The organism is Deltaproteobacteria bacterium (assembly GCA_016875395.1).
Classification (GTDB): Bacteria; Myxococcota_A; UBA9160; order UBA9160; family UBA6930; genus VGRF01.
The window spans coordinates 1-40,934 of the sequence record VGRF01000035.1 but is presented as its reverse complement, the minus strand read 5'-3'; the positions used below and the strand labels follow the sequence as shown (position 1 = coordinate 40,934).

The following is a 40,934-nucleotide window of genomic DNA, read 5'->3' as shown; positions in this document are numbered from 1 at the left end:
TTTCCCGCTGGGTCGCGAACGAACGTTATGACAAATCCAGCACCGCCGGACCGTTTCGTCGCCTATAGGCGGGGAAATCAAGCCGATCCGGGTGCGGCGACGGGACGCCGCGCCCCCCGCCCTGCGAGCGGGCGCACGCCCGCCTTCCGCAGCCCGCCGCGGCGCTCGCGGCTCCTCAGGTGCGAAGGTGCGTCTCGAATCCGTCGTCCGCCCATAGCTCGTCGCTTCGCGGCGGCGTGGCCGGAGGCGCTCGCGTCGGCAGGCCGAGGCATCCGAGGATCGCGGCGACCGCATCTGGGGGAAGATGCGCCGAGATCACGCGCGTGCGGGCGCCGCAGCGGGGGCACGCGGACCCTGCGCTCACGCTTCGCGTCTACGCGCATGCACTTCGCGGGGAGGAAGCGGACCTCTCGTTCGCCAACTTCTCGGGTGCGCCCGTGGCATCCGACGCACCCGAACGGCCCCAGACGGCCCCTGCCCTCGCGGTCGCAGCGACCGCCGAGAGCGCACCGCGCCGAATTGCTGAGGGAACTCGCAGAGTTCGGCTGGCGCCCCCGGCCGGAGTCGAACCGACGACACGCGGTTTAGGAAACCGCTGCTCTATCCGTCTGAGCTACGGGGGCGAGCGCGCGGAACCTACCGGAGTCCGCGCTCAATACTTCAGCACCGCCTCGCAGCGCACGTCCATCGCCTGGCGCCCGCCGAGGGCCGAGAGCTCGATCAGGAAGCTCGCGCCGACCACTTCGCCGCCCGCCATGCGTGCGAGCTTCACGGCTGCCGCGGCGGTACCGCCGGTCGCGATCAGGTCGTCGACCACGAGCACGCGTTGTCCCTTCGAGACGGCGTCGACGTGCATCTCGACGCGGTCCTCGCCGTACTCGAGCGCGTACGACGCGGCAAACGTCTCGAACGGCAGCTTTCCCTCTTTGCGCACGAGCGCGAAGCCCGCGCCGAGGGCGAGCGCGACGGGCGCGCCGAAGATGAAGCCGCGCGACTCGATGCCGAGCACGCGCTGAACGCCGGCGCCGCGGAACGGCGCGGCGAGCGCGTCGATCGCCGCGCGCAGCGCCGGCTCGTGCAGCAGCAGCGGCGTCACGTCGCGGAACAGGATGCCCGGCTTCGGGAAGTCGGGGATGTCGCGAATCAAGCGCTTCAGGTCTTCGGCACTCACGGATCCCTCGCGTCGTGCAGCGCAGCGCGCGCAGTCATGGCAAATAGCGCAGCGGATTCCTCGGCTCCTCGCCGCGCCGCACTTCGAAGTGCACGATCGGAAAGCGCGCGCGCGCATTCCCGGTCTTGCCGACGTCGGCGATGTGTTGCCCGCGCTCGACGCGCTCGCCCTTCTCGACGTGGTTGCGCTTGTTGTGGGCGTAGGCCGTCGAGTAGAGCGCGTCGTGCTTCACCACGACGATGTTGCCGTAGCCGCCGAGGCGCCCCGAAAAGGTCACGACGCCGGGCGCCGAGGCCCACACGGGCGCGCCTTCGCGCGTGCTGATGTCGATGCCTTCGTGCGGGCGCCCATTGCGCACGCCGAAGCCCGAGGTGACGACGCCGTGCACGGGCCAGCCGAGCGCGAGCGCCTTCGCCTCGGCGTCGAGCTCGCGCGCGAGCGGCTCCCGCGGCGCGCTGCGCTTCGCGCCCGGGATGCGCAGCCGCGCGCCCACTTCGAGCGTGCGCGGGTCGCGGATGCCGTTCTCGCGCATCAGCGCGTCGACGCTCACGCCGTAGTGGAGCGCGATGCGGTAGAGGTTCTCGCCGCGCTGCACGACGTGAGTCGTCACGGGGCGCGCGGGCGGCGATTCGCAGGCGATGACCGCGCACGCGAGCAGCGCAGCGCACACGCAGCGCGCTGCGAACGCGCGGATGTGCCGCCAGCGCTCGCTTCCCACCTCGCCCCCTCGAAGTGCTCCCAACTTACGGAGCGGCGCGCTCGGGCGAAACCTCTTCCAGCTCGCGCCGCGCGGACTCGGGCACGAACAGCCACACGATCAGGATCGCGACGAGGAAGCCGGGCAGCAGCGCGCTGATCGCCGCCGCGTGCGAGCCGAGCACGTCGTAGAGCTTTGACTCGAGCATGAGCCCGAGCGAGCCGCCGAGCACCGCAGCCGCGAGGCGCGCGGAAGAGGCGGTGCTGCGATACGAGGTGGGGAACAGCTCGCTGCCGAGCGCGCGCAGAATCACCGCCGCGCCCTGCAGCGCGAACACCTGCGCGATCCAGAGCGGCACGATGATCCAGCCGCGCAGGTCGTAGAAGCCGGCGAACGCGAGGCCCGCGATCGCGAGCAGCACGATCAGCACCGGCCGCCGGCCCACGCGATCGCTCCAGATCCCCGCCGCCTGGTTGCCCGCGATCGCGAGCATGCCGCCGAGCAGGTAGAGGAGCGTGACCTGGCCCGGCGCGTAGCCGTGCACTTGTTGCAGCGTCTTCGCCATGAAGCCGACCGCCGCGCTGTTCGCGAAGTCGACCGAGAACGCGACGGCGAGCACGGCGCTGAGGCGGCCCGGGTATGCGCGGAACAGCGCCGCGAGCGGCTGCCACCACTTCGTGCCCGCGGTCTTCGTTGCGGCGAAGCGTGCGGTCTCTGGAAGATTGCGCCGCAGCCATGCGAGGCCGAGCAGCGGCAGCACGCCGATCGCGTAGAGCGCCCGCCAGCCGAACGGGACGTGCGCGACGATGCTGAGCGAGATCGCGGCGGCGCCGTGACCGAACGCGCCGAGCGCACCTAACAAGCCGAGGCCGAAGCCACGGTCCTTCGCGGCGAGCTCCTCGGTCACCACCACCATCGCGATCGCGGTCTCCTCGTAGAGAAACGCGCGCCCGAGGAACTGAAGCGCGGCGAACTCCTCGGGTGTGCGTGAGAACGCCGTCAGAAACGTCGTGATCGAGAAGCCGATCACCGTGATGAGGAGCAGCCGGCGGCGACCCACGCGATCCGCGATCACGCCCGCCGCGAGCGAGAGCAACACGCCCATGCGGATCCACGCCGAGATCGTGCCGATCTCGTTCTCCGCGACGCCGAGGCCCGCCTGGATCTGCACGAGCAGGATCGAGAGCAGACCCACGTCGAAATGATCGATGAACTCGGTCGCGCCGAGCAGCCCGAGGACTTTCCACTGCCGCGGTGTGAGGGCGGGCATGCGAGCGGGCCAAGGCACGACGCGGGTCCAGCGCGGTGCGCGTACGGGAGCGTCCTGCGGCGAGTTCGGGTCGGCTTGGCTCAATGACGCTCCGCGGGCACGCGCAAGCTATCGGCTCGCATAGCGCAAGTCCGCAGCGATCTCGCGCGAGTGCGGGCGTACGATGTGGCGCGATGCGTCGCAGCTCCGCACTCGCCCTCGCGCTCTTGCCCGCGCTCGCGCATGCCGAGCTGGGCGGGCGCATCGTCGACGCCGCGAGCGGCGCGCCGATCGCGGGCGCGCACGTCACCGCGGAGCGCGGCGACCCGGCCTATCGCGTCACGGTGTTCAGCGGGGATGACGGCGCGTTCGTGTTGCCGACGCCGGAGGGTGGCGACGCGTGGCGCGTGCGCGCGCGGCGCATCGGCTGGGAGGACGCGTGGCTCGACGCCGTAACAAGCGGCCCGCTCGAGCTGCGCGCGACTCGCCACACGCGCGCCGGCGAGGTCGCCGCGCAGCTTCCCGCGCACCACTGGTACGCGCTCGCGATGCGCGACCTCGGCGCGAGCGAGCAGCACCTGCTGAAGCGCGAGTGCACGTACTGCCACCAGCAGGGCGCGCCGTGGACGCGGCGCGTTCGCAGCACGGAGGACTGGGAGAAGATCCTCGCGCTGATGGGCCGGCGCGGCGCGATGCTGCCGAGCGCCCTGCGCGCGCGCGTGCCGGATCTGTTCAACGCGGCATACGACCCGAAGCACGCGGTGCCGGCGCTCACCCGCGGCTGGGAGAACGCGGAGCGCTTCGCGCCGCCGCCGCCCGCCGAGGTGCGCCGCGCCGTCATAGAGGAGTGGGACCTCGGTGGTCGCGCCTCGATGCAGCACGATGTGATCGCGCACCCGGACGGGACGCTCTACTCGGTCGATGGCGCACAGGACGCACTGTTTCGCCTCGATCCGCGCGCGGGCGACGGCCAACGCGAGTCATGGCCCGTCGAGGTCGCGGGCGTCGCGCTCGGTGGGATCTTCGGCGGCGAAGACCGCCCGCCGTCGCAGGCTTCGAGCGCGCACGTCGGCCCGCACTCGCTGCAGGTCGCTCCCGACGGCGCGGTCTGGATCACCCTCGCGATCGGCAATCGCCTCGCGCGCTTCGATCCGAAGTCGAAGACGTTTGCGATCCACGAGGTCGCGGACGGGATCTATCCGCACACGCTGCGCTTCGATCGCAAGGGGCGCATCTGGTACACGATGAGCGCCTCGAACCACGTCGGGCGCTTCGATCCCGTAACAAGCAAGCAAGCCCACGTGCGGCTGCCCGCGCGCACGCTCGCGCAGGAAGTCGTGCTGCGGCTCATGCCGGCGATGTTCTGGCTCGACGAAAAGTTCGACGCGATCAACCTGCGCGGCGACGCCTCGGAGTCCGCCGACGGCTTCAACATGCCCGTGCCCTACGGGATCGACATCGCGCCCGACGGCGGCGTGTGGTTCTCGCAGCTGAACGAGAACCGCATCGGCCGCATCGATCCCGAGACGCTCGCCGTGAAGCTGTGGGAGACGCCGTTCCCCGGCCCGCGGCGCCTGCGCTTCGACGCGAAGGGCCGCCTCTGGATCCCGAGCTTCACGACGGGACACATCGCGTGGTTCGATCCTGCGACGGAGCACTTCGAGCAGATCGCGCTGCCGACGCAGCCGCTCGCGGGCGAGACGCCGTACGCGCTCGCGATTCACCCCGTCACGCAGCACGTGTGGGTGTGCGGCACGAACAGCGACACGCTGATTCGCTACGAGCCCGACGCGAAGCGCTTCACGGTGTATCCGCTGCCGACGCGCGTGACGTACACGCGCGAGCTCGACTTCGACGCCGAGGGCCGCGTTTGGACGAGCAACTCGAACTCGCCCGCGTGGCAGATCGAGCGCGGGCAGCCCGTCGTGATTCGCCTCGATCCGGCCCGGTGACTTCGCTCGCCTGCGGCTCGCTGCGCGCGCGGCTGCGCAGTGCTTGCGGCCTCGCGCTTGCAGTCGGCGCTCTCGCGCTTGCGGCGTGCGGCGCACCGAGCTTCCAGCGCGAGCCGAGCGCGCCGGCCGCGGGCTGGTCGCACTGGGGCGGCGATGCGGCCGGCACGAAGTTCTCGGCGCTCGGCGAGATCACGCCTGCGAACGTGGGTGCGCTGGAGCTCGCCTGGAGCTTCCGCACCGGCGACTGGGACCCGAGCGGCGAGCTGCGCACGTCGTTCCAGGCGACGCCCGTCCTGCACGATGGCGCCCTCTACTTATGCTCCCCGTTCAACCGCGTGTTCGCGGTGGACGCCGAAACTGGTCGCTCGCGCTGGGCTTTCGATCCCGCGCTCGAGCGCGACGGCCACGGCCTCGTGTGCCGCGGCGTGACGTTGTGGCACGACCCCGCAGCCGCCCCCGATGCGGCCTGCGCGGTGCGCGTCTTCACCGCCACGAACGACGCGCGGCTGATCGCGCTCGATGCGAAGAACGGCAGGCCGTGCGCGGACTTCGGGGCGAACGGGGAAGTCGAGCTCGAGCGCGGGCTCGGCGCGGTTTCGCCCGGCGAGGTGCGCGTGACCTCCCCGCCCACCGCGATCCGCGACGTGATCGCGACGGGGCACCAAGTATCGGACAACCAACGCTTCGACATCGCGGGCGGCGTCGTGCGCGGCTTCGACGCGCGCACGGGCGCGCTGCGCTGGGCGTTCGATCCAGCGCCGCCGGGCACGCCCGAGCTTCCAGCCGCGGCAGACGGCTCGCCGCAGTTCCATCGCGGCACGCCGAACGCGTGGGGCGTGTTCGCGGCGGACGAAGCGCGCGACCTGCTCTTCATCACGACGGGCAACCCGAGCAACGACTTCTTTCGCGGCGACACGCGCGGCGCGATCGACCACTACCGCAGTGCCGTGATCGCGCTGCGCGGCGCGACGGGCGAAGTCGTGTGGCGCTTTCAGACCGTGCACCGCGATCTCTGGGACTACGACGTGGGCGCGCAGCCGACGCTGCTCGAGCACGCGGGCGCGCCAGCGCTCGCCGTCTCCACGAAGGCGGGCCATGTGTTCTTGCTGAATCGCGAGACCGGCGAGCCGCTGCACAGAGTCGAGGAGCGCGCGGTGCCGCAGACCGACGTGGCCGAGGAGCGCACCGCGGCGACGCAACCCTTCCCCACGTTTCCGCCCCCGCTCCATCCGCACGGCGTGCGCGAGGAAGACCTGTTCGGCCTAACACCTTGGGACCGCGCCGCGTGCCGCGAGCTGCTGGCCGCGTCGCGCAACGAGGGCGCCTTCACGCCGCCGAGCCTCGCCGGCGCCGTGCAGTTCCCCGGCGTCGCGGGCGGCGTGAACTGGGGCGGCAGCGCGCTCGACCCGGGGCGCGAGCTGTTGTTTCTCGCGCAGTCGCGCATCGCGATGATCGAGCAGCTCGTGCCGCGCGGGCACGCCCTCGCCTTCGGCCCGCGCACGCGCGACCGCTGGCTCGTGCCCATGGCGGGCGCGCCGTATGCCGCGATCCAGCGCGTGTTCACTTCGCCGCTCGGCATCCCGTGCACGAAGCCGCCGTGGTTCGAGCTGGTCGCGATCGACCTCGCGCACGGCGATGTCGCGTGGCGCGCACCGCTCGGCACCACGCGTGGCAGTGCGCCGTGGCCGTTCTGGCTGCCGTGGGCGCCGCCGGGAATGGGCGGGCCGCTCGCGACGCAGAGCGGTCTCGTCTTCATCGGCGCCGCGATGGACGGCTACCTGCGCGCCTTCGACGCCGCGAGCGGCGCCGAGCTCTGGCGCGCGCACCTCCCCGCCGGCGCCCACGCGAACCCGCTGACCTACCGCGCGCGGCCCGGCGGCCGGCAGTTCGTGGTGATCGCCGCGGGCGGCCACACCAGCATCCCGAGCGAGCGCGGCGACTGGCTGCTGGGGTTCGCGCTGCCGGAGTGAACGAGCGTTCGCGCGCGCGAAGCGTCGCGCACCCGAAGCGGGGCACTCGGGGAGGCGAAGCCGCGCACTCGGGGACGTTCCGCAAGAAAGTAAAGCAGGAGCTTCTTTACTTACTTGCGGAGCGTCCCCGGTCTGGCGCACGCGATTTCCTCTGCGGGGCTCACAAGCGTCCGCGGCGCGTGAAGCGGAGCGCTCCACCTCGGGGACGTTCCGCAAGAAGGTAAAGCGGGAGTTTCTTTACTTACTTGCGGAACGTCCCCGGTTTGGCGCACGCGATTTCCTCTGCCACGGGGCCTACGCTGCGCTCCAATGCGCGACATCCCGAATCTGCTTGACGCCGCGACCTTCGCCTCCGGTCCGCCCTACGAGGCGTTTCGCACGCTGCGCCGTGAGGCGCCCGTGTACTGGCATCCGCACACGGGCGCGGGCGGGTTCTGGGCGATCACGCGACATGCGGACGTGCTGGCGGTCTCGCGCGACTCCGCGCTCTTCTCGTCCGCGCGGAAGGGCTACATGCCCACGCCCGAGGCGGATCCGGTCGGGCTCGAACAGTCGCGGCTCATGTTGTTGGGGATGGACCCGCCGCAGCACACGCGCCTGCGCTCGCTCGTGAATCGCGGCTTCACGCCGCGCCGCGTCTCAGCCCTCGAGCCGCGCATCCGCGCGCTCTGCAAGCAGATCGTCGACGCCGTGCTGCCGCGCGGCGAGTGCGACTTCGTGACGGACATCGCCGGCGAGCTGCCGAGCTACCTGATCGCGGAGCTCGTCGGCATTCCACTCGAGGACGGGCGCAAGCTCTACGAGCTCACCGAGATCATGCACAGCGCCGACAACGCGCCCGAATCCGCGCAGGCCGTCGCGGAGATGTTCGCCTACAGCGCCGGCGTGCGCGCCGCGAAGCGCGCGAACCCGGGCAGCGATCTCGCGAGCGTGCTGCTCTCGTCCGAGCTCGACGGCTCGCGGCTCAGCGACCTCGAGTTCGACCTGTTCTTCTTGTTGCTGATCAACGCCGGCGGCGACACCACGCGCAACCTCGTCGCGTCGGGCATGCAGGCCCTGATCGATCACCCCGAGCAGCTCGCCGCGCTGCGCAAAGAGCGCACGCTTCTCGACACCGCGATCGAGGAGATGCTGCGCTTCACCACGCCCGTCGTGCAGTTCCAGCGCACCGCCACGCGCGACACCGAGCTCAGCGGGGTGAAGATCCGCGAGGGCGAACCGGTGGTGATCTTCTACCCCTCGGCGAATCGCGACGAAGAGGTGTTCGCCGAGCCCGACCGCTTCGACATTCGCCGCGATCCGAACCCCCACGTCGCGTTCGGCGGCGGCGGCTCGCACTTCTGCCTCGGCGCGAGCCTCGCGCGACTCGAGATCGCCTGCATGTTCGACGAGCTGCTGGATCGCGTGCACGACCTCGAGAACGCGGGGCCGGTGGAGCGCCTCCATTCGTGGTTCATCAACGGCCCGCGCCGGATGCCGGTGCGCTTCCGCGCGGCGCGCGTGTGAGCCATCGCGCGAAGGCAGCGCTGGTCCTCGCAGCGCTGATGCTCGTGGTGTACGGACGCTCGCTGTTCGCGGGCTTCGTCTACGACGACTGGCTGCACGTCGTGGACGAGCCGGTGCCCGAGAGCTTCTCGCAGCTGGCGCGCATCTTCGCGGAGCCGATGTCGCCGCTGGTGCCGTACTACCGGCCGATCCCGCGGCTGCTCAACGTCGCGCAGAAATGGCTCCACGGTGCGAACCCGCTGCCGTTTCACGCGCTGAATCTCGCGCTCGGCTTCGCGTGCGCTTGGGCGCTCCGTGCGCTGCTCACGCGCCCCGCGCTCGGCGTGAGCGCGCGCGCTTCGAGCGCGGCGGCGCTGCTGCTCGCGGTGCATCCGATCGCGTCGGAGTGCGTGATTCCGATCGCGTCGGGACGCGAGACGCTGCTGCCCACGCTCTTCACGCTGCTCGCTCTCGGCGGCTACCTGCGCGGCGATTCGCGCGGGCGCGCACTCGCGGTGGCTTGGTTCGCGCTCGGGATGCTCTCGAAGGAGCAAGCGATCGCGACCCCTCTGTTGTTAGGCCTCGCGGACGCGCTGCGCATCGCGCCCGATCCCCCGCGCGGGCCGCGCGCTTGGCTCGCGCGCTACCTGCCGCACGCGGCCGTCGTCACCGCGTACGTCGCGCTTCGCTCCGTCGCGGTGCCTGCCGGCGCGAATCCCGAGCTCGCGCTGCTCTCGCGCCCCGAAGGTCCGCTGCTGTCGCTGCTCTACCACGTGCAGACGACCCTCGCTCCGTTCTTCGCCGTCGTGTACGAGCCGACGCTCGCGGTGTGGTGGTCGCTGCCGCGTACGCTCTTCGCGCTTCTCTGCGCGAGCGTGCTGACCCTGCTCGCGATGCGCCGAGACCGGGGGCGAGCGCTGTGGTTTCTCGCGCTGATCGGGCTCTCGATCGCGCCCACCGCGAACGTCTTCGTGCAGGAGCCCGGCTTTGCGGAGCGCTGGGGCTTTGCAGCGCTCGCGGGCTGGGCGGGACTCGGGGTCCTCGCGGCGGGCGCACGCATGCCGCGCGTCGCGCGCGGCGTCGCGGCAGTCGCGCTGACCGCGTTCGCCGCGCTGACTCTCGTGCGCGCTCCCGCCTACCACACCGACGCCGCCTTCCTCGCCCAGTGGCGCGCCACCAATCCCACCTCGCTCCAGGCCTGGATCAGCACCGGCGAAGCCGCGGAGCGCGCAGGCGACTACGACGGCGCGATCGCCGCCTACGATCGCGTGCTCTTCCTCGCGCCCGACACCGCGCTCGCGCACGCGTCGCTCGCGATCGCACTCGGCGCCCAAGGCAAGCTCGCCGACGCGCAGCAGCACGCCGAGCGCGCCGTCGCACTCGATCCGCGCGACGCCGAGAGCTGGAGCAATCTCGGCGGCCTGCGCGCACAGCGCGGCGACCTGGCGGGCGCGATCACCGACTACGAGCGCGCGCTCGCGCTGCGCCCCGAGCTCGCGAGCGCGCACAACAACCTCGCGCTCGCGCTGCGCGCGCGCGGCGATCTTGCAGGCGCGCGCGCGCACTTCGAGCGCGCCCTCGGCGCGCAGCCGCAGCTCGCGGAAGCGCACGCGAACCTCGGTAGCCTGCTTGCACAGCTCGGCGACCGCGCGGGCGCCGAGCATCACCTGACGCGCGCGCTCGAGCTCGATCCAGCGCTCGCCCCAGCACGCGCGGCGCTCGATCAGCTGCAGCGCGCCCGCTGAGGCGGCGCCGGCCAATCGGGGTCTGGCACGAAGTGGCGCTCGCTCAGCTGAACGTGATCACGCTGCGCGCGACTTCGCCCTTCTTCAGGTCCTCGAACGCGGCATTCACGTCAGCGAGCTTGATGCGCTTGCTGATCAGGTCGTCGAGGTTGAGGCGGCCCTGCTTGTAGAGCTCGATGAAGCGCGGCATGTCCACGCGGAACGCGTTGCTGCCCATGCTCGAGCCCTGGATGCGCTTCTCGAACAGGAAGTCGACGCCGTGCAGCTCGATCTTCTGGCCGACCGGGATCATGCCGATCACCGTGGCGGTGCCGCCGTTGCGCAGCATCTCGAACGCCTGCTCGGCGGTGCGCTTCAGGCCGATCGCCTCGAACGAGAACTCGACGCCGCCGCCCGTCAGCTCCTTCACCTGCGCGACGGGGTCGCCCGTCTTCGCGTTGACGCCGTCGGTCGCGCCCATGCGCTTCGCGAGCTCGAGCTTCGACGGCACCGTGTCGACCGCGATGATGCGCGACGCTCCCGCGATGCGAGCGCCCTGAATCGCCGCGAGCCCGACGCCGCCGCAGCCGAGCACCGCGACCGTCGAGCCCGCCGGAATGCGCGCCGTGTTCATCACCGCGCCCGCGCCCGTCATCACGCCGCAGCCGATCAGGGCGGCGCGATCGAGCGGCATCTCGGGGTCGATCTTCACGACCGCGTTCTCGTGGACGAGCATCTGCTCCGCATACGAGGAGAGATCGAGGAACTGCCACACCGGCGCGCCGTCTTTCGAGAGGCGCGGCTTCCCGCCGGGCTGGCGCTGCGTCTCGCCCTTTCCCGCGCAGAGCGCCGGCCGGCCCTTGGTGCAGTAGTCGCAGTGGCCGCAGAAGACGGAGAGGCACGTGATCACGTGATCGCCCGGCTTCACGTAATGAACTTCGCTGCCGACCTTCTCGACGATGCCGGCCGACTCGTGCCCGAGTACGGCAGGCATCGGGTACTGGTAGGCGCCGTTCTGGAAGTGCAGGTCGCTGTGGCACACGCCCGCGGCGACGGTGCGCACGAGCACCTCGTGCGGCGCGGGGTTGTCGATCGTCACGTCCTCGATCGAGAGCGGCTTGTTCACTTCGCGCAGAACGGCGGCCTTCATCGCGGGCTCCTTGGGGGTGGGGGCGCGTCACGCTATCGCGCCTCCACGCACGCGCTCCAGATCTGGGAGCCCGCTCAGCCCGCGCGCGGCGGGGTCAGCACCGCGGTGATCGCGCCGTCCACGGCCAGCGTCGCGCCGCTCACGTAGCTGGCGTCGTCGCTCGCGAGGAAGAGCGCGGCGGCGGCGATCTCCTCGGGCCTGCCGAGCCGCCGCAGCGGCACGTGCTCGCCGGCGCGAGCAGCGCCGCCAGGCAGCGTCTTCAAGTACTCCGCGAACACGGGCGTGAGGATCGGGCCCGGGGCGATCGCGTTGACGCGGACGCCGAGCGGCCCGTACTCGAGCGCGAGGTTGCGCGTGAGCGAGAGGATCGCGGCCTTCGCCGCCGAGTACGCGTGCAGGCCCTCGGACGCGAGCAGCGCGCCGCCGGACGACACGTTGATCAGCGCGCCGCTCGCCTGCGCCTTCATCACGCGCAGCGCGGCTTGGCAGCCGAACCACGCGGTATCGAGATTGCGCGCGAGCTCGGCGCGGTAGGCGCGCTCGTGGGTCGCCTCGAATGGCGTCGGCATGCCGCCGCCCGCGTTGTTCACCCACACGTCGAGGCGCCCGAAGCGCGACGTCGCGAGTGCGGCCGCGGCATCCGCCACCGCGGCGCTGCCCATGTCGCCCACGTGCGTCTCGATGCCCGCGCCGCGCGCGCGCAGCTCGCTCGCGAGCGAAGCGAGCCCCGCCTCCGCGATGTCGTTCGCGACGACGGCGGCGCCTTCCGCCGCGAAGCGCAGCGCCATCGCGCGACCGATGCCCGATCCCGCGCCGGTGATCACCGCGACCCTGCCTTCGATGCGTCCTGCCATCTCCGTCTCCGCCGCGCGAGCGTGCCGCAGCTGCGATAACACCGCGCGCGCTGTTCGTGGAGAGCACGCGTGCACGAGAACGACGATCCGTGGCAGCCCGGACCGCGGCCCGCGTGGGTGCGCTCGCTCCATGCCGCGGTCGACCCGCGCTGGATCTCGCTGAACGCGGACGAGCTGCTCGATTCGGCGCGGCGCGAGACGGGCCTCGACGACTTCGGCGGCGACGAGTTCCTCACGCCCTACCGAATCTTCCTGCGCGCGTGCGAAGACGAGGCGAAGCTGCACGCGCTCGGCCGCATGCTCGTGCGCGGCGACGTGCTGACGTGGCTGACGAATCGCCTGCGCCTCACCGATGCGCGGAGGCACGATCCCGCGATCGCCGCGCAGCGCATCGAGCGCCCGATCTTCATCACGGGCCTACCGCGCACCGGCACGACGATTCTGCACGAGCTCTTGATGCTCGACCCGACTAGCCGCGTCCCGCTGCACTGGGAGGTGCGCCTGCCCTGCCCCGCGCCCGAGGCCGCGAGCTACGCGAGCGATGCGCGCATCGCGCGCGCGGAGGAGGAGCTCCAGCTCTGGAACCACATCGTCCCCGAGTACCGCGCGATGCACGAGCTGGGCGCGCGCATTCCGGTCGAGGACATCCAGATCACGCCGCCGAGCTTCGTGAGCGACGAGCTGATGGGCCGCCACATCGTGCCGAGCTACGCCGCGTGGTACGCGAGCGCCGACAAGTCCGTCGCCTTCGCGTTTCACCGCCGCTTCCTCCAGCACCTGCAATCCCGCCATGCGCGCGCGCGCTGGGTGCTGAAGTCGCCGTCGTGGCTCGGCCTTCTGCCCGTGTTGTTCGGCGAGTACCCCGACGCGCGCGTGGTGATCACGCACCGCGATCCGCTGAAGGTGCTGCCCTCGGTCGTGAGCATTCTCTACTCGACGGCGTTCGTGCGCAGCGATGCGGTGGACGCCGAGATGTTCAAGGGCTGGTTCTCGCCCGAGACCTGCCGCGCGCTGCTCGACGCGATGGGCGCGTTCCGCGACTCGGGCGCGATCCCGCAGAATCAGTTCTGCGACGTGCTCTACGCGAACGTCGTGCGCGACCCGGCGCGCGCGGTCGAGCAGATCTACGCGCGCTTCGGGCTGCCCTTCACGCCGGAGCTGGCGGCGCGCATTCGCGACTACGCCGCCGCGAAGCCACGCGGCAAGCACGGCACGCACAAGTACGACTTCGCCGCGCTCGGCCGCAGCGCGGGCGAAGAGCGCGAGCGCTTCCGCACGTACCAGGAGCGCTTCGGCGTTCCGAGCGAGGGCTGACCCATGAGCGAGCGAGATGACGTCGCGACGGGCGGCACGGGGCTGCGCGGCGACGCGCTGAAGAAGCTGCGGCGCCCGCGGCGCGCGGAGGCCGAGCAGCGCGCGCGCCTGCTCGACGGACGCGCGTGGGAGGATTTCTGCCGCGACCTCGCGGCGGCGGGCAAAGCGGTGCTCGACTTCCCCCTCGCGAGCGCCGAGAGCGACGCGCTGCGCGCCGAGGGCTTCCGCTACTTGTTAGGGCTCGTCCGCTCCGGCCTCTACAACGCGCTCGAGCTCGCCGAGCCGGGCGCACCCCGCTGGATCCGCAACCCCGACTCGCAGGCGAAGTGGGGCGCGGAGAATCCCGACAACCAGTACCTGTGGGCGCGCGTCGATCCGCGCGGCACGTATCGCGTGTTCGGCGAGCGCCGCAGCGTGTATGACTTCCTGCTCGAAGTGAAAGAGGGCCACATGCAGCTCGGCGACGACCGCGTGTTCGCGGCCGTCACGTGCAAGGACCTTCACTTCGACGCGAGCGGCGCGTTCTCCGTGCTGCTCGCGCCCGAGCGGCCCGCCGGATACGCGGGCGACTTCGTCCCGCTGCATCCCGACGGCTCCTACCTGCAAGTTCGCCAGTACCTGCTCGAGTGGGAGCGCGAGACGCCCGCGAGCTTCTTCATCGAGCGCGTGGGCGGCGCAGCGCCCGCAGACCTGACCGCCGCTGCGATGGCGGACCGACTCGACCTCGCCGGCGAGTGGACGCTCACGACGACGCGCTTCTGGATGGAGTGGGTGGAGCAGCTGCGCGACGCGTGGAGGCCCGGCGAGATCGCGGCAGCGCGGCGCTTCGTGGGCGGCGCGCCGGACATTTTTTACGGAAACGACTGGTACAAGCTCGCCGACGACGAGGCGCTCATCTTCGAGAGCGAGCTGCCGGACGCGCGCTACTGGCAGATCGAGCTGTGCGATCCGTGGTTCAAGACGCTCGAGTTCGCGTCGCGCCAGACCAGCCTCAATCACAACCAAGCGCGCGTCGACGCCGACGGCCGCTTCCGCTGCGTGATCGCGCACCGCGACCCCGGCGTCGCGAACTGGCTCGATACGTGCGGCAATCGCGAGGGGATGATCCAGTACCGCTGGATCTGGACGCGCACGAACCCGCAGCCGCGCGTGCGCTGCGTGAAGCACGCCGCCATCGCGCAGCATCTCCCGGCGGCGACGGTGCGCGTCACGCCCGAGCAGCGACGAGCGGCGATCTCGGTGCGCGAGGCGCACGTGCGGCGGCGGGAGCCAGCGGCGTAGTGGGCGGCGCCGCGAGCCGCGCACCAGGGACGTACCTGCACATCGACACGCACCTGGGACGTACGTGCAGATCGAATTCGGTGCACGTACGTCCCAGGTGCGCGTCCCCCGCGCTACGCGGCGCTGATGTCGAGCACGCTGCGCGCGACCTTGCCGCTGCGCATCAGGTCGAAGCCCTTGTTCACCTCGTGCAGCGAGAGGCGCTGGCTCACGAGCCCCGACAGGTCGATGCGGCCCTGCAGGAACAGGTCCACGAGCTTCGGCATGTGCTCGCGGAAGTTCGCGCTGCCGTACATGCAGCCGATCGCCTTCTTCTCCATCAGGAAGCCCACGCCGTTCAGCTTCACCTCGGAGCCGAGCGGCATCATGCCCACGATCACCGCGGTGCCGCCGTTGCGGATCATCTCGAACGCCTGCGTCGCGGCGGCCGGGCTGCCGATCGCTTCGAACGCGTACTCGGCGCCGAGTCCGTTCGTGAGCGTCTTCACCGCGGCGACCGGATCGTCGGTCTTCGCGTTGATGGTGTGCGTCGCGCCGAACTTCTTGGCGAGATCGAGCTTCCCGTCCACCACGTCGACCGCGATGATCTGGCTCGCGCCGGCGAGCTTGCAGCCCTGGATCACGTTGAGGCCGATGCCACCGCAGCCGATCACCACGCAGATCGCGCCGCCCGGCACCTTCGCGGTGTAGAGCGCGGCGCCGATGCCGGTCATCACGCCGCAGCCGATCAGCGCGGCCTCGGCCATCGGCATCTCGGTGGGGATCTTCACCACGCCTTGCTGCGACGTGATCATGTACTCGGAGAACGAGCCCACGTTCGAGAACTGAAGGACGGGTCCGCCCTTCCACGTGAGCCGGCTCGCTGACGACGCCTGAATCGCGGGGTCGTTGCACAGGTGGGGCGTGCCGCGCAGGCAGTAATAACAAGTGCCGCAGAACGGCCGGAAGGACATGATCACGCGATCGCCCTTCTTCACGTAGGTCACGCCGTCGCCTACTTCTTCGACGACGCCCGCGGCCTCGTGGCCGAGCACGGTCGGCAGCGGCAGCTGCCAGAGGCCGTCGACGAAGTGCATGTCGGAGTGGCACACGCCGCTGCACACGGTGCGCACGAGCACCTCGCCCGCCACGGGCTTGCGCAGCTCCACCTCCTCGATCGTGAGCGGCTCGTGGGGCTTCTGGTAGATGGCGGCCTTGATCTTCATCGCGACGTGCACCTCGTGTCGCCGCCCGGGAGTGAGCGGCGGGAAGCGCGAATAGTTGCGCGGGTTGCACGCGCGCGAAACCGCCCGCGCGGAGTTTCGCGTGCGCCTCCGTTACGTTGCGCCGCCTTCGGGGGACCGGGATGAGCGCCGCCGCGGAGCCGAGCAAGCCGCTCGACTTCATTCGCCAGATCATTCGCGACGACCTCGCGTCGGGGAAGCACGCGAGCGTCGTGACGCGCTGGCCCCCCGAGCCGAACGGCTACCTGCACATCGGCCACGCCAAGGCGATCTGCCTCAACTTCGGCGTCGCCCAAGAATTCGGCGGGCGCTGTCACATGCGCTTCGACGACACGAATCCCGCCGCCGAGAGCGACGAGTTCGTCGCGGCCCAGCAGCAGGACGTGCGCTGGCTCGGCTTCGACTGGGGCTCGCATCTCCACTTCACGAGCGACTACTTCCCGCGCCTCCACGCCTTCGCGGTCGACCTGATCCGCCGCGGCAAGGCGTTCGTGTGCGACCTCAGCTCGGAGGAGATCGAGGCGCACCGCGGCACGCTCACCGAGCCGGGCCGGAACAGCCCGCATCGAACGCGCTCGGTCGACGAGAACCTCGCGCTGTTCGCCGCGATGTCGCGCGGCGAGTCGCGCCCCGGCGAGCGCACGCTGCGCGCGAAGATCGACATGGCCTCGCCGGACATGCCGATGCGCGACCCGATCATCTACCGCGTCGTCGATGCACCCCATCACCGCACCGGCACCACCTGGCGCGTCTACCCGATGTACGACTTCGCGCACTCGCTCTCGGACGCGATCGAGGGCATCACGCACTCGCTCTGCTCGCTCGAGTTCAAGCCGCGCCGGCCGCTCTACGAGTGGATCCTGGCCGCGCTCGACTTGCCCGAGCCGCGCCCGCAGCAGATCGAGTTCGCGCGGCTCAACCTCTCGCACACCGTGATGAGCAAGCGCTTCCTGAAGCAGCTCGTCGACGACGGGCGCGTGCGCGGCTGGGACGATCCGCGCATGCCGACGATCGCGGGATTGCGCCGGCGCGGCTACACGCCCGAGTCGATTCGCAGCTTCGCCAGCGGCGTCGGCCTCCAGAAGCGCGACAACGTGATCGAGCTCGCGCGCCTCGAGTTCGAGATCCGCGAGCACCTGAACAAGACCGCACCGCGCCGCATGGCCGTGCTGCGCCCGCTGAAGCTCGTGATCGAGAACTACCCCGAAGGCCCCGGCGAAGAGCTCGACGCGATCAACAACCCCGAAGACGCGAGCGCGGGCGCGCGCAAAGTGCCGTTCGCGCGCGAGCTGTGGATCGAGCGCGAGGACTTCGAGGAAACGCCGCCGAATGGCTTCCACCGCCTCTACCCCGGCAACGAGGTGCGCCTGCGATACGCCTACTTCGTGAAGTGCGTGGGCGTGGAGAAGAACGCGGCGGGCGAGATCACGAGTGTGCGCTGCACGTACGACCCCGCGACGCGCGGCGGCGATTCGCCGGACGGGCGCAAGGTGAAGGGCACGCTGCACTGGGTCTCGGCGCAGCACGCGGCGGCCGCAGAGGTGCGGCTCTACGACACGCTCTTCAGCGCGGCGGAGCCCGGCTCGGCTCACGACGGCGACTTTCTCGCGGACCTGAACCCCGCCTCGCTCGAAGTGCTCGCGCGCGCGTACGTCGAGCCGAGTCTCGCGGACGTTGCCGCCGGGCTGCGCGTGCAGTTCGAGCGCACGGGCTACTTCTGCGCCGACCCCGACTCGCGCCCGGGTGCGCCCGTCTTCAACCGCACCGTCGGACTCCGCGACTCTTGGGCGAAGGTTTCTGCGGCTGGCGCGCGAGGCCGGTGATAGGATCGCGCCGCGCGCTCTCCTTGTGATTCGTGTATTCGGAGAACGCCGAGCGCGCGGGGGGAACGCATGATCGGCAACATCAAGGTCATCAGCGGCACCGCGCACCCGCAGCTGGCGCGCGACATCTGCAGGCACCTCGGGATCGATCTCTGCCCGTCGAGCGTGGTGCGCTTCTCGAACGAGAACATGCTCGTGCAGATCGAAGAGAACGTGCGCGAGGCGGACGTGTTCGTGATCCAACCCTCGTGCGCGCCGGTCTCCGACGGCATCGTCGAGCTGCTCATCACGATCGACGCGCTCAAGCACGCGAGCGCGGGCCGCATCACCGCGGTGCTCCCCTACTTCCCTTACACGCGCTCGGACAAGAAGGACCGGCCGCGCATCTCGATCACCGCACGGCTGATGGCCGACTTGTTGGAGACCGCCGGCGCGGACCGCGTGCTCACGATGGACCTGCACTCGCCGCAGGTGCAGGGCTTCTTCCGAATGCCCACGGACCAGCTCAACGCCGCGCCGATCCTGTGCGACCACCTGCGCTCGACGCGCGATCTCTCGAACTACGTGCTCGTCGCCGGCGACGTCGGCGAGTCGAAGGAGATCGGGGCCTACGCCAACCGGCTGAACCTTCCGATCGCGATCGTCGACAAGCGCCGCTACGGCGACGACGACAACGCGCGCGCCACGAACCTGATCGGCGAGGTCGAGGGCAAGCACGCGCTCATCATCGACGACGAGATCGCGACGGGCGGCACGCTGATGGAGGCGACGCAGTTCGTGCTGCAGCGCGGCGCGCTCTCGGTCGAGGCCGCGTGCGTGCACGGAGTGCTCTCGGGCAAGGCGATCCCGCGTCTCGAGGCTTCGCCACTGAAATCGCTGATCGTGACGGACTCACTGCCGCTGCCGCCGGAGAAACGCGTGGACAAGGTCCACGTGCTGTCGGTGGCGCGCCTATTCGCCGACGCGATTCGCGCCATCCACGACGGCAGCTCGATCTCGCGCCTGTTCCGCTAGCGAGCGCAGCGCGCAGCGAGGCGAAGCCGAGCGAGCTGGGCCCCGGCTCCGGTCGCCGCATCCAGGTCGGCCTCGTTGCCAGCGAGCTAGGCGGGGACCTCGCTCACGAGCAGCGCGTTCTGGCCGACGTGCGGCGAGAGCTGATCGCGCAGAATCTGCTCGAGGCGCAGCTGCTGCGCGCTGCTGACCTCGCGAAACGCGAGGCCCCAGCGCTCGTCGCCGATCGCGCGCACGACCTCGGCCTGCATCACGAGCGGGACTTCGCCGCCGGCGTGAAGGGCAAGCTGGAGTCGGTCGCCGATCGCGAGCGCGCGGCGCGTCTCGACGCACAGCCCGCCCGCGGAGAGGTCGCGCCCCAACAGCACGAGGGGCGTGCCCTTCCCGCGCGCGATGATGCGGCGCTCGAACGCGTGGCGCGGAGCGGCGCGGCGGTCGGCCGGTTCCTCGATCTGCGCGGCCTCGGGGACGCGCCCCACGAGATCCGCGAGCACGCGTGCGAGTCGCTCGCGCCCGCCGAGCGGAAAGCTGCGGAAGCGCACGCCGACCTGGCAGTGTCCGGTAGGCGCGCCGGGGAGCGCGTCCGACCACGCCACCTCGACGCCGATCGGTTGCGGATACGCAGCGCCGAGCCCGGCGGGGAGCCAGATCCACGGGCGCCGATCCGTAGTGATGGGCTCCGCGAAGCGCACGCGCGCGCCGGTCAGCGAGATGTCGAGCACTTCGCCGCGCCTCGAACGCAGTCCGTCCCACACGACCAGCTCGAGCGGCACGGGCACGCGCAGCGCGAGGCGGCTCTCGGTGATCGCCGCGAACAGCGTGTCGTCGATCTCGAGAGGTGCCGCCATGCCGCTCTACATCGGCGGCGAGCGCGGGCGTCTTGATGCGCGTGCAGGCAGCTCAGCGGAAGCGCAGCGGCAACCCCGCGCGTTTTCCGCGCGCGAGGATCTCTTCCAGCCAAGCGCGCGCCTGCGCGGCGCTCGCGCCCGTGAGCGCGCGGGTTGCCCGCAGCGCGCGCGAAGGCGCACCGGCTTCCGCGAGACGCCGCGCCTCCGCCACGCTGCGCACTTCGACTCGCTGCCCCTGCTGCGTGGCCTTGGTCGTCAGCCGCCGAGCCCCTTCTTGAGCGCCGCGACTGCCTCGTCGACGGCCGCCTGCGCTTTCGGCGCCACGAGTCCCATCGTGACGAAGCCGTGGATCAGGCCGTCGAAGCGCGTGAGCTGCGTCGCGACGCCCGCGTCTTGCAGGCGCTTCGCGTAAGCCTCGCCCTCGTCGCGCAGCGGATCGAACTCCGCGGTGCACACCCATGCGGCGGGCAGCCCTGACAAGTCCTTCGCGCGCAGCGGCGACGCGTAGGCCTCGGCGCGCTTCGCCTTGTCGGGCAGGTAGTGGTCCCAGAACCAATGCATCGACGCGGTCGTGAGCAGGTAGCCCTCCGCGTTCGAGACGTAGGAGCCGCGCGTGAAGTCGGCGTCGGTCACGGGGTAGATCAGCAGCTGGAACCGGATCGCGGGGCCGCCCTTGTCGCGCGCCATCTGCGAAACGACCGCGCTGAGGTTGCCCCCGGCGCTGTCGCCGCCCACCGCGAGGCGCTTCGCGTCTGCGCCGAGGCTCGCGGCGTTCGCGGCGACCCACTTCAGCGCGGCATAACAATCGTCGGGCGCCGCCGGGTAGCGATTCTCGGGCGCGAGCCGGTAGTCGACCGACACCACGACGCAGCCCGCGCCCTGCGCGAGCTCGCGGCAAGTGGCGTCGTAGGAGTCGAGTGTCCCGATCACCCAGCCGCCGCCGTGGATGTAGACGAGCACCGGCTTCACGCCCGCGCCGTGCGGCTGATAGATGCGGATGGGGATCTCGCCTGCGGGCCCGGGGATCTTGCGGTTCTCGACGCTCGCGAGCGCGATCTCCTTCTTCGGCAGCGGCATGTTGTCGAACGCCGCGCGCGTCGCCGCGACATCCTGCGAGCCCAGCGCGGGGCCGCCGGCCGCCGCCATGCCATCGAGCAGCGTCTTGATCACCGGATCGAGCGACATCGCCTGTTCCTCCCGAAGCGGCGTCGACGCTATCGCGACGCGGCTAGCGTGCGATCCCTTGCGGAGGAGAAATCGTGGCGAACTACTCGAGCGTGGAAGAGGCGATGCGGCTGCGCGGGCTGCGCCTCGTGCTGACGCGCGGCGTGCCAGGCCCTTGGGGCGAGGCGGCGAAGGCGATCCTGCACGTGAAGAAGATTCCATACGCGAGGGTCGCCCAGATCGCGGGCGAGAACGACGACGCGCTGATCCGCTGGACCGGCGCCGCGAACGCGCCGACCGCCATGTACGAGGACGAGCGCCCGCGCGTGGACCGCTTCGCGATCCTGCACCTCGCCGAGCGCCTCGCGCCGAACCCGCCGCTGCTGCCGCGCAGCGTCGACGAGCGCGCGCTGTGCATGGGCCTCGCGAACGAGGTCGCGGGCGAGCTCGGCTTCGGCTGGTGCCGGCGCCTGATGCTGCTCGAGATCACGCCGCAGACGCCGCCCGCCTCGCGCGCGATGCTCGAGGCGCTGCTGCCGCGCTACGCCTCGCCCGACTTCCCGCCCGCGCGCGCGGCCGAACGCTGCGCCGAGATCATGCGCGCCTTCGCGCAGCGCCTGCGCGCCCAGCGCGCCCGCGGCAGCGACTACCTGCTCGGAGACACGCTGACGGTCGTAGACCTCTACTGGGCCACCTTCGCCGCGATGCTGAAGCCGCTGCCCGAAGAGAAGTGCCCGATGAACCCCGGACTGCGCGCGAGCTACACCGCGAGCGACCCGGTGCTCCTCGCCGCGCTGGATCCGATTCTGCTCGAGCACCGCGATCTCGTGTACGAGCGGCACCTCGAGCTGCCGGTGGATTGTTAGGGAGCGGCGGGCGCGCGCAAGCGCGTCGCGCTGACGAGGCTCCCGAGCCCGAGCAGCGCCGCCAGCGCGAAGCCGGCCAGCAGCATCACGGGCGTCTCGCCGCGGCTGAGCGGGGCCGCTCCGAGGAATGCGCCGCACACCGCAGTCGCGAGGGCGATCGTCAGCGCATCCGTGACGCCGAGCGCAGCGCTGGTCGCGCCCTCGTTGCCGTCGCGGCTCGTGCGCATCGCCGCAGCCGTCGCCGCCTGATACGCGACGCCCATGCCGAGCCCCGCGAGCGACCAGGCCGCGAGCGCGCCCGCGATCGGCAGCGCACCGGTGAGCGCGAGCGCTGCGAGCGAAATGCCGGCCACGAGGCCGAGCGTGCCGATTCGCGCGCTCGCAGTGGGCCCGATGCGCGCATGCCAGCGCGCCTCGGCAAACGCGCCGACCGTCCAGAACAAGGCCGAGAGCGTGAGCAGCGCGCCGTACTCGAGCTGCGAGGCGCCGCGCACGCGCTCGAGCGCAAGCGGAAGGAACGCCTCGACACCGAAGAACGCGAACACCACGAGGCCGCGCGTCGCGAGCGCCGCCCGCAGCGCGCCGTCTGCGAGCACTGGCCGCGAGCCGGCGGGAGCTGCGCGCTCCGCGCGATCGACCCGCAGGAGCCGCGGGAGCGCGAGCGCGGCGGACAGCGCAACGAGCGGCACGAGCCCGTAGAACACTGCGCGCCAGCCGAACAGCGCCGCGGCGCCGACCGCGCCGCTCGGCGCGACGAGGCCCGGCACCACCCACGCCGCCGCAAGCAGCGCGAGCACGCGCGGGCGCGCGGCGTCGTCGTAGGCGCGAATCACCACCGCGCTCACCACGCACGACACCATGCCCGCGGCGAAGCCTTCGAGCGCGCGCGCGGCAATCACGAGCTGCATGGTGGGCGCGCTCGCCGTCGCGAGCATGCCGAGCGCGAAGCCCGCGAGCCCGCCGCCGAACGTGCGCGCGGGCCCGACGCGATCCGCGAGCCAGCCGCCGCAGACGATGCCGAGCGCTGACGCCGCGCTGAACGCGGCGAAGAAGCCCCCCGCCAGCGCGTCGCCCCCGAGATCGCGCGTGAGCACGGGCAAGACGCCAGCGCCGACCAGCTCGTGGGCGGCGCGGAGCGAGACGGCAAGGAGGAGCCCGAGCAACACGAGGACAAGATGCCGCAGCCGGCTATCCGGTCATCTCCGGCGCTGGTATTGCAGCGCGCCGTTAACGTGGCGACATGACCGACAGCGACCTCGCCTCGCGCCTCGCCGCGAACCTTCGCCAGCTGCGCGATGCGCGCGGCCTCACGCAGGCGCAGGCCGCGAAGCTCGCGGGGCTCCCGCGGCCGACCTGGACCACGCTCGAGTCCGGCAGCGCGAACCCCACCGTGAACGTGCTCGTGCGCGCCGGCGCGGCGCTGCACGTGTCGATCGAGGAGCTGCTCGCAGCGCCGCGCGCCACGGGCCGCATCTACCGGGCCGACGCGCTGCGCATGCGCAAACGCGGCTCCGCGCTCGTGCGCGACCTGCTGCCCGAGAAGATCGCGGGCATGGAGATCGAGCGGATCGAGCTGCCGCGCGGCGCCGTGATGAACGGCATCCCGCACACGCCCGGCACGCGCGAGTACCTCGCCTGCGAACGAGGCTGCATCGAGCTCACGACCGAGGGCGAGACCTTCTCGCTCGCAGCCGGCGACGTCGTGGTGTTTCTCGGCGACCAGCGGCACTCGTATCGCAATGCCGGAAGCGAGCCCGCGATCGGCTACAGCGTGGTGACGCTCGCGCCGCCGGCGGCGCCGAGGCATTAGGGGACGCGCCTCGATGCGGTCGGCATCTGGGCGGTGCGCGCCGTTTCGAGGCGAGCGGTTCCGCGTCGCGCAGAAGCTCGAACGTGACTCATGGGTCCGCCGCTAAGCGAGCCCCTTCGCATCCACCTCGATGCGCTTGAGCCAGCGCGGCGCGCTGATCTGCGCGGCTTGTACGCGGGCCTCGCGCAGCAGCGCGCGCGCCTCGCGTTTCGCGCCGAGCGCCGCCTCGGTGAGCGCGAGCGCGTGGGTGACTTGCCCGTGCAGCGTGACGACGCCGCGAATCGCGAGCCGCCCGCGCTGCGGCGCGAGAATCGTGCGTGCTTCCTCGGCGAGCGCGCGGTCGCCCACGAGCCAGCACGCGCGCGCGATGCACGCCGCGTTCGCGACGGGCGTCCCGTAGCGCGCGAGCCGTCCGCCGAAGTCGCGCGCCACCCGCGCGAGGGCATCGCGCATGGCCGCCGCGTCGGCCGCCTCGGCCCACAGCCACGCCGAGAGGCAGGCCGTGCCCGGTCCGGGTGGGCCCTCGCCGCCGAGCCGTAACAACCCCGCAACCTCCTGGCCGCGGCCCTGCTCGATCCGCAGCGTGATCATCTGCGAGCCCGCTAACAGCGCGGCGGCTTCGATGCCGACGCGTCTTCCCGCCGCGAGCGCGCGCTGCGCAGCTTGCTCGGCGCGCTCGAAATCGGCGTGCACGACCGCCACGCTGCTCGCGCACAGCTCGTGCAGATACCCGATCCACGCAGCGCCGTGCTCCTGCGCCTGCGCCGCAGCCCTCGCGAACTCCTCGCGCAATCGCGCGAGGTCGCCGCGCGCGAGCAGCTCGTTCAGGAGATTCGTGCGCGCGCGCATCTCCCACTCGAGCGACTTCTCGGCGTGCGCACGCTCGATCGCGCGCTCCGCGAGCGGGAGCCGCTCCGCCGGCGGCACGCTCTCCCAAAGCCCGGAGAACGGCGCGTCGACGATCGCGAACTCGGTCAGCGGATCGCCCGTGGCGCGCGCCGCCGCGAGTGCCGCGCGCAGGGTCTCCCCGCCCGGGTCGGCGTGCGGCGCGAAGCGCTGCTCGGCGTGAAGCCGCGCGAGCAACTTCGCGCGCAGCGCGAGGTCGACCTCACCGACACTCGCGATCGCCTCCCGTAACAACGCGACGATCTCGGGCTGCGGCAGCCGCTGCGTCGTGACGTCGCCCGCGTACGCGAGCGTCGCAGCGCCCAGCAACGCGGCGCTGCCACGCGCGCGCGCCAGTGCGAGCGCGCGCTCGCCAGCGGCACGCGCAGCGAGCGCGTCGCCGAGGCGATGGCGCGCGTCCGCGAGCCCGCTCCACACCTGCACCGCCTCGTGCTCCGGAACGCGTGCGCCCGCGAGCAGCAGTGCCGCCGCGCGCCCGAGCAGATTCGCGGCGCGATCGGTCGCCCCGAGCGCCGTGGCTTCGCCCGCAAGGCGCAGCGCCAGCGCGATCCCGCGCGGCGGATCGCCGGCGCTGCCGGCGCCCAACAGGTGGTGCGCGAGCTCCGCCTCGTCGCGCCCGCGCAGCGCGGCTGCGATGCGCGCGTGGAGCGCCTCCCGCTCGCGCTCGGCGAGCTGCGCTTCGAGCACCTCGCGGAAGAGCGCGTGCACGAAGCGCACTCGCTCCGAGCCCGGCGCCACCCGCTCGAGCACGCGCGCCGAGAGCGCCTCATCGAGGCGCTCGCGCGGGGCATCGCCCGCGAGCAGCGCGACGCCTGCGTCCAGCTCTTCGCCGAGCAGCGCGGCGAGCCGCAGCCACGCGAGGGTCGCCGGAGACAGCTCCGCGAGGCGCAGCTCGATCGCGCGCTGCAGAGATGCGGCGAGCTGCGCAGCGCTCGCGCCGCCCGCGAGCGCGGACCCCGAGGCGCGCAGCATCTCCACCACGTAGAGCGGGTTGCCGCGCGTGAGGGACGCGAGCTTCTCCGCGGCGGCCGAATCCGGCGCACGCTCTGTGCGCGCGTTCACGAGGCGCGCGATCTCGTCGGCGGAGAGCCGCGGCACTGCGAGCACGGACACCGCTCCGTGGCGGCGCACGCGCGCGAGCGCGCGCGCGAGGGGCGGCGCGAGCGCGACTCCCTCGGCGCGATAGGCGCCCGCTACGAGCAGCGCGCGGCCCTCGAGCTCCGGCGCGAGCGCATCGAGCAGCTCGAGCGTGCCGGCGTCCGCGGCGTGGAGGTCGTCCAGTAACAACACCAGCGGCCCGCGCGCGAGCGCCGTTTCGAGCGCGACGCGCACCTCGAGGAACAGCTCGTAGCGCGCCGCCCCGGCGCTCTCGCGCCTCGGCACCGGGCGGCTCCGCGGCGCGACGCCGAGCGCGCCGAGCACCTGGAGCCACGGCCAGAACGCCGGCGCCTCCGCCTCGCTGCTCGCGGCGCCGCTTGCGATCGAGACGCCGTATTCGCGCGCCCAGCGCGCGAGCTCCGCGAGCGTGCGCGTCTTCCCGATGCCCGCTTCGCCTTCGAGCAGTGCGATGCGTCCGCGTCCCGCGCGCGCTGCGTCGAACGCGCCGCGCAGATCCGCGAGCAGCGCCTCGCGCCCGACGTAATCACTCCGCTCGCCGCCTTCGACCTCGACCGCCGCGACGAAGCGCAGGCCCTCGCCCCGCCGCGTCGCGATCGACGCCGAGCTCGCGCCGTCCTCGCCGATCGCGCGGCGCGCTTCCTTCAGCGCGCGGACGATCGAGGCGCCGGTCACCGCGACGTCCCGCCACACCGCCGAGAGCAGCTCCTCGCGCGGCACCACCCGCTCGCGATTGCGCACGAGGTACAGCAGAAACTCGAACACCTTCGGCTGGACGCGCACCGGCTTCCCGGCGCGCGTGAGCTCGCGCAGCTCGGGATCGATCGCGAGGTCGCGGAAGCGGAACTTCACGGGGACGCCACTGTTCGTTCGTCGCTCGGCTTCGCCTCGCCAGGTCGCGCTCGCGCGCTTACTCGAGCCCCATCCGGCGCGCGATGATCACTTTCATGATCTCGTTGCTGCCGGCGTAAATCGACTGCACCGCGGCGTCGCAGTAGTCCTGCGAGATCGGCGTCTCGCGCATGAAGCCGTAGCCGCCGAACAGCTGCAGGCACTCGGCCGCGGCCTTCTTCTGCAGGTCGGAGCACCAGAACTTCGCCATCGACACCTCCTTCACGATGTCGTCGCCGCGCACGTGCGCGGCGAGCAAGCGGTCGGTGAAGGCTTGGCCGATCTCGTACTCCGTCTCCAGCTCGGCCAGCTTGAACTGCGTGTTCTGGAACGACGCGATCGACTTGCCGAACGCGCGGCGCTCCTTCACGTACGCGATCGTGTCGTCGAGCGAGCGGCGCACGCTCGCCATCGAGCCGATCGCGATGCAGAGCCGCTCCTGCTGCAGCTTCTGCATCAGCATCTTGAAGCCGCCGCCTTCCTGGCCCAACAAGTTCGCCGCCGGCACGCGGCAGTCCTCGAACGCCATCTCACTCGTGTCCTGCCCTTCGAGGCCGATCTTCTCGAGGTTGCGCCCGCGCCGGAAGCCCGGCGTGTCCGTCTCGACGAGGATCAAGCTGATGCCGTCGTGGCGCCTCGTGGGATCCGTCTTCGCCACCACGATCACGAGGTCGCAGTTCTGCCCATTCGAGATGAACGTCTTCGAGCCGTTCAGCACGTAGTGGTCGCCCTGGCGCAGCGCGAGCGTCTGCACCGCGGCGAGATCGGAGCCCGCGCCGGGCTCGGTCATCGCGATCGCGACGAGGCACTCGCCCGCGATCGCGGGCACGAGCCACTTCCGCTTCTGCGCCTCGGTCCCGAACGACGCGAGGTACGGCAGGCAGATGTCCGTGTGCAGCGAGGCCTGCAGCGCGTGGCAGCGGAAGTAAGCGAGCTCCTCCATCACGATCGCGTCGTAGAGAAAGTCGCCGCCGGCGCCGCCGTACTCGGTGGCCTGATTCGCGCCGAGGTAGCCCTCCTCGCCCATGCGCTTCCAAATCGCGCGCGGCGTGATGCCGTCGCGATTCCATTGCGGCGCGAACGGCTCGACTTCGGCCTTCACGAAGCGACGGAACTGATCGCGAAAGAGGTCGTGGTCCTCGCTGAAGATCTCGCGGCGCATGGCGTCTCCTCGGAAGCCGGGCACGGTAGCCGCTCAAAGTTGCAACTTCGCTCGGCTGCGAAGACCGCGCTTCGCTGACGCACTCGACTTCAGCATCGCGCGCGGCGATCACCGCGCGCTCAGCGCGAGCGGCTTCGTGCTCCGCGCAGCGCGAAGACGCGCCGGCCGCGATCCGCGGGCCGTCGCTGTTCTCGCTCGCTTGTTATGGGGCGGGCGCGCTGCTCTTCCTGCGCTTCGGGCGCGGCCGCCGCGCTCAGCAGTCGCCGAGGTCGTCGCACAGGCGCGTGCGCACCACGCGCTTCCACTCGCGGTAGCCGGCGTCGTTCAGATGCTGGCCGTCGAACAGGAACACGTCGCCGCGCGGCTTGCCGTCTTCGAGCAGCGGGGTCGCAACGTCCACGTAGGCGAGGCGCGCGTCGCTCTTGCAATGCCGCTCGATCAGCTCGTTCGCGCGCTTCATCTCGGGCCAGCGAGCCCAGTAGCGCTTGGTCGGCTTGATCGAGAGGAAGTACACGCGCGCGCCAGGGGCGTAGGCGTGAATCGTCGCCGCCAGGGTTGCGAAGTCGCGGGCCACGTCTTCCGCAGTCTTCCCGGTGGCGACGTGCAGGTCGTTTCCGCCCGCATAGACGACGACTGCGCGCGGCAGGTAGCGCACCACCGTCTCGTCCACGTAGTGAATGAGATGAGACAGCTGTGAGCCGCCAAACCCGCGATTCAGAACGGGAAGTGGCGCCATGTCCTCGGCGAGGGTCGACCACAGCCGGATGCTCGAGCTGCCCACGAACACGATCGGCGCGTCGGGCGGCGGCGTCGCGGCGTCCTGCGCTGCGAACGCGGCGATCTCATCGGCGAAGAACGCGGGGTCTTCGGCGAGCTTCGCATAGACATGCGGCAGCGCGATCACTGCGAGGCCAGCCAGGACGACGAGCGCGGCGAGAGTGCCCGCGATCCACTTCACGCGCGTGGTCATCGGCGGCTACTGCGCGCTCAGGCTCATCCAGACGAGCGTGACGACCTGGTCGGACTTCAGGAAGCCGTCGCCCCACTCCGCGTCGAGATCCGCGAGCGGCTTCGAGGCGACGAACTCCTCCATCGATTTGCCCGATGCGATGCCGGCCTCCACGCGGCCACGCACGTCCACGAGCATGTCGCGAAAAGTCTTCAGCTCGGCGGGACCCGCGAGAGGACCGTGACCCGGGATGATGCGCGTCTCGGGCGTCGCGGCCGCCAGCACGCGATTCGCCGAAGCGATCAGTCCCTCGATCCCGCCGCCGCTCTCGACATCGACGAACGGGAAGAACCCATTCACGAAGGTGTCGCCCATGTGCACCACGTTCGCGTTCGTGAACCAGATGTGCGCGTCGCCGTCCGTGTGCGCGTTCGCGGTGTGCTGCACGCGAATCGTCTCGCCGTTCCAGTGCAGCGTCACGCCGTCCGCGAACGTGACGACCGGCAGCGCGTTCTTCGGATGGGGCGGCAGCTTGAAGTCGGGGCGCAGCGAAGACACCTGCTCGCGCGAGAGGCGCACGCGCACGTTGTCGTGCGCGACGATCAGCGCGCCGGCGCCGCCGAACGCCTCGTTGCCGCCGGTGTGGTCGAAGTGGTGGTGCGTGTTGATCACGAAGCGAATCGGCGCGCTCTGCAGCGCCTTCACCGCCGCCGTGATCTTTGGCGCGAGCGGCGCGAACTGATCGTCCACGATCACGGGCCCGTCTTCGCCGGTGGAGACCGCGATGTTCCCGCCGGCGCCTTCGAGCATCGCGAGGCTCGGCGTGAGCACCGTGGTCTTGATCTCGACCTTCGAGAAGTCTTGCTGCTGCGCGTGCGCAGCCGCGGTGAGGGCAAAGGCCACGAGCAGCCCGAGCGAGCGCGAGTGCATGCGATCTCCTTGGCGCAGATCGCGCGCAGCTTGGCACAGCGCCTCCACGTTCCGACCACGCACGGATTTTTGAAACAGGTTTCAGTACCTTGGCGCGCCTGCGAGCGAAGGAAGCGCGATGGATTTCGCACTGACGGAAGAGCAGGAGCTGCTGCAGGAGACCGTGCGCAGCTTCGTCGAGAAGGAGTGCCCGGCTGCGCTCGCCCGCGAGATCTTCGACGGCAACGGCGAGGCGGCGGCAAAGCTGTGGCAAGGGCTCGTCGGTGTCGGCATCGCGGGGCTCGTCGTGCCCGAAAAGTTCGGCGGCGCGGGCCTCGAGCTGCTCGAGCTCGCTCTCGTCTCCGAAGAGCTCGGCCGCGGCGTGGTGCCGGTGCCCTTCCTCGGTCACGCGCTCGCGACCCTCGCGATCGCGAGTGGCGGGAGCGACGCGCAGCAGGCGCGCTGGCTGCCGAAGCTCGCGAGCGGCGAGGCGCTGGCGAGCGTCGCGCTCGGCGGCGCGATTCCGAATGCAGACGCGGCCGACGTGATCGTGGCGGCGCGACCGGACGGCACGCTCGCGCTGGTCGAGAAGAGCGCCGCCGGCGCCCTAACAGCTCTGAACGCGAACGATCGCGGCCGCCCGATCTTCCGCGCGAGCTTCGCGGCCAACGCGGGCGAGGCCCTGCCCCGCGGCGACTTCGCGCGCCTGCGCGACGCCGCGCTCGTGCTGCTCGCGGCCGACGCGTTCGGCGCAGCGCATCGGCTCGTGCGAATGACGGTCGACTACTGCAAGACGCGCCAGCAGTTCGGGCAGTCGATCGCGCAGTTCCAGGCGTTGAAGCACCAGCTCGCGAACATGGCGGTCGAGGTCGACCCGGTGCGCGGGCTCTGGTGGTACGCGGCGCACGCGTACGACCACGAGCCGGCGCGCGCCGCGCGCGCCGCCGCGCTCGCGAAGGCGCACGTGACCGACCGCGCGATGCAGGCTGCGCGCGATGCGGTCGAAGCGCACGGCGGCATCGGCTTCACCTGGGAGTGCGACGTGCAGCTCTGGTTCAAGCGCATCCTGTTCGACCGCCAGTGGCTCGGCACGCCGGAAGAGCACCGCGAGCGCATCGCACAGATGAGTGGGTGGTAACGAGATCAGCAATTCGCCCGGCAAGCGACCGAGCGCGGCACGGCCGCGCAGGCCGCGCGCAGTGAGCCGAAGGCGAACGGAGTCAACGAGATGGACCTCACGTTCGGGCCCGAGTACGAAGAGCTCCGCAAGCGGGTCGAGGCGTTCTGCAAGCAGAGCTGGCCGAAGAGCGGCGGCACCGAGCGCGAGCAGGCGATCGCTTGGCGCAAGGAAGCGATCGCTGCGGGCTTTCTGAGTCGCACGGTGCCGAAGCAGTACGGCGGCGGCGGGCAGCGGCCCGACATCCTCGCGGAGACGGTGATTCGCCAAGCGTTCGCGGCGGCCGGCGTGCCGTATCGCGCCTCGGTGCAAGGCACGCACATGCTCGTGCCGACGCTGCTCGAGGTCGGCAGCGAGGAGCAGCGCCAGACCTACATCGCGAAGACGCTCACCGGCGAGCTCAACTGGTGTCAGGGCTACAGCGAGCCCGGCTCGGGCAGCGACCTCGCGTCGCTGAAGTCGAGCGCGCGCCTCGAGGGCGATGAGTGGGTGATCAACGGCCAGAAGATCTGGACGAGCAACGCCACGGTGGCGGACATGATGTTCGGGCTGTTCCGCACCGAGCCCGACGCGCCCAAGCACGGCGGCATCTCGTACTTGTTATTGGACATGCGAACGCCCGGCATCGACGTGCGACCGCTCAAGATGATGCAAGGCGGCGAGGACTTCTGTGAGGTCTTCTTCGACGACGTGCGCACGCCCGCGAAGAACATCGTGGGCAAGCGCGGCGAAGGCTGGAGCGTCTCGCGCGCGACGCTGAAGCACGAGCGCATGCTGATCGGCGACAGCGGCGGTGCGAAGCAGTTGTTCGAGGGCCTGCTCGGCCTCGCGCGCCGCACGACGCGGAACGGCCAGCCCGCGACTAAGGATCCGCTCGTGCGCCAGCGCCTCGCCGAGATCGAGGGCTACCTCGCGGCGCAGGAGTACGCCGGCGCGCGCATGATCACGGCGATCGCGAAGGGCCGCGACGCGAGCGTGATCGGCGAGATGCTCACCGCGAAGCTCTACGCGACGAACATCGGGCAGATGCTCGCGAAGCTCGCGATGGACCTGCTCGGCGAGCGCGGCCTCGAGGAGCCTCGCCATGGCGAGGCCGACATGGGCTACCGCGACTTCACCGATGGCCGCTGGGTCTCGCAGTACATGATGTCGCTCAGCACCGCGATCGCCGGCGGCGCCAGCAACATCCAGCGCAACATCATCGGCGAGCGCCTGCTCGGGCTGCCGCGCGACAAGATGCCGGCCGGGCACTGACCCACGGGACGTGCAACGGGGACGTAGGTGCATCTCGCCTGAGCGCGTTGAGATGCACGTACGTCCCCGTTGCACCTCACTCCGTCGACAGCAACTCCAGCAAGTTGCCGTCGCGGTCGCGGAAGTAGATCGATTCGCCGCGCATGCCATCGGCTGCGGGGCGCGGCGCGGGGCCTTCTTCGATCTCGATGCCGAACGCGCTCACGTGCGCGATCGCGTCGCTGAGCGGGCCGTCCCAGCGGAAGCAGATGTCGACCGCGCCGGGCGTCGGCTTCTCCGCGTGCGGCTTCGCCGGCGCAGCGGCTGCGTGCACGCTGAGGCGGTTCGCGCCGATCTGAAGGATCACGACGGGGATTTTTCCCGCGCGCCACTCGGCGAGGTACATCGGGTTCGCGCCGAGCACGCGCGAGTACCAGGACACGGTGGACTCGACGTCGCTCACCGTGATCGCCACGTGATCGATTCCGCGGATCGGCATCGCGCGACGGTAGTCGCGCGTGTGCGAGGATGCGCGAGCCGCGGAGGAAAAATGCGCCGCACGCTCGCTGCGATCGCACTCGCCCTGCTCTGCGCGGCGCCCGCGTCCGCGCGCGAAGTCGGCGAGAAGCTCGCGCCCGACCTCGTGCTCGGCGTCGACCGCGCGGGTCAGCCCGTCACGGCGGGAAGCTTCTCAGGCAAGCCCGTGCTGATCATGTTCTGGGCGACGTGGTGCAGCGACTGCGCGCACGAGCTGCCCGTCGCGGAGGCGCTGCAGAAGCGCTGGGGCGAACGCGCGGTGGTGCTCGGCATCAGCACGGACGCGAGCGCGCGCGACCTTAAGAAGTACCTGCGCAAGAACGCGCACAAGCTCACGTTCGCCGTGAGCCACGACAGGAGCGGCGTCGCGCGCAGCTTCGGCGTGCGCGAGATCCCGACGAACTTGCTCGTGGATGCGAGCGGCGTGGTGCGCTGGAAGCGCGTGGGCTTCGACGAGAAGTGGCTGAAGGAGCTGGCCGAGGCGCTGCGCGAGCTCACGCCGCAGCAGGCTGGCGAGAGCGCGGCCGCCGGCTCGTGAGCGCCTGACGACGCGTGGCGAACGGCGCCGAGATCTTCGTGCCGTGGCGGCTCTGCCTGCTCGGGGAGCACTCCGATTGGGCCGCGACCCATCGCCGCACGCATCCCGATATTCCGCGCGGCGCGTGTCTCGTGACCGGCACGAATCACGGCCTCGCGGCGGCTGCGGAGCGCAGCGACGCGCTCGTGATCGAGACCGAGCTGGCGGACGGCTCGTGCCCCGCGCCCTTTCGCGTCGACGCGGCGCCGACTGCGCTCGAGGGCGCTGCGCGCGAGCGCGGCTTTTTCAGCTACGCGGCCGGCACCGCGGCGGTGGTCGCCGAGCGCTACGCCGTGCGCGGCCTCGCGCTGCGCATTCGCAGCAGCCTGCCCGTCGGCCGCGGGCTCTCCTCGTCCGCCGCGATCTGCGTGCTCGTCGCGCGCGCCTACTCGCGCGCGTACGAGCTCGGCCTCACGGAGCGCGATGAGATGGAGCTCGCTTATCAGGGTGAGCGCCGCGCGCGCTCGGAGTGCGGGCGCATGGACCAGATCTGCGCGTTCGGACGCCGCGCGAGCCTGCTCGCGTTCGACGGGGACGACATGGAGATCGAGCCGATCGCCACGCGCACGCCGATCCCGCTGCTCGTCGTGGACCTGCGCGCCGGCAAGGACACGCGCCGGATCCTCGCGGACCTGAACGCGTGCTTCCCCGCAGCGCCCGGCCGCGTCGCCGCGAACGTGCGCGACGCCCTCGGCGCGAAGAACCTCGCGCTCGTCGCGAACGCGCGTGGTGCGATCGAAGCGGGCGATGCCGCCCAGCTCGGCGCACTCATGCGCGAGGCCATGGCGCTCTTCGACGCGCAGATCGCGCCCGCCAGCGCCGAGCTCGCGGCCCCGAAGCTCCACGCGGTGCTCGCCCACGACGCGGTGCGCGCGCTCGCGCATGGCGGCAAAGGCGTCGGCAGCGGCGGCGACGGCTCCGCGCAGCTCGTAGCGCGGGGCGAAGCGGAGCGCGCGCAGCTTGCCGCGCGACTCGAGCGCGATCTCGGCGTCGCGTGTCTGCCGCTCGACCTCGGAGCTCCTGCGGTCGCGGCACCGGCCGCGCACCGCGCGCGAACGCCCAGCTAGAAGACCGCCTCCGCGAGCCGGCGCAAGCCGTCCGCCGCATCCCGCGTGCGCTTCCACGGCGCCACGATCACGCGCGTCACGCCCGCCTCGCCCCAGCGCGCGAGGTCGTCGCGCGAAGTGACTTCGCCCATCACCGTGATCTCGAACGGCTCGTGCCAGCGCTCGTAGCGATCGCGCACGGCGGCGATCGTCGCGAGCGGCGCGCGCACCGACGCGAGTGTGTGCGCCATGCCGATCCAGCCGTCCGCATCGCGCGCCGCGTGCGTCAGCGCTGCCTCGCTCTCGCCGCCGACGTGGATGCGCGGCCACGGCTTCTGCGCCGGCTTCGGCTCGAACAGCACCGGCGCGAACGAGTAGAACTCGCCGTGATGCTCGATCTCGCGCTCGCTCCACAGGCGCTTGCACACCGCCAGCGCCTCATCGAGCCGCCGTCCCCGCGTGCGCGGATCGAGCCCCGCCGCGTCCCACTCGCTGCGCAGCCAGCCCGCGCCAATTCCGATGTCCGCGCGACCGTTCGACACGATGTCGAGCGTCGCGATCGAGCGCGCCGCCACGAACGGGTGCCGAATCCCTAACAAATAGACGTTCGTGCCGAGCCGAATGCGCGACGTCTTCGCCGCGAGAAAGCTGAGCCACGCGAAGGCGTCGTACACCGGCGTGTGCGCCGGCACCGGCGGGTGCTCCGCGCCGGGGTACGGCGAGCCGGACATCGTGGCGGGGAACACGAGATGCTCCGGCATCCACACCGACTCGAAGCCGAGGCGCTCGGCCTCGAGCGTCACGTCGAGATGCGCACTCGGATTGAGCGCGCCGAGGGAGACGCCGAGCTTCGGGAGCGCGTCGCTCACGCCCGCACGAATCTCGCCGCGTCCTCGAGCGCCTGCTCTGCGCCCTCCACGAGATCGCGCAGCACTTCGCGCGCGGGGCGGATGGAGCTGATCATGCCGATGCCCTGGCCTGCGAAGCCCGGCGCGATGTCGCCGCGGCCTTGCTGGAACGCCGCCGCTTGTACCGGTCCGCTAACCGCGCCCTGATAAGGCATCGGCAGCGGCTCGATGCCGGCGTCGACCCAGGCCTGCGTCCACTTCGACTTGATGTACCGCGCGGGCTTGCCGGTCACGGAGCGCGTGATCGTGGTGCCTTCTTCGCTCGACTCGACGATCGCCTTCTTCTGGAACTCCTCGATGTTCGCCTCGTGCGTGGCGAGGAACGCGCTGCCGACCCACACGCCCTGCGCGCCGAGCATCATCGCCGCCGCGACGCCGCGGCCGTCCACGATGCCGCCCGCTCCCAACACGGGGATGTCGCCCACGGCGTCCACCACCTGCGGGATCAGCGCCATCGTGCCGACGGGGCTGTTATGGCCGCCCGCGTCGTGACCCTGCGCGACGATCACGTCGACGCCGCTCGCGGCGACCTTGCGCGCGTGCCGCACCGCGCCGACGACCGCCATCACCTTCGTCCCGTTGCGATGCAACGCCTCGATGAAGGGGCCGGGGTCGCCGAGGCCCGCGGCGTACACCGGCACCTTCTCCTCGATCACGACGCGCATCTGCGCCTCGAACAGATCGTTCGAAAAGCCACCGCGCATCGCCGGTCGCTCTACGGGCTTCAGCCCTTCCCGCTCCATGAACTCGCGCGCGAACTCGAGGTACTCGGGCAGCAGCTCCTGCGGCGACTTCCCCTTAGCCGCGGGCTTGTTGAACGTGCCGCGGCGCACGGACGCGGGCAGCAGCGTGTCCACGCCGAACGGCTTGCTCGTGAGCTTGCGCGTGCGCGCGATCCACTCGCGCAGCTCGCTCTCGCTGCAGGCCGCAGCGCCGAGGATGCCGAGGCCGCCCGCGTTCGAGACGGCGGCCGCGAGCTCGGGGGCGGAGGCGCCGCCCATGCCGGCCAGCACGATCGGCACGTCGATGCCGAACAGCTCACAGATCGGAGAATGCAGCTTGGCCACGGATCACCTCGGTCGCAGGAGTTGTTACGGAATCACGCCCTCGGCGCGCAGCTTCGCCTGCGCGCCGTCGTCGATGCCGAGCTCGCGCAGCACCTCGGCCGTGTGCTCGCCGTGCAGCGGAGGCAGGCGGCGCACCTCCTGCGGCGTCTCGCTGAAGCGCGCGACGGGCCGCGGCATGCGCAGCTTGCCCGCGCTCGGGTGCTCGGCCTCGAACCACGAGTCGTTGTGCACGATCTGCGGGTCGACGAGCATTTCCTCGATCGAGTTCACCGGCCCGACCGGCACCTGCTCCGCCGCCATGCGCGCGATCAGCTCGCGCGTCGGCCACTTCGCGATCTCCTCGAGGATCATGCCGCCGAGCAGCTCGCGGTTCTCGGCCTTCGAGCGCTCCTGCGGCGTGGCGAAGCGCGGGTCCGTGCACCACTCGGGTTTGCCGAGCGCACGGAACAGCCCGTGGAACTCGGACTCGCTCGCGGTGAAGTAGATCAGGTACCCGTCTGCGGTTTGATAGATGCGATAGATGTCGTAGAGCACGGGCAGCTGGCGCTCGGCCTCGCCGACGAGCGTGTGCTTCATCATCCCGTCGGGCCAGAAGAAGAAGAGCGACGCGTCGATCATCGGCACCTGGATGTGCTGGCCGCCCGCCGTTCCGCGCAGGCGCGCGAACAGCGCCGCGGTGATCGCCTGCGCCGCGGTCCACGAGGTGGACTTGTCGGCGACGATGTTGCGCACGAGGTCCGGGATCGGAACGTCGGGGTTCTTCTGGATCGCGACGTGGCCCGTAATGCCTTGGATGATCGGGTCGTACACGCGGCGGTCGCTGTACGGGCCCGTCGGGCCATAGCCGCTCACCGAGCAGTAGATGAGGCGCGGGTTGATCTTGCGGAGATCCTCCCAACCGAGACCTAATCGCTCGGCCGCGCCGGGCCGCCAGTTCTGCACGAACACGTCGGCGTCCGCGACGAGCTTCAGCAGGATCTCGCGGCCCTCGAGTTTCGTGAGGTCGAGCACGATGCAGCGCTTGTTGCGGTTCACGTTGGTGAAGAACGCCGCGAGGCCGCCGCGGTAGTAGGGCCCGACGCGCATCAGGTCGCCGTAGCCGGGCGGCTCGACCTTGATCACTTCCGCGCCCTGATCCGCGAGGATCATCACCGCGAACGGACCGGACACGATCTGTGAGCAGTCGACGATCTTGATGCCTGCCAGCGGTCCAGCCATTTCGCGTGCTCCCGAGAGCGCGCGAGCTTATCGCGGCGCGCTGGCGAGCTTCACGGCGCCGCGCGCTGCGAGCGCCTCGATCTGCGCGTCGTCGTAGCCCGCCTCGCGCAGCAGCTCGCGCGTGTGCTCGCCGTGCAGCGGCGGGCGGCGCGCAATCGCGCCGGGTGTCTCGGAGAGCTTCACCGGCAAGCCCGTCGTGTGGAACGTGCCGAGCTCGGGATGCGGGAGCGCGACGTGCATCTCGCGCGCCGCGACCTGCGGATCCGCGAACACCTCGGCGAGCCCGAGCACGGGGCCCGCAGGCACGCCGGCCGCGTTGAGCAGCTCCACCCAGTGCGCGACGTCGCGGCTCGCGAGCGCAGCCTCGATCTCGCCCGTCAGCGCATCGCGATTGCGCACGCGCGCGGGCGAGGCGGCGAAGCGCTCATCGCGCAGCCATGCCTCGCGACCCAGCGCGCGCGCGAGCTTCTCCCACATCGCGTCGTTGCCCGCGGCGATGTTCATGAAACCGTCTCGCGCGCGGAATCTCCCGTAGGGCGACGAGAGCGGGTGGTGCTGGCCCGCGGGACCGGGGCTCACGCCGCTCTCGAAGAACTGGCCCGCCGCCCAGGTGAGAACGCCCAGCGTGGCTTCGAGCAGCGAAGTCTCGACGAGCTGCCCGCGGCCCGTGCGCTCTCGTGCAAGCAACGCAAGCTGGATGCCGTGCGCCGCGAACGTGCCCGCGAGCAGGTCCGAGATCGCGACGCCGCTGCGCGTCGGCCCGCTCTCGCGCGTGCCGGTGATCGACATGAGTCCGCTCATGCCCTGCGCGATCTGGTCGAAGCCTGGCCGGCGCGCATACGGACCCGTCGCGCCGAAGCCCGAGATGCTGCACACGACGAGGCGCGGGTGGCGCGCGATCAGCTCGTTCGGCGGGAAGCCGAGCGCCGCGAGCACGCCGGGGCGGAAGTTCTCGACGAGCACGTCGGCGCGCGCGATCAGGCGCCCCAACACCTCGCGTGCCTCGGGCTTCGCGATGTCGAGCGCGAGCGCGCGCTTACCGCGGTTCGCGGAGAGAAAGAAGTACGCGTCGCGCGTGGCGCCGGGCGTGCGGAACTCGCGTCCGCGCGGCGACTCGACGCGCACCACGTCGGCCCCGTAGTCGGCAAGCAACTGCGTGCAGAACGGCCCCGCGAGGTAGCGCGTTAGGTCCACGACGCGGATGCCGGCGAGAGGCGCGCTCACGGCCAACTCGGCGGAGCCGCATCCCCGGCTTCCGACACGCGAGGTTCGAGTCCGGCGCGCGTCGGGCGCGTCACCACTTCTCCCAGTGCACGACCTCGCTCACGGGCTTGCGCGCGACCGGGCCGAACGGGCGGTCCGGGTAGCCGAGCGCGATGCACACGCCGATCGAGACGTCGCTCGGCAGATTCATCGCGGCGCGCATCTCGGCTTCGGCTGCGAGCTGGAACGTGGTGAACGTGCTGCCGAGGCCGAGCGCGCGCGCCGCCACGATCAGGTTCTGCGCCGCGGGATAGAGCGCGGCGAGCATCATCTGCTCCGTGCCGGCGCCGGGCGGATACACCTTGCGCCCGCACACGAACACCCACACCGGCACGTCCTCGAAGCTGCGCAGCAGGTGCTGCGCGCCGCCGAGCATGCGACCGACCATGCCGGGCGGCGCGGGCATCGCCTGCACCATCGGCAGCATCCGCTCGCGCAGCACCGGCCCGATGCGCTCTTTCGTCGCGCGGTCGCTGACGACGACGAAGTCCCAGCCCTGCGAGTTGCCCGGGCTCGACGCGCGCGTCGCCGCGTAGATCACGCGCTCGATCAGCGCGCGCGGCACCGGGTCGGGCTTCAAGTATCGAATCGCCCGCGTGGTCTCCATCGCTTCGATCACGTCCACGGTCCGCTCCCTCGTCAGGTCGGGCACAGGTAGCGCGCTAGTTCTGCGCCGCGCTGCCTCGGTGGTGGAACGCGCGCGCCATCGGGGTGTCGAGCCCGAGCTGGCCTCGCGCCTGCGAGCGACCTCGGGCCTACCGCCGCGTCAGCCTCACCGGGACTTGCGTGTCCGGGCCCATTCCGAGGTTGTACCGGCGGAGCTTCGGTCGGCGCGAGGTCACGGGCGCGAGGTCGCAGGCGGTCACGACGGTCGCGATCACGCAGCGAAGCTCGAGCGTTGCGAGTGCCCATCCCAAACACAAACGGTGGCCCGCGCCGAACGGCAGAAACTCATGCGACTCATACGGCCGGCGCAGGAACCGCGCCGGGTCGAACTGTTGTGGAGACGGATAGAGGTCGGCGTCTTTGTGTACTGCCGGTATCGCGATGAAAACGTTCGTACCCGGCTCCAGCTCAACCTCGCCCACTGCGACCTTCTCGGAGCCCACGGTGCGCACGGCCTCGGTCGCAACGGGGAACACACGCAGCGCCTCTTTGCATACCGCGTCCAGCAGAGGCGTCTTCGCAGCGAGCCTCTTCGGAGTGCCTTCGTCGCCGAGTTCCTCACGCAGCTCGCTCGCGATCTTCGGATCTCGCGCGAGCGCGTCCAGCGCGCACGCGGCGACCATCGCGGTCGTGTCGTGGCCGGCGACGAGCATCGTCACGAGGTGGTCGCGCAACTGTTCCGCGGGCTCGCGCGGATTGCGCTGGACGAGCCGCGACAGAAGCCCCCCATCCGTCGCGGGCTCAGCTGTGCGCACGCGCTCCAAGAGGAACGCGTCGCGCGCACTGCGAAGAGCCTCGAAGCGGCGCCATGCCGGTAGCCAGCTGCGCTGGAGCGCTGGCAAGAACAGGAGGCGCGCCGGTGCGTCGTCGAGCGGCGCCCGCAACACACTCCGACTGCGAGCAAGCTCCTCATCCGAGATGGGATCGAGCAGCGCGTGCAACATCACCTCGAGCGTGATGTCGCGCATTGCTGGCAGGAGGTCGACGACTCCGGTGGTCGACCCTGCGAGGGTCCACCGTTGCACGGTTCTCCACATCATCTCTAGCAGGCCGCCAAGCCGCTCCCCGATGATCGCCGGTCCCAACAACTGCCGCGCGCGCCGATGTCGGTCTCCGGCGAGGAGGAAGACCGACTCGCTCCCGAGCACTGCGCTCAGGGCTTCGCGCCCAATTGCTGGCTCAGCGAAGCATCGGGGGTCGAGGGCCAACAGCTCGCGTACCGATTCGGCGTCGGCGAGCACGAGGTTCCAGCCGGGCTTGTTCGATGGGAGTCTGAAGCGCGGCCCGAAACGAGCGCGCATCGTGATGTGCGCATCGGCAGGATCGGAGAGCCATCGATACGCCCAGTAGGCACCGTCGGCGGCCCAGAGTGTTGGCCCCGGGACATCCTCGAGCCGCTTCAAAGCACCGCCACCGGATTCACCGGGCTCCCCGTCCCGCGCTCGACGCGCAGCGGCGCGACGGTCAGTTGAAACTCCCAGCGCTGCTCGCGCGCGCACGCCGCCATCAGCGTGTCGAGGCGCAGGTTGTCGAGCAGATGCACGCCCATCGCGACGAGCGTGCATTGATGCACCGGGATGGGCCAGCTCGGGATGCCGAGGCCGGGCAGCGCATCGGAGATGCCGTCGCAGCCGAGCACCGCGATGTCGCGCTCGCGCAGCCACGGCACGCACTCGGCGTGCAGGCCCGCGACGCCGTCGTGCTGCGCGCTCCAGGG

General features: G+C 71.2%; 36 protein-coding genes and 1 tRNA gene. 14 read left to right on the top strand and 23 right to left on the bottom strand.

Translation table 11 applies throughout. From position 1 onward, the window contains the following. Positions 1-546: 546 nt before the first annotated feature. The 4 genes from FJ091_19760 to FJ091_19745 all read right to left on the bottom strand — a co-directional run bounded on the left by FJ091_19760 (position 547) and on the right by FJ091_19745 (position 3,222). A tRNA-Arg gene (locus FJ091_19760) sits at positions 547-623 on the bottom strand. Positions 624-652: 29 nt separating this feature from the next. Continuing rightward, on the bottom strand, positions 653-1,288 hold the full coding sequence (locus FJ091_19755) for an adenine phosphoribosyltransferase (protein ID MBM4385592.1): 636 nt from the start codon (positions 1,286-1,288) through the stop codon (positions 653-655). After that, on the bottom strand, positions 1,206-1,889 hold the full coding sequence (locus tag FJ091_19750; GenBank protein ID MBM4385591.1) for a peptidoglycan DD-metalloendopeptidase family protein: 684 nt from the start codon (positions 1,887-1,889) through the stop codon (positions 1,206-1,208). The genes FJ091_19755 and FJ091_19750 overlap by 83 nt, the downstream gene beginning before the upstream one ends. Positions 1,890-1,914: 25 nt before the next feature. Continuing rightward, a complete protein-coding gene (locus FJ091_19745) occupies positions 1,915-3,222 on the bottom strand; it encodes an MFS transporter (GenBank protein ID MBM4385590.1) in 1,308 nt (435 codons plus the stop codon). Between the two features lie 89 nt (positions 3,223-3,311). Between FJ091_19745 and FJ091_19740 the strand changes: the two genes are divergently transcribed. The 4 genes from FJ091_19740 to FJ091_19725 all read left to right on the top strand — a co-directional run bounded on the left by FJ091_19740 (position 3,312) and on the right by FJ091_19725 (position 10,269). Further along, entirely contained in the window at positions 3,312-5,069 is a 1,758-nt protein-coding gene (locus FJ091_19740; GenBank protein ID MBM4385589.1) for a carboxypeptidase regulatory-like domain-containing protein, read from the top strand. Then, positions 5,066-7,039 carry a pyrroloquinoline quinone-dependent dehydrogenase gene (locus tag FJ091_19735; protein MBM4385588.1) on the top strand — a complete coding sequence of 658 codons (1,974 nt, stop codon included), beginning with the start codon at positions 5,066-5,068 and terminating at the stop codon, positions 7,037-7,039. The genes FJ091_19740 and FJ091_19735 overlap by 4 nt, the downstream gene beginning before the upstream one ends. A gap of 309 nt (positions 7,040-7,348) precedes the next feature. Continuing rightward, positions 7,349-8,545 (top strand): cytochrome P450, encoded by a 1,197-nt coding sequence (locus tag FJ091_19730; GenBank protein MBM4385587.1) that lies wholly within the window; start codon positions 7,349-7,351, stop codon positions 8,543-8,545. Beyond that, positions 8,542-10,269: a tetratricopeptide repeat protein gene (locus tag FJ091_19725; protein ID MBM4385586.1), complete on the top strand. Its 1,728-nt coding sequence runs from the start codon at positions 8,542-8,544 to the stop codon at positions 10,267-10,269. Before FJ091_19730 ends, FJ091_19725 begins: the two co-directional genes overlap by 4 nt. Positions 10,270-10,312: 43 nt before the next feature. Here FJ091_19725 and FJ091_19720 read toward each other — a convergent pair whose 3' ends face one another. Further along, positions 10,313-11,398 (bottom strand): Zn-dependent alcohol dehydrogenase, encoded by a 1,086-nt coding sequence (locus FJ091_19720; GenBank protein ID MBM4385585.1) that lies wholly within the window; start codon positions 11,396-11,398, stop codon positions 10,313-10,315. A gap of 74 nt (positions 11,399-11,472) precedes the next feature. Next, positions 11,473-12,252 (bottom strand): SDR family oxidoreductase, encoded by a 780-nt coding sequence (locus tag FJ091_19715; protein ID MBM4385584.1) that lies wholly within the window; start codon positions 12,250-12,252, stop codon positions 11,473-11,475. Positions 12,253-12,321: 69 nt separating this feature from the next. Between FJ091_19715 and FJ091_19710 the strand changes: the two genes are divergently transcribed. Together FJ091_19710 and FJ091_19705 are read left to right on the top strand one after the other, a co-directional pair. After that, positions 12,322-13,566 carry a sulfotransferase gene (locus FJ091_19710; GenBank protein ID MBM4385583.1) on the top strand — a complete coding sequence of 415 codons (1,245 nt, stop codon included), beginning with the start codon at positions 12,322-12,324 and terminating at the stop codon, positions 13,564-13,566. Between the two features lie 3 nt (positions 13,567-13,569). Continuing rightward, a complete protein-coding gene (locus FJ091_19705; GenBank protein MBM4385582.1) occupies positions 13,570-14,847 on the top strand; it encodes a DUF1214 domain-containing protein in 1,278 nt (425 codons plus the stop codon). A gap of 113 nt (positions 14,848-14,960) precedes the next feature. Here the strand turns inward: FJ091_19705 and FJ091_19700 are convergent, their stop codons facing one another. Continuing rightward, entirely contained in the window at positions 14,961-16,046 is a 1,086-nt protein-coding gene (locus tag FJ091_19700; protein ID MBM4385581.1) for a Zn-dependent alcohol dehydrogenase, read from the bottom strand. A 146-nt stretch (positions 16,047-16,192) separates the two neighbouring features. Between FJ091_19700 and FJ091_19695 the strand changes: the two genes are divergently transcribed. Beyond that, a complete protein-coding gene (locus tag FJ091_19695) occupies positions 16,193-17,893 on the top strand; it encodes a glutamine--tRNA ligase/YqeY domain fusion protein (protein ID MBM4385580.1) in 1,701 nt (566 codons plus the stop codon). Between the two features lie 69 nt (positions 17,894-17,962). Then, complete coding sequence (locus tag FJ091_19690; protein MBM4385579.1) at positions 17,963-18,907, top strand: ribose-phosphate pyrophosphokinase; 945 nt, start codon at positions 17,963-17,965, stop codon at positions 18,905-18,907. A gap of 86 nt (positions 18,908-18,993) precedes the next feature. Here the strand turns inward: FJ091_19690 and FJ091_19685 are convergent, their stop codons facing one another. From FJ091_19685 to FJ091_19675, 3 genes are read right to left on the bottom strand one after another with little or no spacing between them, the layout of a single operon-like run. After that, positions 18,994-19,752 (bottom strand): PilZ domain-containing protein, encoded by a 759-nt coding sequence (locus FJ091_19685; protein ID MBM4385578.1) that lies wholly within the window; start codon positions 19,750-19,752, stop codon positions 18,994-18,996. A 52-nt stretch (positions 19,753-19,804) separates the two neighbouring features. Then, the gene (locus FJ091_19680) at positions 19,805-19,972 is read right to left on the bottom strand and encodes a hypothetical protein (protein ID MBM4385577.1); all 168 of its coding nucleotides are present in this window, start codon (positions 19,970-19,972) and stop codon (positions 19,805-19,807) included. Between the two features lie 35 nt (positions 19,973-20,007). Then, entirely contained in the window at positions 20,008-20,937 is a 930-nt protein-coding gene (locus FJ091_19675) for an alpha/beta hydrolase (GenBank protein ID MBM4385576.1), read from the bottom strand. A gap of 74 nt (positions 20,938-21,011) precedes the next feature. Between FJ091_19675 and FJ091_19670 the strand changes: the two genes are divergently transcribed. Beyond that, on the top strand, positions 21,012-21,782 hold the full coding sequence (locus FJ091_19670; GenBank protein ID MBM4385575.1) for a hypothetical protein: 771 nt from the start codon (positions 21,012-21,014) through the stop codon (positions 21,780-21,782). On the opposite strand, the gene FJ091_19665 is transcribed toward FJ091_19670, so the two are convergent. Beyond that, complete coding sequence (locus FJ091_19665) at positions 21,779-22,948, bottom strand: MFS transporter (GenBank protein MBM4385574.1); 1,170 nt, start codon at positions 22,946-22,948, stop codon at positions 21,779-21,781. The two genes, FJ091_19670 and FJ091_19665, sit on opposite strands and share 4 nt — an antisense overlap. A 74-nt stretch (positions 22,949-23,022) precedes the next feature. Between FJ091_19665 and FJ091_19660 the strand changes: the two genes are divergently transcribed. Further along, positions 23,023-23,592, top strand: coding sequence for a helix-turn-helix transcriptional regulator (locus FJ091_19660; GenBank protein MBM4385573.1), 570 nt, complete (start codon positions 23,023-23,025; stop codon positions 23,590-23,592). Between the two features lie 102 nt (positions 23,593-23,694). Here FJ091_19660 and FJ091_19655 read toward each other — a convergent pair whose 3' ends face one another. From FJ091_19655 to FJ091_19640, 4 genes are all read right to left on the bottom strand, one after another. Continuing rightward, complete coding sequence (locus tag FJ091_19655) at positions 23,695-26,466, bottom strand: AAA family ATPase (GenBank protein ID MBM4385572.1); 2,772 nt, start codon at positions 26,464-26,466, stop codon at positions 23,695-23,697. 58 nt (positions 26,467-26,524) lie between these two features. Further along, a complete protein-coding gene (locus FJ091_19650; GenBank protein MBM4385571.1) occupies positions 26,525-27,667 on the bottom strand; it encodes an acyl-CoA dehydrogenase family protein in 1,143 nt (380 codons plus the stop codon). Between the two features lie 253 nt (positions 27,668-27,920). Further along, positions 27,921-28,637 carry a hypothetical protein gene (locus tag FJ091_19645; GenBank protein MBM4385570.1) on the bottom strand — a complete coding sequence of 239 codons (717 nt, stop codon included), beginning with the start codon at positions 28,635-28,637 and terminating at the stop codon, positions 27,921-27,923. 6 nt (positions 28,638-28,643) lie between these two features. Continuing rightward, a complete protein-coding gene (locus FJ091_19640; protein ID MBM4385569.1) occupies positions 28,644-29,546 on the bottom strand; it encodes an MBL fold metallo-hydrolase in 903 nt (300 codons plus the stop codon). A 118-nt stretch (positions 29,547-29,664) separates the two neighbouring features. Between FJ091_19640 and FJ091_19635 the strand changes: the two genes are divergently transcribed. Beyond that, positions 29,665-30,663: an acyl-CoA/acyl-ACP dehydrogenase gene (locus FJ091_19635; GenBank protein MBM4385568.1), complete on the top strand. Its 999-nt coding sequence runs from the start codon at positions 29,665-29,667 to the stop codon at positions 30,661-30,663. Between the two features lie 90 nt (positions 30,664-30,753). Continuing rightward, on the top strand, positions 30,754-31,956 hold the full coding sequence (locus tag FJ091_19630) for an acyl-CoA dehydrogenase family protein (protein ID MBM4385567.1): 1,203 nt from the start codon (positions 30,754-30,756) through the stop codon (positions 31,954-31,956). A 76-nt stretch (positions 31,957-32,032) separates the two neighbouring features. Here FJ091_19630 and FJ091_19625 read toward each other — a convergent pair whose 3' ends face one another. Further along, positions 32,033-32,434, bottom strand: a complete 402-nt coding sequence (locus tag FJ091_19625) for a VOC family protein (protein ID MBM4385566.1) — start codon at positions 32,432-32,434, stop codon at positions 32,033-32,035. 51 nt (positions 32,435-32,485) lie between these two features. On the opposite strand from FJ091_19625, the gene FJ091_19620 reads away from it, so the two are divergent. After that, a complete protein-coding gene (locus FJ091_19620) occupies positions 32,486-33,010 on the top strand; it encodes a TlpA family protein disulfide reductase (protein MBM4385565.1) in 525 nt (174 codons plus the stop codon). A 14-nt stretch (positions 33,011-33,024) separates the two neighbouring features. Beyond that, complete coding sequence (locus tag FJ091_19615; GenBank protein ID MBM4385564.1) at positions 33,025-34,116, top strand: GHMP kinase; 1,092 nt, start codon at positions 33,025-33,027, stop codon at positions 34,114-34,116. Here the strand turns inward: FJ091_19615 and FJ091_19610 are convergent. The 7 genes from FJ091_19610 to FJ091_19580 form a co-directional block, all read right to left on the bottom strand. Then, positions 34,113-34,964, bottom strand: a complete 852-nt coding sequence (locus tag FJ091_19610) for a TIGR03619 family F420-dependent LLM class oxidoreductase (protein MBM4385563.1) — start codon at positions 34,962-34,964, stop codon at positions 34,113-34,115. The genes FJ091_19615 and FJ091_19610 overlap by 4 nt on opposite strands. Beyond that, entirely contained in the window at positions 34,961-36,040 is a 1,080-nt protein-coding gene (locus FJ091_19605) for a nitronate monooxygenase (protein MBM4385562.1), read from the bottom strand. The genes FJ091_19610 and FJ091_19605 overlap by 4 nt, the downstream gene beginning before the upstream one ends. 54 nt (positions 36,041-36,094) lie before the next feature. Continuing rightward, complete coding sequence (locus FJ091_19600) at positions 36,095-37,288, bottom strand: CoA transferase (GenBank protein MBM4385561.1); 1,194 nt, start codon at positions 37,286-37,288, stop codon at positions 36,095-36,097. A 27-nt stretch (positions 37,289-37,315) separates the two neighbouring features. After that, a complete protein-coding gene (locus FJ091_19595) occupies positions 37,316-38,518 on the bottom strand; it encodes a CoA transferase (protein MBM4385560.1) in 1,203 nt (400 codons plus the stop codon). A 64-nt stretch (positions 38,519-38,582) separates the two neighbouring features. Then, positions 38,583-39,176 carry a nitroreductase family protein gene (locus FJ091_19590; GenBank protein MBM4385559.1) on the bottom strand — a complete coding sequence of 198 codons (594 nt, stop codon included), beginning with the start codon at positions 39,174-39,176 and terminating at the stop codon, positions 38,583-38,585. A gap of 130 nt (positions 39,177-39,306) precedes the next feature. Beyond that, on the bottom strand, positions 39,307-40,620 hold the full coding sequence (locus FJ091_19585) for a cytochrome P450 (GenBank protein ID MBM4385558.1): 1,314 nt from the start codon (positions 40,618-40,620) through the stop codon (positions 39,307-39,309). Continuing rightward, on the bottom strand, positions 40,617-40,934 hold a 318-nt coding region (locus tag FJ091_19580; protein ID MBM4385557.1), incomplete at its 5' end, for a cyclase family protein. The genes FJ091_19580 and FJ091_19585, both read right to left, overlap by 4 nt.

What these genes read in the sequence shown, in the direction of transcription:
- FJ091_19755 (MBM4385592.1), bottom strand. Translation starts at nt 1,288, where the DNA reads ATGCGCGCGCGCGCTTTCCGATCGTGCACTTCGAAGTGCGGCGCGGCG.
- FJ091_19740 (MBM4385589.1), top strand. Translation starts at nt 3,312, where the DNA reads ATGCGTCGCAGCTCCGCACTCGCCCTCGCGCTCTTGCCCGCGCTCGCG.
- FJ091_19730 (MBM4385587.1), top strand. Translation starts at nt 7,349, where the DNA reads ATGCGCGACATCCCGAATCTGCTTGACGCCGCGACCTTCGCCTCCGGT.
- FJ091_19720 (MBM4385585.1), bottom strand. Translation starts at nt 11,398, where the DNA reads ATGAAGGCCGCCGTTCTGCGCGAAGTGAACAAGCCGCTCTCGATCGAG.
- FJ091_19715 (MBM4385584.1), bottom strand. Translation starts at nt 12,252, where the DNA reads ATGGCAGGACGCATCGAAGGCAGGGTCGCGGTGATCACCGGCGCGGGA.
- FJ091_19705 (MBM4385582.1), top strand. Translation starts at nt 13,570, where the DNA reads ATGAGCGAGCGAGATGACGTCGCGACGGGCGGCACGGGGCTGCGCGGC.
- FJ091_19695 (MBM4385580.1), top strand. Translation starts at nt 16,193, where the DNA reads ATGAGCGCCGCCGCGGAGCCGAGCAAGCCGCTCGACTTCATTCGCCAG.
- FJ091_19690 (MBM4385579.1), top strand. Translation starts at nt 17,963, where the DNA reads ATGATCGGCAACATCAAGGTCATCAGCGGCACCGCGCACCCGCAGCTG.
- FJ091_19685 (MBM4385578.1), bottom strand. Translation starts at nt 19,752, where the DNA reads ATGGCGGCACCTCTCGAGATCGACGACACGCTGTTCGCGGCGATCACC.
- FJ091_19675 (MBM4385576.1), bottom strand. Translation starts at nt 20,937, where the DNA reads ATGTCGCTCGATCCGGTGATCAAGACGCTGCTCGATGGCATGGCGGCG.
- FJ091_19660 (MBM4385573.1), top strand. Translation starts at nt 23,023, where the DNA reads ATGACCGACAGCGACCTCGCCTCGCGCCTCGCCGCGAACCTTCGCCAG.
- FJ091_19650 (MBM4385571.1), bottom strand. Translation starts at nt 27,667, where the DNA reads ATGCGCCGCGAGATCTTCAGCGAGGACCACGACCTCTTTCGCGATCAG.
- FJ091_19645 (MBM4385570.1), bottom strand. Translation starts at nt 28,637, where the DNA reads ATGACCACGCGCGTGAAGTGGATCGCGGGCACTCTCGCCGCGCTCGTC.
- FJ091_19640 (MBM4385569.1), bottom strand. Translation starts at nt 29,546, where the DNA reads ATGCACTCGCGCTCGCTCGGGCTGCTCGTGGCCTTTGCCCTCACCGCG.
- FJ091_19635 (MBM4385568.1), top strand. Translation starts at nt 29,665, where the DNA reads ATGGATTTCGCACTGACGGAAGAGCAGGAGCTGCTGCAGGAGACCGTG.
- FJ091_19630 (MBM4385567.1), top strand. Translation starts at nt 30,754, where the DNA reads ATGGACCTCACGTTCGGGCCCGAGTACGAAGAGCTCCGCAAGCGGGTC.
- FJ091_19625 (MBM4385566.1), bottom strand. Translation starts at nt 32,434, where the DNA reads ATGCCGATCCGCGGAATCGATCACGTGGCGATCACGGTGAGCGACGTC.
- FJ091_19620 (MBM4385565.1), top strand. Translation starts at nt 32,486, where the DNA reads ATGCGCCGCACGCTCGCTGCGATCGCACTCGCCCTGCTCTGCGCGGCG.
- FJ091_19600 (MBM4385561.1), bottom strand. Translation starts at nt 37,288, where the DNA reads ATGGCTGGACCGCTGGCAGGCATCAAGATCGTCGACTGCTCACAGATC.